Below are 52037 nucleotides of genomic sequence, written 5' to 3' on the forward strand. Positions count from 1 at the left end.
GCGGGTCGGACCCCGCGGAGGACGAAGGGGGGAGGTCAGCCGACCCCGAGCATCCCCTTGATCGGGTCGATCGCGAAGTAGAGGACGAAGAGCGCGGCCACGAGCCACATGAGCGGGTGGATCGCCGCGGCCCGGCCACGCACGGCCTTGATGAAGACGTAGGTGACGAACCCGGCGCCGATGCCCGCGGTGATCGAGTAGGTGAACGGCATGAGGATGATCGTGAGGAAGGCCGGGATCGCGATCTCCAGGTCGTCCCAGTCGATCTCCTTGACCTGCTGCATCATCAGGAAGCCGACGAGCACGAGCGCCGGGGTGGCGGCCTCGTACGGGACGACCGAGACGAGCGGCGACAGGAAGGTCGCGAGCAGGAAGAGCACGCCGGTCACGACCGAGGCCAGGCCCGTGCGCGCCCCCTCGCCCACACCGGAGGCGGACTCGATGTAGCTCGTGTTGGAGCTGACCGACGCGGCACCACCGGCGGCGGCGGCGAGGGAGTCGACGATGAGGATGCGCTGCGAGTTGGGCGGGTTGCCCTCCTCGTCGAGCAGGTGGCCCTCGGCACCGACGGCGACCATCGTGCCCATCGTGTCGAAGAAGTCCGCGAGCAGGATCGTGAAGACGAGCAGCATCGCCGAGACGATGCCGATCTTCTCGAAGGACCCGAGCAGGCTGAAGTCACCGAGCAGGCCGAAGTCGGGCGCCGCGACGAGCGAGCCCGGGATGGTCGGGACGTTGAGGCCCCACCCGGTCGGGTTGACCAGCTCGCCCTTGCTGTTGGTCTGCGAGCCGATGTCGAAGACCGCCTCGACGACGATCGCGAGGACCGTCGTGCCGAGGATGCCGTAGAGGATCGCGCCCTTCACCCCGCGCACGTGGAGCGTGACGATGATGAAGAGGCCGATGACGAAGACGAGCAGCGGCCAGCCGGCGAGGAAGCCGCCGACGCCCAGCTCACCGAGGGGACCGCCGGCGGCCTTGCGCACGAAGCCGGCGTCGACGAGACCGACGATGGTGATGAAGAGGCCGATGCCGACCGAGATCGCGGTCTTCAGCTGCGGCGGCACGGCGTGCAGCACCGCCTTGCGGAACCCGGTGAGGACGAGCAGCAGGATGATCAGACCCTCGAGGACGACCAGGCCCATCGCGTCGGCCCACGTCATCTCCGGCAGCTTGGCGATGCCGAAGGCGACGAAGGCGTTGAGCCCCAGACCCGCCGCGAGCGCCAGCGGGTAGTTGGCGACGACGCCCATGAGGAGCGTCATCACGCCGGCGACGAGCGCCGTGGCGGCCGCGACCATCGGGAGGTTGGGTGCGTCACCCCCGCCGAGGAAGCCACCCGTCGAGTCGGCCTGGGTGCCGATGATCAGCGGGTTGAGGACGACGATGTAGGCCATCGTGAAGAAGGTCGCGAACCCGCCGCGGACCTCCTGCGCGACCGTCGAACCTCGTTCGTGGATCTTGAAGTACCGCTCGATCGCGGAGGCCTCCACCGGAGGCGCAGCAGGGGTGGTCATGGGCGCCATCGTATGGCGCCTCAGAGGGTCTCGAGGACCTCGTCGTCGAGGATGGGGGTCCCGACCTTTTCCGGCTCGGGGGCGCCCATGTCGATCTCGGAGTGCGCACCGCAGCCGTGGTCGCGGCTCACGACGCCGCCGTCGCTCGGGCTCCACTCGTTGGCGCAGACGCCGAAGACGCGGCGCAGCTCGCCGGCCATCGGGAGGAAGTAGCCGCAGCTCTCGCACGCCGCGGGGGCCTTGACCGCCACCTCGGCCGTCGGGCCGTGCGCGCCGTCGTACCAGCGCTGGGCGGCGGTGTCCCGGCCCTCGGCGGAGAGCACGCGGGGACGGCCGAGCCCGAGCTCCCACAGCGCGACGGCGTCGACGTCCTCCTCGCCGGTCGCCTCGAAGCCGGCCACGAGGTTGGGGTCGTCGTCGATCCTGGGGGTGACGTCGCCGGGGCCGACGTCACCGGGCGCGAGGCGCTCGGCCCAGGGCAGCCACTCGGGCGAGAGGACGGCGTCGTCGCCCGGGAGCAGCTGGGACTCGCAGACCGTCGCGCTCTTGGAGCGCGGCGCGCGGGTGACGGTGACGGCCCAGGCCCAGCCGCCGTAGCCGGGCAGGGTCGCGGCGAACCAGTGGGTGCCGAGGCGCTCGGCGTCAAGGGTGAAGCCGACGTGCTCGCCGACGCCCTCCCCCTTCGTCGCCTCGAGCAGCTCGCGGCGCGCGGGCTCGACGGCCGCAGCCAGGACGGCGTCGGCCTTGGGCCGAGCCTTGGCCCGGGTACGGGGCTGCGTGGCACTCTCGGTCATGTCAGCCCTCCAGGTCGTCGGCGATGCGACGCAGGACCTGGGCGACCTTGGCGCCGTGGCCCCTGTCGGGGTATCGGCCGCGGCGCAGGGCGTTGCCCACGTCGTCGAGGAGCTTGATGACGTCCTCGACGATCGCGGCCATGTCCTCGGCCGGCTTGCGGTCGCGCTGGCGGATGTTGGAGCTGACGCTCGGCGGGGCGTCGAGGACCTTGACGGACAGCGCCTGGGCGCCGCGGCGGCCCTCGACGATGCCGTAGTCGACACGGGTGCCGCCCTTGAGGGTCGTCAGACCCTCGGGCAGGGCGTTGGCGTGCAGGAAGATGTCCTCGCCGTCGTCCCCGGAGATGAAGCCGAAGCCCTTCTCCGCGTCGTACCACTTGACCTTGCCAGTGGGCACCGTGCACCTCTTGCTCGTCCTGCGTCTGGATGGGCGCACGGATGTGCGCCAACCGCAAGGCTAACGCGTGGGAGCCGAAATCCGGTGGTCGGCTGTCGGTGGCCGGGGGCAGGATGTCCCCTCGTGACCGCGCTGCCCAAGGACGTCCCCACCTCCGAGATCGGCAACGGCCTTCCCGGCTTCTGGCGGGCGCTGCCGCGCGAAGGGAGGTTCCTCCTCTCCACGGTCGCCCTCCAGCACCTCGGGCGGGGCATGACGCTGCCCTTCACGGTCATCTACCTGCACGAGGTGCGCCATGTCGCCCTCGACACGGCGGGTTCGATCATGGCGCTGCTCGCCCTCGTCGCGGCGCTGGCGGCCGCGCCCATGGGCAGCCTCACCGACCGCCTCGGCGCGAGGTGGATGCTCATCGTCGCGGGCGTCTGCCAGAGCCTCGGGGCGATCGCGATGGCCTTCGCCGTCACCGTCCCCGTCGCCGTCCTGGGCGCGGCCCTCATGGGGCTGTCGGCGAGCATCGGCTGGTCCGCCGCCAACACCTTCATCTCCGCGCTCGTGCGGGGACCGCTGCGGCAGCGGTACTTCGGCGTCAACTTCGCGCTGCTCAACCTCGGCATCGGCGTCGGCGGTCTCGTCGCCGGGGCCTTCGTCGACGTCACGCGGCCGGTGACCTTCGAGGCGATCTTCCTGGTCGACGCGGTGCTCGTCCTCATCCCGGGAGCCTGGCTGCTCGGCCCCCTGCGCCACGTGCACGCGCGGGCCGAGGCGCCCGACGACGACGGCCCGCGGCCCAGCTACGCCACGGTCCTGCGGCTGCCGGGCATGCGCTGGGTGCTCCTGCTCGCGGTCGTCTCGAGCTTCGTCGGCTACGGGCAGCTCGAGGCGGGCATCCCGGCCTTCGCGCGCACCGTCTCGCAGGTCGGCACCGAGACGATCGGCGTCCTCTTCGCCGCCAACACGGCCGTCATCGTGCTCCTGCAGTTCTGGGTGCTGCACCGCATCGAGGGCCACCGCCGCACCCGCGTCGGCCTCATCATGCTCGTCATCTGGCTCGGCGCCTGGGGCGCGATGGGCCTGAGCGGGCTGCTGCCGGGCACGCTCGCGGCCGCCGTCCTCGTCGTCCTCTTCGGCGCGCTCTTCGGCCTCGGCGAGACCCTCCTCCAGCCGACCCTGCCGGCGATCACCAACGACATGGCACCCGACCACCTGCGGGGTCGGGTCAACGCGGCGCAGTCGACGGCCTTCATGACCGGCGGCGTGCTCGGCCCGCTCGCCGCGGGCTTCCTGCTCGACCGCGACCTCGGCGGCGCCTTCATCGGGACCATCGTCGCCGGCCTCGTGCTCACCGGCTGGGTCATGCTGCGGCTCGAACGGCTCATCAGCCCCGAGGTCAACGGCGTGGCCCGGACGGCCTCGCCGACCGGGTCGTCCGTCGGCTGAACTACCGTTGTGTCGGTGCGCTCCCTCGCCGAGGACATCCGCCACCGCTCCGACGAGGAGCTCGTGGCCCTGCTGGAGCTGCGCCCGGACCTGGCCCGGCCGCAGCCGGCCGACCTGACGGCACTGGCCGCCCGGGCGAGCACCCGTGCCAGCACCGCCCGCGCCGTCGACCACCTCGACCTGCCGCACCTCACCGCGCTCCAGGCCTGCGCCCTCACCGGCAGCACCGACCCGGCGGTCGTCGCCCCCCTCCTGGGCACGGACGAAGGGGGCGCCGCCCCCCTCCTCGAGGACCTCACCGTCGCCGCCCTCCTCTGGCGTTCTCCGGACGGACCGGTCCTCGCCCGGACCGTCACCGACGTCCTCGGCCCGCACCCCGCGGGGCTCGGCCCGACGTCGCAGGACCTGGGCCACGCCCTGCCGGACGACCTCGAGGAGGCGGTCTGCTCCCTTCGCCCGGAGCCGCGACGCGTCCTCGAGCGCATCGCCCAGCACGGACCCACCGCGGCCCGGCCGAGCGACCCCGAGGGGCGCACCGGCCTCGCCGTGGCCGACCTGGTCGACGCCGGGCTCGTCGCCCCGGCCGACGCCGACCACGTCGTCGTGCCGCGCGAGGTCGCCCTGCACGTGCGCGGCGGACGCCTCCTCCAGACCCCGCTGACCGGACCCGAGATCGCCGCGCGCACGGCCGACGCCGGCGACGTGGACCTCGCCGCCGCGGCCTCTGCGACCGAGGCGCTCGCCCTCGTCGACGAGCTGCTCGACCACATCGAGGCCGCCCGCCCCCGGGTGCTGCGCAGCGGGGGTCTCGCGGTGCGCGACCTGCGCTCCCTCGCCGGCAAGGTCGACGTCGACGAGCCGAGCGCGACCTTCCTGCTCGACCTCGCGCTCGGCGCCCACCTCATCTGCGACGACCAGGCGGCGGAGCCGACGTGGCGGCTCACGACCGCCGTCGAGGACTGGCGCTCGCACACCCCCGCCGAGCGCTGGACCTCCCTCGCCGGGCCGTGGCTGCACTCCCTGCGCGCCGGCGTAGTGCCCGCGCCCGACGACGGGGGCCGCGTCAACGCCCTCTCCGAGGGGATGGTCTGGCCGCCGGTCCGTGCCCTGCGCCACGACCTGCTCGAGATCCTCGCCGCACTGCCGCCCGGGACCGCGCCCACCCCGACCGAGCTGGTCGCGCTGCTGCGCCACCGCCGGCCGCGGCGCATGCCGCACCAGGCCGACGAGGTCGTCGCCGGGCTTGTGAGGGAGTGCGAGGCCCTCGGGATCACCGGCCGCGGCGCGCTCGGCTCCTTCGGCCGGCTGCTGGGTACCGACGAGGCCGCCGCGACCCGGGCACTCGCCGCCCTCGTGCCCGAGCCCGTCGACCGGCTCCTCCTCCAGGCCGACCTCACCGCGATCGTCCCGGGCACCCCCGTCCCCGAGCTCGCCGCGCTCCTGCGGCGCAGCGCGGTGCTCGAGTCGCGCGGGGGCGCGGGCGTCCACCGGTTCACCGAGACCTCGCTGCGCGCGGCCTTCGACGCCGGGTTGACCGCCGACGACCTGCTCGAGACGCTCGCGCGGTTCAGCGCGACCCCGGTCCCGCAGCCGCTCGACTACCTCGTGCGCGACGTGGCCCGGCGCCACGGGCAGCTGCGGGTCGGCACCGCGGGCAGCTACCTGCGCAGCGACGACCCGACCCACCTCGAGACCCTGCTGACCCACCGCGACCTCACCCACCTGCAGCTGCGCCAGCTCGCCCCGACCGTCCTCGTCTCGCCCGTGGGGCCGACGGTGCTGCTCGAGGCGCTGCGTGAGGTCGGCGCCTCACCCGCCCTCGAGGGCGTGGGCGGCGTCGTCTCGGTCCGGCCGCCCGGCCAGCGGATCACGCCGCGGCGCGAGCGCCCGGTCGTCGAGGTCGCCCCCGAGCCCTCGCCCGACGTCCTGCGTCGGCTGCGCGAGGGCGAGGTCCGCGCCGAGCACCAGCGCCGCGTCGACGACGACGGGGCGCCGACGATCCCCGCGCTCGACCCGGCGAGCAGCTCGGCGCTCCTGCGCGAGGCCGTCGCCGACCGGGCAGCCGTCTGGCTCGGCATCGCCGACGCGACCGGCGCGACCAGGCGGATGCTCTTCCACCCCACCGCCGTCGAGGGCGGCAGGGTGATCGGCGAGGTCGACTCGACGCTGCAGATGTTCTCCCTGCACCGGATCACCGGGGTCGTCGCCCCGGGGTGAGGATCCCCCTTCGTCAGGCGCCCGTCAGGGCCTTGACCACCCGCGACGGCGAGGGCTTGCCGAGCTGCTCGGCCATCCACACGCTCGTGGACACGAGGGCGTCGAGGTCGACGCCCGTCTCGACACCGGCGCCGTCGAGCATCCACACGAGGTCCTCGGTCGCGAGGTTGCCGGTCGCCGACTTCGCGTACGGGCAGCCGCCGAGACCGCCCGTGGACGCGTCGACGACGGTGACGCCGGCGCGCAGCGCGGTCAGCGTGTTGGCGAGCGCCTGGCCGTAGGTGTCGTGGAAGTGCACGCCGACCCGGTCCGTCCCGATGCCGCGCCGCTCGAGCTCCGCGAGCAGCGCCTCGACGTGCCCGGCGGTGCCGGTGCCGATGGTGTCGCCGACCGAGAGCTGGTCACAACCGAGGTCCATGAGCTCGGCGCAGGCGTCGGCGACCTGCGCCACCGGCACCGGGCCCTCCCACGGGTCCCCGAAGCACATCGAGACGTACGCGCGGACCCAGAGCCCGGCGTCCTGCGCCCGCTGCACGACCGGCGCGAACATCTCGACCGACTCCGCGCGCGAGCGCCCGAGGTTCTTCTGCGCGAAGGTCTCCGTCGCGCTCCCGAAGATCGCCACGGCACCGACCCCGGCCTCGAGCGCGCGGTCAAGACCTCGCTCGTTGGGCACGAGCACGGGACGAAGGGGGCCCTGCCCCGCCTCACCGAGCTGGTCCAGCAGCTCGGTCGCATCGGCGAGCTGCGGCACCCAGCGCGGGGAGACGAAGGAGGTGGTCTCCACGGTCTCGAGGCCGGCGGCGACGAGGCGGCGGACGAACTCGGCCTTGATCTCGGTGGGGACGCTCGCCTTCTCGTTCTGCAACCCGTCACGCGCCCCGACCTCGTAGATCGTCACCCGCTCGGGCAGACCCGTCAGCGGCTCGGTCTGCGGCAGTACACGACTCATGAGGACCATGCTCCCATCACGTACCGTGGTGCCGGGCCCGGGACACCACGGGTCAGGGAGGACACCACAGATGAGCCAGGACCCGTACCCGTCGCAGCGGCCCGACCCGCGGGGCACGGACCCCTACGTGTCCGACCCGTACGTGCGCGACGACGAGCCCGCTCGCCCGCCGGCGTACGAGCCCGGCGCCCGACCGCCCGCCCCGATGGGGCCGGGCCCGGCGGGACCGGGCCTGTTCGCGCCGCCGCCCTACGGGCACCTGCCGCCACCGGCGCCGGTCAATGTCTCGGCGATCGTCCTCGTCGTCTTCTCCGGCATGGCGATGGCCTCTGGGTACTGCTGCGTCGCCGGCATCCCGGCGCTCATCCTGGGCATCCTCGGCCTGACGAAGAACGCCACCGACCCCGAGGGCGCGCGGCGCCTGACCAACATCGGCTGGATCACCTTCGGCGCGCTCCTGCTGCTGACGGTCCTGGTGGTCGTCGGGTTCTTCGTCGTCGTCGTCGCGGCCGGGAGCTCGACGTGAGCCTCGACGGCGCGCTCATCGTCCAGAGCGACAAGACGCTGCTGCTCGAGGTCGACCACGAGCGCTCGGCGGACGCGCGGCGGGCCATCGCCCCCTTCGCCGAGCTCGAGCGCGCCCCGGAGCACATCCACACCTACCGGATCACCCCGCTCGGCCTGTGGAACGCCCGGGCTGCCGGCCACGACGCCGAGCAGGTCGTCGACGCCCTCGTCACCCACTCGCGCTACCCCGTCCCGCAGGCCCTGCTCGTCGACATCGCCGAGACGATGGACCGCTACGGCCGGCTCGTGCTGGACAAGGACGGGGAGCAGCTCGTGCTGCGCGCCACCGACCGCGCCGTGCTCACCGAGGTCATGCGGCACAAGAAGATCAAGCCGCTGCTCGGCGAGATGCTCTCCCCCGACGAGGTCGTCGTCCACCCCTCCGAGCGCGGCACCCTCAAGCAGGAGCTGCTCAAGGTCGGCTGGCCGGCCGAGGACCGCGCCGGGTACGTCGACGGCGAGGCCCACCCGATCGACCTGACGCAGGACGGCTGGGAGCTGCGGCCCTACCAGCAGCAGGCCGTCGACGGGTTCTGGGACGGCGGGTCGGGCGTCGTCGTGCTCCCGTGCGGGGCGGGCAAGACGCTCGTCGGCGCCGGCGCGATGGCCGCCGCCAAGGCGACGACGCTCATCCTCGTGACCAACACGGTGAGCGCGCGGCAGTGGAAGGACGAGCTCCTCGAGCGGACCACGCTCACCGAGGACGAGATCGGCGAGTACTCCGGTGCGCGCAAGGAGATCCGCCCGGTGACCATCGCGACCTACCAGGTCCTCACGCTCAAGCGCAAGGGCATCTACCCGCACCTCGACCTGCTCGACGCGCGCGACTGGGGCCTCGTCGTCTACGACGAGGTGCACCTGCTGCCCGCGCCGATCTTCCGCATGACCGCCGACCTGCAGGCCCGCCGGCGCCTCGGCCTCACCGCGACCCTCGTACGTGAGGACGGCCGCGAGGCCGACGTCTTCTCGCTCATCGGGCCCAAGCGGTTCGACGCGCCGTGGAAGGACATCGAGGCGCAGGGCTACATCGCCCCGGCCGACTGCGTCGAGGTCCGCGTGACCCTGTCCGACGCCGAGCGGATGGCGTACGCGGTCGCCGAGCCCGACGACCGCTACCGGCTCGCGTCCTGCTCACCGGTCAAGCTCGGGATCGTCCGCACGATCGTCGAGCAGCACCGGGGCGAGCCCACGCTCGTCATCGGCCAGTACCTCGACCAGCTCCACGAGCTCGCCGAGCAGCTCGACGCCGACCTCATCACCGGGGAGACCCCCGTCAAGCAGCGCCAGGAGCTCTTCGCCGACTTCCGCGAAGGGAGGTCGAGCCTGCTCGTCGTGTCCAAGGTGGCCAACTTCTCCGTCGACCTGCCCGAGGCGAGCGTCGCGATCCAGGTGAGCGGGACCTTCGGCTCCCGCCAGGAGGAGGCCCAGCGCCTCGGTCGGGTCCTGCGGCCGAAGGGGGACGGCCGCACGGCGCACTTCTACACCGTCGTCACCCGCGACACCGTCGACGCGGAGTTCGCCGCCCACCGGCAGCGCTTCCTCGCCGAGCAGGGGTACGCCTACCGGATCCTCGACGCCGACGACCTCTAGCCCGATCGGGCCTCCCCGGGTCAGAGGATCGAGTCGAGGAACTTCCGGGTCCGTTCGTGCGAGGGGTTGCCGAGGATCTGGTCCGGGGTCCCCTGCTCGAGCACCTGGCCCCGGTCGAACATCATCACCTTGTGCGAGACGTCGCGGGCGAACTTCATCTCGTGCGTGACGATGAGCATCGAGATGTCGGTCGAGTCGGCGACATCGCGCAGCACCTGCAGCACGTCACCGACGAGCTCCGGGTCGAGCGCGGAGGTCACCTCGTCGAGCAGCAGGATCTTGGGGTCCATCGCGAGCGCGCGGGCGATCGCGACGCGCTGCTTCTGACCTCCGGAGAGACGGCTCGGGTGCTCGTCGGCGCGGTCCTTCAGCCCCACCTGGTCGAGCAGGGCGAGCCCGCGCTCGCGCGCCTCGTCCTTGCTGCGGCCGAGCACGTGCACCGGCGCCTCGGTCACGTTGTCGATGACCGACATGTTGGGGAAGAGGTTGAAGTGCTGGAAGACCATGCCGATCTTCTTGCGGGTCGCGGCGACCTCCTTCTCCCGCAACCGGATCCGCTTGCCGTCCCGCTTGTCGTGGGTGAGCGGCCGGCCGTCGATCCAGATGTAGCCGCCGGTGAGCTCCTCGAGCGTCATGACGAGCCGCAGGATCGTCGTCTTGCCCGACCCGCTCGGCCCGATGAGCGTGACCCGCTCGCCCTGGGCGACGTCGAAGTCCAGCCCGGAGAGGACCGTGGTGTCCCCGAAGGACTTGTCGACGTCCTCGAAGCGGATGACCGGTGGCGTCGGGGACGAAGGGGGGGCCCCCGCGGTCGTCGTGTCAGTAGACAAGTGCACGCTCCAGTCTGCGGACGGCGACGGCCGTGACGAGGCTCGCCGCGAGGAAGATGAGGCCGGCGATGGTGAAGGCCTCGTTGTAGCGGAAGGTGTTGTTGCCGTACTGCTGGGCCACGGTGACCATCTCGAGCACGGTGATCGCGAAGAGGAAGGGCGTGTCCTTGAACATCGAGATCGCCCAGTTCCCGAGGGCCGGCAGCGTCGCCCGTAGCGCCTGCGGCAGGACGACGGCCCGCCAGGTGCGGCCCTGGGGCAGGCTGAGCGCACGCGCCGCCTCCCACTGGCCGCGGTCGACCGAGGCGATGCCGGCGATGTACGACTCGGCCATGTACGTCGCGTAGTGCACGCCGATGACCGCGGTGCCCACCCACATGAGGTCCCAGCTGACCGGCACGAGGAAGCTCGCGAAGAGCAGCTGGACGATGAGGGGGGTCATCCGGATGACGTCCATGACCCAGCGCAGCAGCGCCGACAGCGCCCGCGGCAGGACCTCGGTGATCACGGCGAGCAGCAGCCCGAGCGAGGCGGCGATGGCCGTGCCCAGCACGGTGACGAGCAGGGTGACCTTGACGAAGACGGAGAGCAGCTCCGGCAGCAGCTCGGCGGCGGCCTCCCAGCTCCAGAACTCCTCGAAGGTGATCGCGGGCATCATCAGATGCTCACCCCCGCTGTCGCGTGCGTGCCCCGGACGGGCATGCCGAGCCGGCGGCGCGCGCGCTTCTCGAGCTGCCTCAGGCCCTGCGAGAGCACGAGCGCGATGAGGTAGTAGGCGAGCAGGCCGACGCTGTAGGCGAAGATCGTCGCCCCCGTGCTGCTGCGCAGCTCCTCGACCTCGTAGGTGAGGTCCTGCAGCCCGATGAAGAGCGCGACCGCCGTGCCCTTGACGAGCATGATCAGCAGGTTGTTGTACCCGGAGAGCATGAGCGCCCAGGCCTGCGGCCAGATGATCCGCCGCATCCGCGTCAGCGGCGACATGTTGAGGGCGGTGGCGCCCTCCCACTGGCCCTTGTCGACCGCGTTGATCGAGCCGCGCACGATCTCGGCGCCGTAGGCACCGTAGTTGAGCCCGAGGGCGATGACGCCGGTGAGGACCGCGTCCCAGCTCACGCCGAAGAGCGGCATGACGTAGTACAGCCAGAAGAGCTGCACGACGAGGGAGGTCCCGCGGAAGAACTCGACGACGACCGTGGAGAGCCACCGCACGGGCGCGACCCGGCTGATCGACAGCAGCCCGAGCAGGACGGAGACGAGGAAGGCGACGAGCGCCCCGCCGAGGGTGAGCTGGAGCGTGACGAGCACGCCCTCGCCCAACCGCGGCAGGGCATCCCGCAGCGCGTCGAGGTTCTCGGTCACTTCGCGTCGGGCAGCTCGCCCGCGCAGAGCTGCTCGGTGGTCAGGTCACCCTTGGGGCGCTCGGCGTCGGTGAAGCCGAACTCACCGATGACCTCCTCGTAGGACTCCTTGTCCTTGGTGATCTTGGCGAGCTCCTTGTTGTAGGCGTCGCGCAGCGTCTCGTCCTCCTTGCGGAAGACGGTCGCGCCGGCGCCGACCTGCTCCTTGCCGTCGACGACAGCGACGAAGGGCTCGGTCACCTCGACCTTGGCGTCCGGGCTCTTCTCGGCCATCGCGCGAAGGGAGATCCCCGTGAGCGCGAAGACGTCACCGCGGCCGCGGGTCACCGCGTCCATGCCGTCCTGCGGGCTGCCGACCTCGGTCGCCTTGATCCCCAGGGACTTGGCGTAGTCGGACTCGATCGCGCCGGACATCGTGACGAGCTTGGCGCCCGACTCCTTGACGTCGTCGAGGTCCTTGAGGTTCTTGGGGTTGCCCTCGGGGACCATGAGCGCGGTCGTGTAGAGGATCTCCGGGTCACCGAAGGAGGCCTGCTTGCACCGATCCGGCAGGATCGACATGCCCGCGGAGATGACGTCGAAGCGTCCGGCGTTCAGGCCCGGGATGAGCGAGCCCCACTCGGTCTTGACGCCCTTGACCTCGTTGATCCCCATCTCCTTGAAGATCTTCTTGTGCAGCGCGATCGTGGCGCCGGTGAGCTCGCCGTCCTTCTCGTAGGAGTAGGGCTCCTCGCCGGCGAAGGCGACGGTGACGGTGCCCTTCTCCTTGAGCTGGGCGAGCTTGTCCCCCGACCCTTCGCTCTCGGAGTCTGAGCTCCCGCAGGCCGCGAGGGCCAGGGCGAGCATGAATGCGGCGGATCCGGCCAAGGTACGAGAGTGACGCACGACTACCTCCCCCTCGGAGGGTCTTCCCCAGGGCGCTCCCGGTCCGCCGAGTCCCTCCACCAGACCAAATCGAGGGGCGAAGGGGGGCGCAAGAGCCCGCGCGGACCCCCTTCGTTGTGAGTCCGTGACCTGCCGGGGACACCTCGCCCCAGAGATCTCCCAGCCAACGCCCAGACACCGGGCGCACACTCGATACGGTGAGCACCTCAGCCATCTCCCCGGACGAGAGCCCCTGCCTCCTCGTGGTCGAGGACGAGCCCAACATCCGCGAGCTCCTCGCCACGTCGCTGCGCTTCGCGGGCTTCGAGGTCCAGGTCGCCGGCGACGGGCAGGCCGCGCTCGACGCCGTGCACCGCCTCGAGCCCGACCTCATCGTCCTCGACGTCATGCTGCCCGACATCGACGGCTTCGAGGTCGCCGCCAAGCTGCGGGCCGCCGAGCGCCGCCAGCCGATCCTCTTCCTCACCGCCCGCGACTCCCTCGACGACAAGCTCAAGGGCCTCACGGTCGGGGGCGACGACTACGTGACCAAGCCCTTCTCGCTCGAGGAGGTCATCGCTCGCATCCGGGTCATCCTGCGGCGCACCCAGGACGTGCCGAGCGCCGAGTCGGTGCTGCGCTTCGCCGACCTCGAGCTCGACGACGAGGGCCACGAGGTGCGCCGCGCGGGCCGGTCGATCGACGTCTCGCCGACCGAGTTCAAGCTGCTGCGCTACCTGATGCTCAACCCCAACCGGGTGCTGTCCAAGGCGCAGATCCTCGACCACGTCTGGGACTACGACTTCCGCGGCGAGATGGGGATCGTCGAGTCCTACATCTCCTACCTGCGGCGCAAGATCGACACCGACGGTCTGCCACCGCTCATCCACACCAAGCGCGGCTTCGGCTACGTGCTGCGACTTCCGCCGGAGTGAGCGTGGAGCGGGTCACCGCGCCCCTGGTGCGCAAGCTCGAGGCGATGCCGCTCACGTGGCGGCTCATCGTCATCCTGCTGACCCTGCTGATGACCGGCCTCCTGGCGACCTCCCTCACGACCGCCTACCTCCTGCAGCGAGACCTCAAGGCCAATGTCGACGACCAGCTCCGGGCCGTCGCCGAGCCGGTCGCCGAGGACACCTCCGGCCTCCTGACCAAGGGCGAGGAGGACACGAGCTTCTACCGGCAAGACATGCGCTCGGGACCGACCAACTTCTTCTTCGTCCGCCAGCCCGCCGACGGCTCCCCGTGGCAGTACCGCCTGCCGACCGGTGAGACGACCCAGCCCGATGTACCGTCGCTCGCCCTGGACGACCCGCGGGTGCGGACCCGCCAGCCCTTCACCGTCACCTCGGCCGACGGCCGGACCCGCTGGCGCTTCATCGCCGGCCCCTACACCGACGGCTCGACCTTCGCCGTCGGCATGCCGATGACCGGGGTCAACGAGGTCATCCAGCGCTTCGCCGTGGTCACCGCGGTCGTCGGCCTCGCGGCCCTCGTCACCTGCGGGTTCCTCGGCTGGTTCGCGACGCGCCGGGCCTTCCGCCCCCTTCGTCGCATCGAGGACACCGCCGCCGCGATCGCCGCGGGCGACCTGGCCCGACGGGTACCCGTGCGGCACAGCCACGACGAGGTGGCCAGCCTCAGCGAGTCGCTCAACTCGATGCTCGGCCAGATCGAGCGCAGCTTCGCCGTGCAGGAGGCCTCCGAGACCAAGATGCGCCAGTTCGTCGCCGACGCCAGCCACGAGCTGCGCACCCCGCTCGCCACCGTGCGCGGGTACGCCGAGCTCTACCGGCAGGGCGCCGTCCAGGGCCCTGCCCAGACGAGCCAGGCCCTGGAGCGCATCGAGGGCGAGGCCTCGCGCATGACCGGCCTCGTCGACGACCTGCTGCTCCTCGCCCGCCTCGACGACCAGCGACCGCTCGAGCTCGCCGAGGTCGATCTCGTCGTCCTGTGCGCCGAGACCGTGCACGACGCCCGCGCCCGCGCGCCGCACCGCCGCATCCAGCTCGTCGGCCTCGACGGCGAGCTCACCCCGGTGATGCTGCGTGGTGACGACGGCCGGCTGCGGCAGGTGCTCAGCAACCTCATCGGCAACGCGCTCATGCACACCGCCGACCACGTCCTCGTCGAGGTGCGCACGGGTCAGGTCGGCGACCGTGCCGTCATCGAGGTGCGCGACCACGGGGCCGGCATCGACCCGCGCGTCGCAGAGCGCGTCTTCGAGCGCTTCTTCCGCGTCGACAAGGCGCGCTCGCGCGCCCGGGGCGGCAGCGGCCTCGGGCTGGCGATCGTGGCCGCGATCGTCTCCCAGCACCACGGCTCGGTGACGGTCCTGGAGACCCCCGGCGGCGGCGCGACCTTCCGCGTCGAGCTGCCGGCCGGCGCTCCGGTCCGCCCCGCCCGCGTCTGACCCCCTTCGACCCCGCATTCCCCTAGGGCAATGCAGACGAACGGTCGCACAGGAACCCCACAGGTGGGGCCAAGGGTCGTCCGAAGTCCGCGCGCGAGAGTGAGGGCACCGCTTCGGACAAGGAGACCTGATGAGCCAGCCCACCGCGCCGCTGCCGCCGCACCAGCCGCGACAGGACGGCCCCACGCCGACCACCCCGTACACGACGGCACTCGCCGCACCCCCTCCGCCCCGCCTGCCGCGGCACGGGGGGCGCCGGTTCGGTGAGCTGGCCGCTGTCGGCCTCCTGTCCGCGGCACTCGCCACCGGCGGCACGTGGGGGGCCATCAGCCTCGCCGACACCGGCCCGGCCACGGTCGCGACCGCGTCCGACGCGGCCTCCAGCGCCGCGGACGTCGTCCCGGTGAGCAGCGCCGCGAAGACCAACCCGGACTGGAACGCGGTGACGGCGGCCGTCTCTCCGAGCGTCGTGTCCATCACGGTGCAGGGCAACGGGTCCGGCGGAGAAGGCTCCGGCGTGGTGATCGACACCAAGGGCCACGTGCTGACCAACCACCACGTCGTGAGCGGCGCCGGCGACAACCCCCAGATCACGGTGACGCTCGCCGACGGCAAGACCTACGAGGCGACGATCGCGGGCGAGGACGCCTCCACCGACCTCGCCGTGGTGACGCTCGCCGACCCACCCGAGGGCCTCACGCCGATCACCGTCGGCTCGTCCGCCCAGCTGCAGGTCGGCGACCCCGTCATGGCGATCGGCAACCCCCTCGGCCTCTCCGGCACCGTGACCACGGGCATCGTGAGCGCGCTCAACCGTCCCGTGACGACGAGCTCGAGCGAGGGCCAGGGCCAGTCGCCCTTCGGGCAGCCGCAGGGCGCGCCGGTCGTGACCTCCGCGATCCAGACCTCGGCCGCGGTCAACCCGGGCAACTCCGGAGGGGCGCTCGTCGACGCTGCCGGCCGGCTCGTCGGGATCAACTCCTCCATTGCCAGCCTCGGTGGCTCCGGCGGGCAGTCCGGCAGCATCGGCATCGGCTTCGCCATCCCCGTCGACGAGGCGAGCTGGATCGCCCAGCAGCTCATCGAGGACGGCTCGGCCCAGCACGCCTTCCTCGGGGTCACCCCGAGCGACGGCACCGCGACCCAGGGGGCCGCGAGCCGGTCGGGCGCGAAGGTCGAGTCCGTCTCCGGCGGTAGCCCCGCCGCCGAGGCGGGCCTGCGCGAGGGCGACCTCATCGTAGGCGTCGACAAGACGCCGGTCTCCTCGGCCGAGTCCCTCGTCGGGCTCATCCATGCGCACAAGATCGACACCACCGTCGACCTCGCGGTCATCCGCGACGGCAAGGAGCTGTCGATCACGGCGACCCTGGGCACCGCGCCCACCACGACCTCCTGAGGGACCGCTCCTCGTTCAGGCGACTCACAGGTCGATGCCAGCGGCGTCCAAGCCGGGTGTCGCAGGATGGTCGCAGGAGCACAGGAGAGGGAAGCAACGCGTGCACGATCGTCTCCTCCCCCGACACCGGCACCGACTTCCTCTGGCTCCCACAGGGGTGCTACCCCCGCCTTCGGGTGTGGCGTCTGAAGGCGGCGCTGAGTAGCCGAACTCATGCCCCCGGTGTGCCGACAACGGCACACTGGGGGCATGAGCATGTCAGGAGACCCGGTCCTCGAGAGGGTGCGCGCGATCGAGGACGACTTCGCGGACGCGATGTCGCGCATGTACGGAGTCGGCAACGAGCTGGCCCGCCTCCGTTCCCACCTCGCGACCGAGGCCACGCCCGAGCACCGGGCCCCCACGGCGGCCCCCTCCGTCCCGGTCGTCGAGGTCGGTGACGAGCTCCCGGCCGCGTCGGCCACCCCGCACGACCTGCCCGCGCAGACCGCCCCCGTGCCGGGGCTCGTGACGCCGCCGCCGGCGTCCCATGCTCCCGCCGCAGCCGCTGCTCCCCCCGCACCCGCCGTCCCGCTGCCGCCTACGATCCCGTGGTGGCAGCGCGACGGGCTCGTCGCCAAGCTGCTCGCCGTCGTCGGTGCCGCCATCACCCTCATCGGCGTCGCCTTCCTGCTCGCCCTGGCCATCCAGATGGGGTACTTCGGCCCGGTCGCCCGCGTCGTCAGCGGCGCGCTCCTCGCGGGCGCGCTCGTCGGGGCCGCGGTGCTCGTGCGCCGTCGCCCGGCCGGGACCGTCGGTGCGCTCGGTCTCGCCTCCACCGGCATCGCGACGGCCTACCTCGACGTCCTCGCGGTCACCTACGTCTACGCGTGGGTACCGCTCGCCGTCGGCATGGTGCTCGCCGGCCTGATCGCGCTCGGCGGCGTCCTCCTGGCCCGGGCGTGGGACAGCCAGCTGCTCGCGACGATCGCCGTGCTCGGCGTGGCCCTCATGGCACCTTTCGTCGGCATCGACCACGGCCTGCTGACCGGCGCCTTCCTCCTCGTGCTCACCGCGGCCACCTGGCCGGCGCACATCGGCCGCCGCTGGCACGTGCTCGAGGCGGCGCGCATCGTCCCGACCGCGCTCTTCCTCTCGGTGCTCGCCGTGGCCGCGGAGCGGGCCGGCCTCGCGGCCCTGCTGGCGGTGCTCCTGGCCCTGCTCGTCGTCGGCAGCACCCTCGCCGGGGCCCGCACCGCGCGGCTGCCCGACCAGCTCGGCGTCCTGCTGCCCGTCGGCATCGCGCCCGCCGTCTTCGCCGGCCTCGCCGCCGACGACCGGTGGGTCGGCGCCGGCCTGCTCGTCGTCGCCACCTGCCTGCTCGTGCTCGTCGCCGTGCTGGCCGACCAGACCCCCGGCACACCGATCCACCTGCGCCTGCAGGAGATCGCCCTCGCGACCGCCGGCGTCACCTCGCTCCTCACGGCGCTGCGGCCCGTGACGAGCGGCGAGTGGGCCGTCCTCGCGATCGTCGGCACCGCCCTCGTCTGGGCCGTGACCGCTCTGGTCTCCCGGCACGTCGCGACGCTCGTCGTCGCGTCCTGCCTCGCGGCCCTCGCCACGATCGCCGGCCTGAGCCTGCTCCCCTTCGTCGTCCTGCGGGGCGAGGCCGGCTTCATCGGCGGCGCCCAGCTGGCCTCGGCGATCGGCCTCGTCGCGCTCCACCTCGTGCTCGCCCGGGCCCTGACCGGCCGCGCGCCGGCACTCGAGCCGGCGCTGCCCCGCGCGCTCGTCGCGATCGCGGTGCTGAGCGCCGGGGCCGCCGTCGTCCTCGGTGGGGCCCTCCTCGGCAGCGCCGTGGACGATGCCCGCGGCGGGTTCACGGCCGGCCAGACCGGTGCCACCGTGCTCTGGATGGCGATCGCCGCGACCCTGCTGCTGCGGGGCCTGCGCGGCTCCGCCGTCGCGGTGCCCGCCGGGCTGGCCCTCGCCGCGCTGGCGGTCGGCAAGCTGCTCTTCTTCGACCTGTCCTTCCTGAGCGGCATCCCGCGGGTGCTGAGCTTCATCGTCGCGGGGCTGCTGCTCCTCGGGATGGGCGTCGGCTACGCGCAGGCCCTCGAGCGGACCCGTCGCGAGCAGCCGGCTGTGGATAACCCGCCGGTCCCGAGCCCGATCCCTCCTACCGTCTGAGGAGGACCGGGCCACTCGGGCCCGGCCACCAGCGAAGGGGACCAGCATGGCCACGTTCACCGTCAACACCGAGCAGGTCGCGAGCAGCTCCACCGACGTCGCCCGCATCAGCGAGGACGTCGAGACGACCGTCGCGAGCATGATGAGCCGCCTCATCTCGCTCCAGGACGAGTGGCAGGGTGACGCCTCCACGTCCTTCCAGGACCTCATCAACGACTGGCGGGCCACGCAGCGCACCGTCAAGGAGAGCCTCGACGAGATCAGCCGCGCCCTCGGTGAGGCGAGCGAGTCGTACTCCACGACCGAGACGGGGGTCAAGGGGATGATGCGCCCCGGTCGGTGAGCCCGGCGCACGGCGAAGGGGGGCGGTGACCGCCGCGGTCACCGCCCCCCTTCGACCTCGGGTCACTCCCCCACCTCGTCACTCCGTGGAGATCGCCTGCAGCACGTCCATCCGGGCCGCCCGGCGGGCCGGCAGCAGCGCCGCCAGCACCCCGACGACGCCGGCCGCGACGACGAAGCCGATGAGCGAGACCCACGGGATCGCGAGCTCGGTGATGCCGTCGTCGACGAGCGCCCGCTGGATCGCGACCCCCGAGACGACCCCGAGCCCGATGCCGAGCAGTGCTCCCAGGAGCGCGATCGTCACCGACTCCAGGCGGATCATCCGGCGCAGCTGCGCCCGGGAGAGACCCACCGCCCGCAGCAGGCCGATCTCGCGCGTGCGCTCCATGACCGACAGGCCGAGCGTGTTGACGATACCGAGGACGGCGATGACGATCGCCAGGCCCAGCAGGGCGTAGATGAGGAAGAGGAGCCGGTTGATCAGGCCCCGCTGCTCGTCGGCGTAACCCTCCTGGTCCTTGAGCGTGACGAGCGGCTGCTCGGCGATGACGCCGTTGATCGCCTCCTCGACCCTCGTCTTGTCGGCGCCCTCGTCCAGGAGGATGAAGGCCGAGTTGTCGGTGCCCCGCGACCCCATGCCCTCCACGGTCTCGGTCGAGAGCAGGACCTCGGGGTTCTGCAGGGCCGGGATCTCGTCGTAGAAGCCGGCCACCTGCAGCTCCCGGGTCTGGGTGCCGATCTTCACCGTCACCGTGTCACCGACCGAGCGGCCACCCTCATGATCCGTCGAGAGCAGGATCGTCTCCCGGGTGAGGTCGGCGCTCCCCTGCGTCGTCTCGATCGGCTCCACCTGGGCGAAGCTCTTCGGCTCGATCGCGACCGCGTAGATCTGGCCGCCGTCGACGTCGGCGCTGACGAAGCGCACCGGGGAGACCTCACGCACCCCGTCGACCTGCGCGACCTGGTCGGCGACGGTCGCCGAGAAGGGCTGCCCGACGACATTGCTCAGCACGAAGTCCGCGCGGAAGGAGTCCTTGATCTGCCGGTCGATGCTCGCGGTGGCGCTCGAGGCGACCACGCCCATCAGGGCGACGAGGGTCATGCCGATCATCAGCGCGGACGCCGTGGCCGCGGTACGACCGGGGTTGCGCACGGCGTTCTGCTCGGCCATGTGGCCGACGCTGCCGAAGGCCCTGCGGAAGACCATGCCGAGCCCCGAGATGACCGGTCGCCCGACGAGCGCCGCGAGGAAGGCGACGCCGAGGACCATCCCGAAGATGCCCCCGCCGATCCACCAGATCTCCCGGGTGTCGGCGACGAAGAGCCCGATGAGGAAGGCCGCGACGCCGAGCGCGAGCACGCCGACCTCGAGCACCCGCCGGACCGGGCGGCGCACCGTGTTGGTGTCCATCGACTCCCGCATCGCCGCCACCGGCGGCACCGACCCGGCCTTGTGGGCCGGGATCCATGCGGCCAGCATCGTCACGATGATGCCGACGGCGAAGGTCGCGATGATCGTGCGTGGCGCGAAGACCAGCCCGCTCCCCGACAGGTCGAGACCGAAGACGGCGAAGAGCGCCCGGATGCCGACCGCGAGGAGCACGCCGAGCAGCAGCCCGACGGTCGAGCCGATGACTCCCACGACGAGGGCCTCGACGAGCACGGAGCGCACGACCTGCCGCCGGCTGGCACCGATCGCGCGCAGGAGGGCGAGCTCCCGACCCCGCTGGGCCACCAGGATGCTGAAGGTGTTGACGATGAGGAAGGACCCGACGAAGAGCGCGATCCCGGCGAAGACGAGCAGGAAGGTCGTGATGAAGCCCAGCGCCTGCTCGACGTCGTTGGCCGACTCGTCGGCCAGCGCCCGCCCCGTCCAGCCCTTGTAGCCCTCGGGCACGAGCGGCTGCACCTGGTCCAGCAGCTCCTGCTGGCTGACCCCGTCCTCGGCGGTGACCCACACGGACGAGTACTCGTCCTTGCCGTCCATGAACAGCTCTTGCATGGTCGCGGTGTCGAAGACGGAGATCGAGGCGCCGGCCATGCCCCCTTCGCCGAAGGTCATCGAGCCGACGACCTCGGCCTCCAGGCGCGGGGTCGCGCCGGTGGTGACGAAGGGGACCGTGTCCCCGACCGCGTACCCGGCCCGCTCCAGGGTCTTGGTGTCGACGACGACCTCGCCCGTCCGCTCGGGTGCGCGCCCCTCCACCAGCGAGATCGGCTGCACGCCGAGCTGGTTGGGGGCATCGGTGTAGTTGAAGGCGAGGGCGGGGGCGCCCTGCCCGCCGACGACCTTGCCGTTGTCCCCGACGACGAAGACCCCGAAGGCGTCGACGCTGCCGTCGGCACGCTCCGCGCCGGGCAGGTCGGCGAGCTTCGCGACCCTGGCCGCGGTGATCGCGCCGCCCCCCGACCCGCCGTACTCGTCGGTCTGCTCGGCCTGGACGACGACATCGCCGACGGTGCCGTCGAGGATCCCGTCGAAGGTGCGGCCGAGGGTGTCGGTGAAGATCAGCGACCCGGCGACGAAGGCCGTGCCGAGGATGATCGCCGTCGCGCTCATCAGCAGGCGCGCCTTGCGCGCCAGCAGGCTCGTGAAGGTCGCGCGCAGCATCAGCGGGCCCCCGCAGCCGTGAGCGCGACCATGCGCTCGAGGACGGTCTCGCGCTCGGGCTCCCACAGCTCGTCGACGATCTTGCCGTCGGCGAGGAAGAGCACCCGGTCGGTGTGGCTGGCGGCGACCGGGTCGTGGGTGACCATGACGATCGTCTGGTCGAACTCGTCGACGCTGCGCCGCAGGAACCCGAGCACCTCCGCGCCCGAGGTCGAGTCGAGGTTGCCGGTGGGCTCGTCGGCGAAGATGATCTCCGGCTTGGACACCAGCGCGCGGGCGCAGGCGACGCGCTGCTGCTGGCCGCCGGAGAGCTCACCGGGCCGGTGGCCGAGGCGGTCGCGCAGCCCGACGGTGTCGATGACGAGGTCGAACCACTGGGGGTCGGCCTTGCGACCCGCGATGGCGAGCGGCAGGAGGATGTTCTCCTCGGCGGTGAGCGTCGGGATGAGGTTGAAGGCCTGGAAGACGAAGCCGATGCGGTCGCGCCGCAGCCTCGTGAGGTCCTTCTCCCGCAGCCGGGTGATGTCGGTGTCACCGATCATCGCCTGGCCGTCGGTCACCGAGTCGAGCCCGGCGAGGCAGTGCATCAGCGTGGACTTGCCGGAGCCGGAGGGCCCCATGATGGCCGTGAACTGGCGGGCGCCGATGTCGAGGTCGATGCCGTCGAGGGCGGTCACGCTCGCCTCTCCCCGGCCGTACACCTTCGTGATCCTGTGCGTGCTCGCGGCAACCTGTGTGCCCATGTCGTCGTGCTCCCCTGTAGGTCCGTCGTGTCGCCTCAAACCTAGGCTCCTGCGGGGCGCGAGTCATGGGGGTATCCCCCCGTCAGGGCCCTGCGGCGACCACGACGACGGCGCCGCCCTGAGGCGCGAGCGCCAGCGAGCCTCGAAGGGAGGGTGCGGCCCGCCTCAGACGCGGACGCAGGCGACCTCGCGCAGCCTCGGGTGGGCGTCGTCGCCGTCGACGACGTCGCCGGTGACCCACCGCAGGGTGACCCCGTCGGGCCCGACCTCGGCGACTGCGAGGTTGTTGTCGAACCAGGGCCCCTCGGTCACGCGCCACGGGTAGGCCGGGTCGGGGACCCCCTTCGTCCGGGCGGCGAGCCACCGCATCGGCCGCACGAGGCCCCTGGCCATCTGCGACATGAGGACGCGCAGGGCACGGGGCATCGGGTTGCGGACGGGGCTGCAGACCGCCTGGACGATGCGGCTGGTGGCGCCGTGCGCGGCCGGGTCGATGACCTCGGCGACGTAGGAGTTGTGCACGTCACCGGAGAGGAAGGTGATCGTCGTCGGGGCCGTGCCGCGCTCGCCGCGGGCGACGGACATGACGAGGTCGAAGACCTCGACGAAGCCGGACTGGAAGGCACCCCAGTGCTCGAGGTCGATGACCTGGCGCAGCGCCTCGGTGGCCCGGTGCACCGGCTGCGACCGGTCGGGTCCGGCGAGCGACTCGCTGATCGCCTCGGCGTCGTGCAGACCCGGCGGCAGCATGAAGGGCAGGGAGGTCCCGATGAAGAGGTGGTCGAGGTCGCCGGTGAGCTGCTCGTCGAGCCACGCGAGCTCGTCGTCGTCGAGCATCGAGCGGCGCCCCGGCTCCAGCACCCGCGCGGCGCGGGAGTCGAGCATGATCAGGCGCGACCCGCCGAGCTGGCGGGTGTAGCTCCAGCGATACGACTCCGGCTCCTCGTCGACGCGCTCGGCGAGGGCACGAAGGGGGGCGGTCAGGTCGACCTCGCCGGGCCCGGCGCCGTCGAGCAGCGTCCAGATCCTGTCCTCGGCGAGCTCCTCGGGCGCGAGGTTGCCGATGTGCTGGTGGACCCAGTAGCTGGTGAGGCCCGCGACGAGACGCTCGTGCCACCACGGGGTCGCGTTGATCTCCTGCTGCCAGGTCCACGAGGTGTTCCAGTCGTCACGGATGTCGTGGTCGTCGAAGATCATCGCGCTCGGCAGGACCGAGAGCACCCAGCGGATCGCCGGGTCGGTCCACGCGAGGTGGTAGAGGTGCGCGTACTCGGCGTAGTCCTTGATCTCCTCGCCGGGGGGCTCCTCGAGGCTGCGCCGGGAGGCGATGAACTCGCGCATCTCCTCGCTCGTCTCGTCGGCGTAGACCTGGTCGCCGAGGAGGGCGAGGGCGTCGGGGCGGCGGGACTCCCCCTTCGCCAGGGACAGCGCGAAGGTGCGCAGCGCGTCGACCCCGTGGCTGGCGTGGTGCTCCGCGTCGTGCGGGACGCTCGTGCGGCAGGAGCCGAAGGCCAGCCGGGCCGGGCGGTCGTGGTCGAGGGTGGCAATCGTCGGGGCCGGGAAGGGCGAGTCCGCCAGGGGCCAGACCTCGCCGTCGTCGATGCGCACGGAGTAGGTGTACTCGCGGCCGGTCTCGAGGCCGTCGAGCAGGACGAGCGCGTAGTGGTGCTCCTCGACGACGAAGGTCGCGGCGCCCCAGGACCGCCCGTCGGTGTGCACGGTGACCCGGGCGGGCGCGGCGGTCTCCACCCAGATCGAGGCGTCGTGCTCGCCCACGAAGCGCAGGAGGGGGCCGAGGACGAGCGGGGAGGGTGCGGTCATCCGTCCATCCTCCCCCGCGCGGGTGGGAAGCGGCTGGGCGCGGGGCCATCGGCGTGCCGCGGTGGCAGGGGCCGGTGTCGGCTCAGGACGACCGGCGGCGTCGGCCCCGCCCGAGGAGCAGGCCCAGGACCAGCCCGCCCAGGGCGGCGGCGAGCGTGGGCCCGTACGTGCGCAGCAGGACCGGCAGCGCGACCGCGCCGAGGTCCACGGCGTCGTCCGTGACCCGGGGGCCGCTCGCCGGCACGGCCTGCGTTGGCGCTGCAGCGGCGGACGGGGCGGCGTCACCGGGCACCGGCTCGGCGGGCGTCTCGAGAGGCGTCTCGAGGGGCGTCTCGGCGGTCGCCTCGGGGGCCGTCCCGGTCGACCCGAGCCGGTCGGCGAGGCAGTCGACGAACTGCCCGAGCAGCTTGTCCGAGACGTCCTGCATGACCCCGCGCCCGAACTGCGCCGGCTTGCCGGTGACGTTGAGGTCGGTGACGACCTCGACGTGGGTCTGCCCGGGCCCCTCCTCGGTCATCGTCGCGACGACGTCGGCGCCGGCGGTGCCGTTGCCGCGCTTGTCCTTGCCGCTGGCCCGGATCGTCATGCGGTGGGCCCCGGCGTCCTTGTCGACGAACTCGCCGGACCCCTTGTACACGAGGGCGATCGGTCCGAGCTTGACCTTGACGGTGCCCTCGAAGGAGCTGGCGTCGGCGTGGGTCACCTGGGCGCCGGGGAAGCACCCGGCCACGGACTCGATGTCCTCGAGGGCGGCCCAGGTCTGCTCGATCCCGGCGGGCACGGTGAAGGAGTGGGTCAGCTGCACGGCAGTCCTCTCATCCGCCGACGGCCGCGAGGACGGCCCGTCGGGTCAGCACGGTCGCGAGGTGCCGGCGGTAGTCGGCGTCCCCGTTGAGGTCGGACGGCGGGTCGGTGCCCTCGGCGGCCCGGTCGCACGCGGCCCGGACGGCCTCCTGGGTGGTGGCCGCACCCACGAGGCCCGCCTCCACCGCCGACGCGCGAAGGGGGGTCGCGCCCATGTTGGTCAGGCCGATCCGGGCCTCGGCGATCGACCCGCCCTCTGTGCGCACCTGCGCGGCGACGGCGACGATCGGCCACTGGTGGGCGATGCGCACGAACTTCTCGTAGTGCGAGCCCCAGCCGTCGTAGGCGGGGACGCGGATCGCGGTGAGCAGCTCGTCCTCGCCGACGGCGGTCGTGAAGAGCCCCTCGAAGAACTCGGCCGCCGGGACGACGCGCTCACCGCCCGGGCCGGTGACGACCAGCTCGGCATCCATCGCCAGCACCGGGGCGCCGCAGTCACCGGCGGGGTCGGCGTGGACCAGCGCCCCACCGAGCGTGCCGCGGTGGCGGATCTGCGGGTCGGCCACCTCGGTGATCGCCTGGTGGAGCAGCGTGCACCGCTCGCGGACCGTCTCGTCGGCGAGGATCTCGTGGTAGGGCGTCATCGCCCCGATCGTCACGGTGTCGCCGTCGACGCGGATGCCCCGCAGCGACTCGATCCGACCGAGGTCGACGACCAGCTCGGGAGCGTTGAGGCGCATCCGCAGCACCGGCAGCAGGGACTGCCCCCCGGCGATCACCTTGGCCTCGTCACCGTGCTCCGCGAGCAGGCCGAGGGCCTCCTGGACCGTCGCGGGGGCGGCGTAGTCGAACTTCGCCGGGATCATCGCCCTGCTCCTTCCGCGGTGCCGCTCATGTCGTCGAAGTTGCCGCCGTCCGGGTCGAAGTGGGGCGCCGCCGCCCCCGTCGTCTCCTCGTCCCTGCCGGACCGCAGCGCCTGCCAGACCCGCTCCGGGGTGCACGGCATCTGGACGTCGTCGATGCCGAAGGGGCGGAGGGCGTCGACGACGCCGTTGACGATGCACGGGGTGGAGGCGATGGTGCCGGCCTCGCCGACCCCCTTCGTCCCCAGCGTGTTGGACGTGGCCAAGGTGGTCGTCGTCGCGGTGTCGAAGCTGATCGTGTCGGCCGCCGTCGGGACGAGGTAGTCGACGAAGCTCGCGCTCACGAGCGTGCCCGAGTCGTCGTGGACCGCCTCCTCCCACAGCGCCTGGGCGATGCCCTGGACGAGGCCACCGTGGATCTGGCCGTCGACGATGAGCGGGTTGATCACCTGACCGACGTCGTCGACGCAGGTGTACTTGCGCAGCCGCACCTGACCGGTCTCGGTGTCGACCTCCATGGCGCACAGGTGCGTGCCGTGCGGGTAGTTGAAGTTCACCGGGTCGAAGGTCGCCTCGGCGTCGATGCCCGGCTCGATGTCGTCCGGGTAGTCGTGCGAGGCGAAGGCCGCGGTCGCGATCTCGGTCAGCGCCACCGACTGGTCGGTGCCGGCCACGCCGAGCCGGCCGTCCTTGAGCTCGAGGTCGTCGGGGTTGGCCTCGAGCATGTGCGCGGCGTAGCGGCGCGCCTTGTCGATCACCTTGTCCGCCGCCCGGACGACGGCCTCGCCGCCGACGACGAGGGACCGGGAGCCGTAGGTGTCCATGCCCTTGTGGGAGATCTGGGTGTCGCCGTGCAGCACCTCCACGTCCTCGAAGGGGACGCCGAGCCGGTCGGCGACGATCTGGCTGAAGGCCGTCTCGTGGCCCTGGCCGTGCGGGCTCACGCCGACGACGACCTCGACCTTGCCCGTCGCGAGCATCCGGATGCTCGCGTGCTCCCAGCCGCCGGCCCCGTAGTCGAGGCTACCGAGCACCCGGCTGGGCGCCAGGCCGCACATCTCGGTGAAGGTCGAGATGCCGATGCCGAGCTGGACCGGGTCCTTGCGCTCGCGGCGCTGGCGCTGCTCCTCGCGCAACGCGTCGTAGCCGAACATCTCCTTGGCCTTGGCCGTGGCGGCCTCGTAGTTGCCGGAGTCGTACTCGAGCCCGGCGACCGAGGTGAAGGGGAACTCCTCGTGCCGGATCCAGTTGCGTTCGCGGACGACGAGCGGGTCCTCGCCGAGCTCGGCCGCGAGCTCGTCCATGAGTCGCTCGATGGCGAAGGTCGCCTCGGGCCGACCGGCGCCACGGTAGGCGTCCGTCCAGGCCTTGTTGGTGAGCACCGACTGCATCGAGAAGTGGTACGCCGGGAACTTGTAGATGGCGTTGAACATGAACGCGCCGAGGACGGGGATGCCCCCGCCGATGAGCGCGACGTAGGAGCCGAGGTCGGCGAGGAGGTCGACCTTGAGGCCGGTGACGTGCCCCTCCTTGTCCGCCGCGAGGGTCAGGCGCTGCCACTGGTCGCGGCCGTGGTGGGCGGCCATCAGCGACTCGGAGCGGGTCTCGGTGTACTTCACCGGTCGACCGAGCTGGCGGGCCACCCACCAGACGAGCCACTCCTCGGGCGTCACCTGCAGCTTGCCGCCGAAGCCGCCGCCGACGTCCGGGGCGATGACCCGGATCTTCGACTCCGGGACGCCGGTGGTCGCCGCGAGCGCGAAGCGCAGGATGTGCGGGACCTGGGTCGCCGACCACATCGTCAGCTGCTCGCCCGTCGGGTCGACGACGACCGAGCGCGGCTCCATGAAGGCGGGGATCAGCCGCTGCTGGCGGTACTCACGCTCGATGAGGATGCCGCCCTCGCGGGCGGTGGCGATCGCCTCCTCGACGTCGCCGCCGGTCCCGGCCTCCTTCGAGTCGAAGACCCAGAGGGCCGACTTGTTGGTGCCGAGGTCGGGGTGCGCGAGCACCGTGTCCTGCGCGGCCTCCTTGAGGTCCAGCGCCGCGGGCAGCTCCTCGTAGTCGATGTCGACGAGCTCCGCCGCGTCCCGGGCCTCCGCCGCGGTGCGGGCCACGACGACCGCGACGACCTCCCCGGCGAAGGTCACCCGGTCGGCCGGCATCGGCGGGTGCGTGGGGGTGACCTGGTCGGGGGTGAGCGGCCACGCGTTGATGAGCACGCCGGCGCTCTCGTCGAGGTCGGCGCCGGAGTAGACGGCGACGACATTGCTCGCCTGACGCGCCTCGCTCAGGTCGACGGCGACGATGCGGGCGTGGGCGAAGGGGGACCGGACCATCGCCACGTGCAGCATGCCGGGCAGGACGATGTTGTCGGTCCAGCGGGTGCGCCCGGTGATGAGGCGCCGGTCCTCCTTGCGGCGGCGGTCGCGGCCGATCTCGCGGGCCGGCGCCTCGGTCGCCTCGGCGGTCATCGCGCACCTCCGGGGGTCTCGCTCGACCCGGCCGCGGTCAGGACCGCGCGGACGATGTTGTGGTACCCGGTGCACCGGCAGAGGTTGCCCTCGAGGCCGACGCGCACCTCCTCCTCGGTGGGGTCCGGGTTGTCCCGGAGCAGGTCGACGGCCTGCATGATCATGCCGGGGGTGCAGTAGCCGCACTGCAGCGCGTGGCACTCGTGGAAGGCGGCCTGCACCGGGTGCAGCTCGTCGCCCTCGGCCAGGCCCTCGATCGTCGTGACCTCCGCCCCGTCCGCCTGGACGGCCAGGACGTTGCAGGACTTCACGCTCCTGCCGTCGAGGTGGACCGTGCAGGCACCGCAGTTGGAGGTGTCGCACCCGATCACCGTGCCGGTCCTGCCCACCACCTCCCGCAGGTAGTGGACCAACAGCATCCGGGGTTCGATGTCATCGGCCACTCTCTGGCCGTCCACGACGAGCTCGATCCTGACCATGGGACCCTCCTGGGGGCGATCATGACGGTGTGATGCGGCTCATGCTGCCAGACGTCCCCGCTGGGGTCACCCCCCTTCGGCCGGTCAGTCCTCGAGGGAGTGGTGGATGCGTCCGGAGCGCTCCGCCAGCGACCGACCGGAGCCGCCCCACCGGTCCGCGATGAACTCCGCGGCGATGCTGATCGCCGTCTCCTCGGGCGTCCGCGCGCCCAGGTCGAGGCCGATCGGGCTGCGGAGCCGGGCGAGCTCGGCCGGGGCCACCCCCGCCTCGAGCAACCGCTCCTCCCGGTCCTCGTGCGTGCGACGCGAACCCATCGCGCCGATGTAGCCGACCTCCGGCAGCCGCAGGGCCACCTCGAGCAGGGGGACGTCGAACTTCGGGTCGTGGGTGAGCACGGCGATGACCGTGCGCCCGTCGATCCGGCCTGCGGCCTGCTCGGCGGCGAGGTAGCGGTGCGGCCAGTCGACGACGACCTCGTCGGCGTCGGCGAACCGCGAACGGGTGGCGAAGACCGGGCGGGCATCGCACACCGTGACCCGGTAGCCGAGGAAGGAGCCGACCCGGGCGACCGCGGCGGCGAAGTCGATCGCGCCGAACACGAGCATGCGCGGCCGCGGGGCGAAGGCCCACACGAAGACCCGCATCCCCTCTCCACGACGCTCCCCGTCCGGGCCGTAGCCGATCGTGGCGTTGTGCCCGAGGGCGAGCTGGCCGAGCGCGTCGTCCAGGACCGCCGCGTCGACGCGCGGGGACCCGAGGGAGCCCTGCGGCTCCTCGTCGGGACGGATGACCACCCGGCGTCCGAGCCACTGCGGGTCCGGGTGCTCGATGACCGTCGCCACGGCGACCGGCCGCCCGGCCGCCACGTCGGCCGCGACCTCGCCGAGCTCGGGGAAGCTCTCGCGGTCGAACCGCTCGACCCACACGTCGAGGATGCCGCCGCAGGTCAGCCCGACGGACATCGCGTCGTCGTCGGAGACGCCGTAGCGCTCGAGGACCGGGGTCCGGGACTCGAGGACCTCCTCGGCGCGCTCGTAGACCGCGCCCTCGACGCACCCGCCCGACACCGACCCGACCGCGGTGCCGTCGGGGCCGACGAGCATCGAGGCACCGGCCGGTCGCGGCGCCGAGCGCCAGGTCGCGACGACGGTCCCGACCCCGACGGGGTGCCCCTGCTCCCACCACGCCAGCAGCTCCGGCAGGACCTCACGCACGGGCAACGACCTCCAACAGCTCCTCGAAGGACCGCAGCGAGTGCCCGGCGACGAAGGCATCCACGTGCGGCAGGGCGGCGACGATACCGGCCTGCACCGGAAGATACCCGTCCTTGCCCCGGTGCGGGTTGGCCCACACCACCCGGTGGGCCAGCAGCTGCATCCGCGCGACCTGCTCGCCGAGCTCCCGGCAGTCGCCCCGCTCCCAGCCGTCGCTCACGATGACCACGACGGCACCGCGGGCCAGGTTGCGGGTGGCCGGCCGGTCGAGGAAGACCCGCAGCACCTCGCCGAGCCGGGTGCCGCCGGACCAGTCGGGCACCTGCTCGCCCGCGCGGACGAGGGCGCGCTCCGGGTCACGGACGCGCAGCGCGTCGGTGACCCGGGTGAGGCGGGTGCCGAGCGCGAAGACCTCGACGGAACGGGCCGCGGGGCCGGCCCGTGGCGCCTGCACGAGCGCGTGCGCCACCCGCAGGAGGGCGTCGGCGTAGGCGCGCATCGACCCGGAGACGTCCACGAGGACGACGACGCGGCGCGGGCGGCTCGCCCGCCGCCGGTGGTCGATCCGGCTCGGCTCCCCCATCCGACGCAGCATCGTGCGCATCGTGCGGTGCGCGTCGATCTCCCCACGGCGCCACGGTGCGCGACGGGTGGCGCGCCGCTCGGGCAGGCGCGGCCGCAGCTCGCCGATGAGCCGGTCGAGCAGGACCTTGTCCTCGGCGCCCAGCCCGGCCACGTCGCGGTGGCGCAGGACCTCCCGCCGGGAGGCGGCCGCCCTCACCACCTCACCGGGGTCACCTCCTTCGACCGGGTCGTCGTCGAGCGGCACCGGGGACGACGCCGTGACCTCGCGCCCCGGTCGCGGAGCCGCGGGCATGCCCTCCGCCCCGGAGAACCACCCGGCGAAGACCTGGTCGAGGCGCCGCAGGTCCTCCGGCCCGGCGCAGAGCGTGGCCCGCGCGGCCCGACGCACGCCCGCGAGGTCGCCCGCGCCGACGAGCGCGGCCGCCTCGAGGAAGGCGGAGGCCCGGTCGTGCGTGACGTCCACCCCCGCCGCGCGGAGGGCGTGCGCGAAGCCCAGCAGCACCTCGTCGACCGCGGGCCCGGTCGCGGAGGGGACGGTCACCCGCCGAGCACCCGGTCGAGGGCCTGGCGGACCCGGTCGGTGTCCTCGCGGTACTTCACGACCGCGCCGAGGGTGCGGGCGGCGACCTCGAGGTCGAGCTCGACCGCCCCGAGGTGCTGCAGCGCGACCACCCAGTCGAGCGTCTCCGCGACGCCCGGTGGCTTGAGCAGGCCCTCGGAGCGCAGCTGCTGCACCGCGACGGCGACCTGCCGGGCGAGCGTCTCGCTGACCTCCGGGACCCGGCTGCGGACGATCGCCACCTCGCGGTCGAGCCCGGGGTGGTCGATCCAGTGGTAGAGGCACCGGCGTTTGAGGGCGTCGTGCAGCTCACGGGTGCGGTTGGAGGTGAGCACGACCGTCGGCGGGGTCTGCGCCCGGATCGTGCCGAGCTCGGGGATGCTCACCGTCCACGACGAGAGCACCTCGAGCAGGAAGGCCTCGAACTCGTCGTCGGCGCGGTCGACCTCGTCGACGAGCAGGACGGCGGGAGCACCCCGCAGGGCCTGCAGCACGGGCCGCTCGAGCAGGAACCGCTCGTCGAAGAGCGTCCGCTCGGCCGCCGCGGCGTCCGGCTGCCCGCTCGCCGTGAGCGCCTCGAGCGTGCGCAGGTGGAGGATCTGCCGCGGGAAGTCCCAGTCGTAGAGCGCCTGCGAGGCGTCGATGCCCTCGTAGCACTGCAGGCGGATGAGCGGCACGCCCTCGATCTGCGCCAGCGCCTGTGCCAGCGCGGTCTTGCCGGTGCCGGGCTCGCCCTCGAGCAGCAGCGGCCGCTGCATCTCCCGGGCGAGGAAGACGACGGTCGCGAGGTCCTCGTCGGCGAGGTACCCGGTGCGGCCCAGCGAGTCCGCCAGCTCCTGCGGTGACGTCATGGGCCGAGGTTACCCACCCGTCCTCCCGCCCGGGCCGACGACGAAGGGCGGTCCCCCCGTGAGGAGGGACCGCCCTTCGTCGTGCGCAGCGGTGGGCTCAGAAGCCCATGCCGCCCATGCCACCCATGTCGTCGCCACCGGGCATGGCCGCAGCGGCCTTCTCCGGCTTGTCGGCCACGACGGCCTCGGTGGTGAGGAAGAGCGCCGCGATGGAGGCGGCGTTCTGCAGCGCGCTGCGGGTCACCTTGGCGGGGTCGATGATGCCCTGGGCGATCATGTCGACGTACTCGCCGGTGGCCGCGTTGAGGCCCTCGCCCGCGGGGAGGTTCTCCACCTTCTCGGTCACGACGCCGCCGTTGAGGCCGGCGTTGGTCGCGATCTGCTTGAGCGGGGCGGAGGCCGCGACGCGCACGATGTTGGCGCCGGTCGCCTCGTCACCCTCGAGCGAGAGCTTCTCGAAGGCCACCTTGGTCGCCTGCAGGAGCGCGACGCCGCCACCGGCGACGATGCCCTCCTCGACGGCCGCCTTGGCGTTGCGCACGGCGTCCTCGATGCGGTGCTTGCGCTCCTTGAGCTCGACCTCGGTGGCCGCACCCGCACGGATGACGGCGACGCCGCCGGCGAGCTTGGCGAGGCGCTCCTGGAGCTTCTCGCGGTCGTAGTCGGAGTCGCTGTTCTCGATCTCGGCCTTGATCTGCGACACGCGGCCACCGATCTGGTCCTGGTCGCCGGCACCCTCGACGATCGTCGTCTCGTCCTTGGTGACGACGACCTTGCGGGCCCGACCCAGCAGGTCGAGCTCCGCGGTCTCGAGGGAGAGGCCGACCTCCTCGGAGATGACCTGGCCACCGGTGAGGATGGCGATGTCGGCGAGCATGGCCTTGCGGCGGTCACCGAAGCCCGGGGCCTTGACGGCGACGGACTTGAAGGTGCCCTTGAGCTTGTTGACGACGAGCGTCGACAGCGCCTCGCCCTCGACGTCCTCGGCGATGATCAGCAGCGGCTTGCCGGCCTGCATGACCTTCTCGAGGAGCGGCAGCAGATCCTTGATCGAGCCGATCTTGGAGTTGGCGATGAGGACGTAGGGGTCCTCGAGCACGGTCTCCATGCGCTCGGTGTCGGTGACGAAGTAGCCGGAGATGTAGCCCTTGTCGAAGCGCATGCCCTCGGTGAGCTCGAGCTCGAGACCGAAGGTGTTGCTCTCCTCGACGGTGATGACGCCTTCCTTGCCGACCTTGTCCATGGCCTCGGCGATCTTGGCGCCGATCTCCGGGTCAGCAGCGGAGATGGAGGCCGTGGCAGCGATCTGCTCCTTGGTCTCGATCTCCTTGGCCATCGCGAGGAGCTCCTCGCTGACGGCGGCGGTGGCCTTCTCGATGCCGCGCTTGAGCGCCATCGGGTTGGCGCCGGCCGCGACATTGCGCAGGCCCTCGCGCACGAGCGCCTGGGCGAGGACGGTGGCCGTCGTCGTGCCGTCGCCGGCGACGTCGTCGGTCTTCTTCGCGACCTCCTTGACCAGCTCGGCGCCGATCTTCTCGTAGGGGTCGTCGAGCTCGATCTCCTTGGCGATGGACACGCCGTCGTTGGTGATCGTGGGTGCGCCCCACTTCTTCTCCAGGACGACATTGCGGCCCTTGGGGCCGAGGGTGACCTTGACGGCGTCAGCGAGGGTGTTCATGCCCCGCTCGAGGCCGCGACGGGCCTCCTCGTCAAAAGCAATGAGCTTTGCCATTCGGGTGGTCCTCCACGCGAATCGAAGGGTCATGACCGGGGGCGCCCGCGACGGACGAGGTGCGACCACGCGGCTCACGTCACCGTGCGTTCACACCCCTCACCTGACCGGTCAAGGATTGTCACTCTCACCGGGAGAGTGCTAACGCCATTATTGGCACTCTCACCGGGAGAGTGCAAACGTCACCCCGCGCGGCGGGACGAGGACGAAGGGGAGCGCACCCCCTTCGTCAGGTGCGGGGGTGGTGGTGCTCGAAGGACGCCCGCATCCGGCCGTCCTCGTCGGAGGAGACCGGGTCGTCGAGATCGGCGACGAAGACCGCGACGAGCTCCCGCGCCGGGTTGTCGTGCGCGGCGGCGAGCAGCGCACGCCAGGCGCCGAGGTTGGGGTGCTCCCCCGGCGTGGCCTCGGCGGGCTCGAGCCCTTCGACGGCGGCCTGCAGCTGGAGGGTCGAGACGGGCAGGGTCGCCGTCGAGCCGTCGTGGTGCAGGACCGAGGCGAGCACGACCGCCGAGAGCCCGTGCCGGCCTCCGGGGAGATTCACGTGCGGGAACTCGAAGTCCGGGTCGCTGCTCGCCGGCGAGATGCCGACCGCCCACGCGACCGGCTCGCGCCAGCCGTCGATGCGACCGGCCAGGTGCTCCTTGATCGCGGCGAGCCCCTCGGGGGTGCTCCAGTCGAGTGCGCTCATGCCACCCACTCTGCCAGCCGCGGCGGCCGTGCGGCTCAGGCCTCGAAGCCGAGGCGGCGGGCGCTGCGGGTGCGCTGGCGCTGGTCGCGCAGGCGGCGCAGCCGCTTGATGAGCATCGGGTCCTCGGAGAGGGCGGCCGGGTTGTTGATGAGGCCGTTGAGCACCTGGTAGTAGCGCGTGGAGCTCATGTCGAACAGCTCCTTGATCGCCTGCTCCTTGGAGCCGGCGTACTTCCACCACTGGCGCTCGAAGGCGAGGATCTCGCGGTCGCGGTCCGTGAGCGGGACCGAGGGGGTCGGCGCGGCGGTCTGGTCGGCGAGGTTCACGCGACGCACTGTACCGACCGAATCACATGAATGTCATTCCCCCGGCGTGTCGGCTGGACACCCGCCCCTCCCGCTGTCACGTGCGCCCCCTTCGCCCCACCCGTCACATCCCCGACCGGTCCGCGGTCGCCTCGCGCGGGGGCCCGTCAGACCATCGAGTCGAGGATCGCGGCGATGTCCGCCGTGGTCGTCTGGGGGTTGACGATCGCGAAGCGCGCCAGGGTCTCGCCCTCGTGGTTGGTCGGCACGACGAAGGCGAACTCCTCCTCGAGGATGCGGTCGGACCATGCCGCGTAGTCCGCGGCCGTCCAGCCGATGCGACGGAAGACGACGACGGAGAGGAAGCGCTCACCGACGAGCTCGAGCTCCTCGCGCCGGTGGATCTCGGCCTCGGCGAAGGACGCGACGTCGAGGGTGCCCTCGACCGCGGTCGTGTACGCCTCGGTGCCGTGGGTCGCGAGGGAGAACCAGAAGGGCAGCCCGCGCGCCCGTCGGGTCAGACCCACGGAGTAGTCGGTGGGGTTCCAGTCGGTGGCCGCGGTGAGCACGTCGAGGTAGCCGGCTCGTTGCGTGTGGGCGTTGCGGGCCGCGGCCGGGTTGCGGTAGATCAGCGCGCAGCAGTCGAAGGGGGCGAAGAGCCACTTGTGGGGGTCGACGATGAAGCTGTCGCAGTGCTCGATCCCCGCGTAGAGGTGCCGGACCGAGGGCGCGGCCAGGCCCGCCCCGCCGTACGCCCCGTCGACGTGGAACCAGATGCCGAGCTCGCGGCACACCTCGGCGACCGAGGCGAGGTCGTCGATGATCCCGAAGTTCGTCGTCCCCGCCGTCGCGACGACGGCGAAGTAGGTCTCGGGGCCGCCCTCCAGGAGGACCTCGCGGAGCCGCTCACCCGTAAGCCGGCCGCGCTCGTCGGGCTCGACGGTCGTCAGCTCGGCGTCCATGACGTCGCAGGCGGACTGGATCGAGGAGTGCGCCCCGCGAGTGGTCGCGACGCGGAAGGGCCGCTGCCCCTCGGCCGCCGTGCGACGGGCCTCGGTGCGCGCCGCGACGAGCGCGGAGAGGTTGCCGATGGTGCCGCCGGGGACGAAGACGCCGCCCGCCTGGGCCGGCAGGCCGATGAGGTCGGAGATCCAGCGGAGCGCCTGGTTCTCGGCGTACACGGCGCCCGAGCCCTCGAGCCAGGAACCGGCGTAGATCGAGCTGGCGCCGACGACGAGGTCGAACATCGCGGCGGCCTCGGTGGGGGCGCACGGGATGAAGGAGAGGTAACGCGGGTGGTCGACGGACAGGCAGGCCGGCGCCAGGACCTCGGCGAAGAGGTCCATCGCGGCGTGGCCACCGAGCCCCGCGGCGGTCACCGTCTGCCCGGCCGTCGCCTCGAGCTGCGCGAGCGTGCGCGGACCGTCGAGCGGGACCGGGTCGAGCTCGAGCCGCTCCTTGGAGTAGTCGAGGACGATCTGGGCCAGCTCGGCCAGCGAGGTGTTGTCGTCAGGGAATCCGTGCACGGGGGCACTCTAGGGGCGCGCGTCGCCGCCCACGTCGAGGTCGAGGTCTGCCACGAGGCCGCGCACGCGCGCCTCGATGTCGTCCCGTGCGGCCCGGACCTGCGCCGGGCTGCGGTCGATGACCGGCGGGATGTCCCACAGGACCTTGTGCCGGGCCACCGGCAGGTCGTTCTCGGCGACGCCGAGACCGACGACGACGTCGGCCGCGGAGAACACGTCGTCGGTGATCGGCTTGGGGTAGGCCTCGGGCAGCTCGATCCCCTTCTCCCGCATCGCCGCCCGCACATCGGGCAGCACGGCGTCCAGCGGGTCGAGACCGGCGGACGAGGCGACGTACCTCCCTTCGCCGATCGCCTCCGTGAAGGCCGCGGCCATCTGCGAGCGGCCCGCGTTGCCGTTGCAGACGAAGAGCAGGTGGGTCGTGCCCCGCTCCGCGCTGCCGCGGGACCGCGCGATCGAGCGCAGGCGGTCCCTGGCGAAGCGCTGCGCGAGGACGGGCAGGTAGGTGTCGACCGTCGCCGTGCGCTCCAGGCGGGCGCGGGAGTCGCCGACGATCTGTGCGACCTCGTCCCGCGTGAAGGTACCGGCGTAGCGGTCGTGCAGCTCGTCGACGATCCGCTCGAACTCGCGATCGCGCTCGTGGGTGGTCGGCATGGGGTCCTCCTTGGGTGACGGCCCGGTCCCCCATTGCACCGAGCCGTGGGTGCGTCCGAGATGCACAGTCGGCGACGTGACGGCGAACAGTTGACGACCCCGGCCCCGAGGCGTCGCGCAGGCAAACGCTTCCCCGCGCCGTCCATGTGATGTTAACCTTGTGTTCACCTTTCGACGTCAAGGAGACGCAGATGTTCAGCCCTCACATGGACCACGTCATGGCCAACATGGCCGCTGACCTGTGCGTGCGGTACCCGCAGGTGGCCTGCGAGCGCATCGAGGCGATGGTCGCGACGGCGCGTGAGCGCATCGAGCCGACCAACCTCCACCCCGAGTTCCTCGCGCCGCTCGTCGAGCACGCCGTGAAGATCGAGCTGCACGACCTGGCCGGCGCGCCCGTGCCGCCGTCAGGTGCGACCTGCTGACCTTCGCTCCGCACCCCTGACGCGACGGGACCCCCCTGTGCCGGGGGGTTCCGTCGCGTCCGTCCTAGGTTGGTCCCGTGACCGCGCGACCACTCACCGACCTCGTCCACCCGTCGTGGGCCGATGCGCTCGCGCCGGTCGCCGACTCCATCACCGCCATGGGCGCCTTCCTGCGCGAGGAGGTCGCTGCGGGCCACGGGTACCTGCCCGCCGGCGAGCACGTGCTGCGTGCCTTCACCATCCCGGTCGACGAGGTCAAGGTCCTCGTCGTGGGCCAGGACCCCTACCCCACACCGGGGCACGCGATCGGGCTGTCCTTCGCCGTGGCCCCTGACGTGCGGCCGCTCCCCCGGTCCCTGGTCAACATCCACCGCGAGCTCGTCGACGACCTCGGGGTGCCGGTGCCCGGCAACGGCGACCTCACGCCATGGGCCGAGCAGGGCGTCATGCTGCTCAACCGGTGCCTCACGGTGCGCCCGGGCGCGGCCAACAGCCACCAGGGCAAGGGCTGGGAGCGGGTCACCGACCGGGCCATCGAGGTGCTCGCGCGCCGGGGCGGCCCGCTCGTCGCGATCCTCTGGGGCCGCAACGCGCGCAGCCTGGCGCCGGCGCTCGGCGACGTGCCGCGCATCGAGAGCGCGCACCCCTCGCCGCTGTCCGCGCGCAACGGCTTCTTCGGCTCGCGGCCCTTCAGCCGGACCAACGAGCTGCTCGCCCGGCAGGGCGCCGAGCCGGTCGACTGGGGCCTGCCCGCCTGACCTGTACACGCCGGGAGGCCCGGTCCTAGCCTTGCTGCCATGGGTTCCCCCGTGGGCAGGGCGTGGTGGCGGGTCGTGAGCCGCCAGCTGGGGGCCCCTCCGGGCCCCTCGGCGCGCTCGCCGCACGGGCGCTGAACCGGGGCAACCGGGTGGTGACGACCGAGGCGGTCACGGCGCTGGGCCTCAGCGGCAGCGAGACGGTCGTCGACATCGGCTTCGGCGGCGGGGTCGGGATCGACCTGCTGCTCGCCCACCTGCACCCCTGGGGCCACGTCCACGGCGTCGACCCCTCCCGCTCGATGGTGCGGCGGATCCGCCGGCGCCACCGTGACGAGATCGCGGCGGACACCCTGACCGTGCACCAGGGGTCGATGCAGGCGCTGCCCTTCTCGGACGGGCAGCTCGACGGGTGGATCAGCCTCAACACCATCTACTTCGTGCCCGACCTCGCGCCCGCCGCCCGCGAGCTGCGGCGCGTCCTCGCGCCGACCGGGTGCGGCGTGCTCGGGGTCGCCGACCCGGACTGGATGCGCGCACAGCCGTTCACCCGGGAGGGCTTCACCCTGCGGCCGCTCGACGAGGACGTGGCGGCGCTGGAGGCCGCAGGCCTGCGCGTCGAGCGGCGTACCGTTGCCGACGCACGCATGCCCGTGCCGTACCACCTGCTCGTCTGCCGACCCGGAGGCCTCCCCACGTGAACGACACCCCCCACCGCTGGCGCACCTATGTCGCGATCGGCGACTCCTTCTCGGAGGGGATGTCCGACGCGGACCCGCGGCAGGAGGGCAGGTACGTCGGCTGGGCGGACCGGCTCGCGGGCGAGCTGTCGACGCGGGTGCCCGACGGCGGGTTCCGCTACGCCAACCTCGCGATCCGCGGCCGCAAGCTCGACGACGTCGTCGGACCCCAGCTCGAGGCGGCCCTGTCGATGGGTCCCGACCTCGTCTCGGTCGTCGGCGGGGGCAACGACATCCTGCGGCCCCGGGTCGACCTGGACGAGGTGGCCGACCGGCTCGAGCGGGCCGTCGCGAGGATCAGGGCCACCGGCGCGGACGTCCTCATGGCCACCCCGGCGGACCCCAAGGACGCCGGGTTGCTGTCCCACCTGCGCGCCCGCCACGGCGAGCACTCGGCCAATGTCTTCACGATCGCCCAGCGTCACGGCGCGCACGTGCTCAACCTCTGGGGGCTCAAGGCGCTCAGGGACTGGCGGCTCTGGGCCACCGACCGGATCCACCTGAGCACCGAGGGGCACCGGAGGGTGGCCCATGCCGCCCTCGTCGCGCTCGACCAGCCGGTCGCCGACCCGGCCTGGCACACGACGCCGCTCGAGACCCTGCCACCGGTGCCGCGCCGCCAGCAGGTCGCCGAGACCGCCACCTGGGCCCGCGCGTACGCGGCACCGTGGGTGCACCGCCGTCTCACCGGCCGCTCCTCCGGCGACACGGTGACGCCGAAGATCGGCGAGCCGACCCCCTTCGGCCCCGCGGACCTGCCCGAGGACTGATGACCCGCGGACCTGCATTGCCCTAGGGCAATGCAGGGTCGGTGGCGCAGGTGCGGTGATAGCGTCGCGATCATGGCGCAGATGCGGGTCTCGGAGGCGGCCGAGCTGCTCGCGGTCTCGCCCGACACCGTGCGGCGGTGGATCGACGGCGGGCGCCTGTCCGCGACGAAGGGGGAGGGCCCCACCCTCGTCGACGGCGCCGACCTGGCCCGCGTGGCCCAGGAGATATCGCACCCCGCCCCGGTCGGCCCGGTCCGTGACGAGTCGGCCCGCAACCGCATGCGCGGCATCGTCACCGAGGTGCAGCGCGACGGGGTGATGGCCCAGGTCAGCCTGCAGGCCGGCCCCTTCCGCATCGTCTCGTTGATGTCCCGCGAGGCCGCCGACGAGCTCGGCCTGGAGCCCGGCGTGGTCGCGGTCGCCTCCATCAAGTCGACCAATGTCGTCATCGGCACCCCGGGAGCCCCCTCGTGACGCGCCTGCTCGCCGCAACCTCCGTCGCCGCCCTCGCCCTGGCGCTCCCCGCCTGCGGCACCTCCGCCGAGGGCGCCGGCTCCTCCGGCACCACCCTGCGCGTGGCCGCGGCCGCCTCGCTCACCGCACCCTTCGAGGAGATCGCGGACGCCTACGAGGCCGAGCACGAGGACGTGAGCGTCGAGTACCAGTTCGCCGGCTCCTCCGACCTGGCCTCGCAGATCGACAACGGCGCCCGGCTCGACGTCTTCGCCTCGGCCGACGAGGCCACCATGGACCAGGTCGCTGACGCGGTCACGGGCGACCCGACGATCTTCGCGACGAACGTCCTGACGATCATCACCGAGCCCGGCAACCCGAAGGAGATCACCGGCCTGACCGACCTGCCGAGGCCCGACCTCGACGTCGTCGTCTGCGCCGAGCCGGTCCCCTGCGGCGCCGCGACCAAGGAGCTCACCGAGCAGCAGGGCCTCACCCTCGACCCCGCCAGCGAGGAGTCCAAGGTGACCGACGTGCTCACCAAGGTGAGGACCGGCGAGGCCGACGCCGGGGTCGTCTACGTCACGGACGCGGCCGGCGCCGGCGACGAGGTCGGGACCGTCGAGACGAAGGGGGCGGACGAGGTCGTGAGCCGCTACCCGATCGCGGCGCTGGCCGACGCCTCCTCACCCGCGGAGGCCCAGGAGTTCATCGACTTCGTCACCGGGCCGGAGGGCCAGCAGGTCCTGGTGGACAAGGGGTTCGGCGCGCCGTGACGCTGCCTCGGTGGTTGTGGCTGCCGGCGGCGGGCGCGGTCCTCGTCGTCGTCGTCCCGCTGCTCGGGCTCATCACCTCGGTCGACCTCGGCTCGCTCCTGCCGCTCCTCACCTCCGACGCGTCGGTCACCGCGCTCCTGCTCTCGCTGCGCACCGCCGCCGTCGCGACCGGGCTCTGCGTCCTCCTCGGCGCGCCGCTCGCCCTGCTCCTCGCCCGCGGCCGGTGGCCCGGCCAGTCGGTGCTGCGCGCGCTCGTCCTCGTGCCGCTCGTCCTGCCGCCGGTCGTCGGGGGGCTCGCGCTGCTCACGACCTTCGGCCGACGTGGGCTGCTCGGTGAGCACCTCGTCGCCGCAGGCATCTCGATCTCCTACTCGACCACCGCGGTCGTCCTCGCGCAGACCTTCGTCGCGCTCCCCTTCCTCGTCCTCTCGCTCGAGGGGGCCGTCCGCGGGCTCGACGTCCACCACGAGCAGGCGGCCGCGACCCTCGGCGCCGGGCCGTGGCGGCGCCTGAGCCGCGTCACGCTCCCCCTCGTCGCGCCGGGACTCGTCTCGGGCTGCGTCCTCGCCTTCGCGCGGGCGCTCGGCGAGTTCGGCGCGACGCTGACCTTCGCCGGCTCCGCGCAGGGCCGCACCCGCACGCTGCCGCTGGAGATCTACCTCCAGCGCGAGAGCGACCAGGACGCGGCGATCGCGCTCTCGCTCGTGCTCGTCGTCCTCGCGACCGTCATCGTCGGCACCGTCTACGCACGCACGACCGGGCGCGCCCGGTGAGCCGGCTCCAGGTCGCCGCCCGGTGGGCCGAGCGCGGGCTCGACGTCGACCTCGACCTGCCCGCGGGCCGGCACGCCGTGGCCGGGCCCAACGGCTCGGGCAAGTCCTCGCTCCTGTCGGTCGTCGCCGGTCTGGGCCGGCCCGACACCTCCCGCGTCCTCCTCGACGGACGCCCCCTCGACGACCTGCCGCCGCACCGCCGCCGGGTCGTCCTCATGTCGCAGGCCACGCGGCTCTTCCCGCACCTCGGGGTGCGCGACAACGTCGCCTTCGGCCCACGCAGTCTCGGGCGAGGGCGAAGGGAGTCCCGCGCCACCGCGGACCACTGGCTGTCCGTCGTGGGCATGGCCGAGCTCGCCGACCGGCGGCCCGAGCAGCTCTCCGGCGGCCAGGCGGCGCGGGTCGCGCTCGCCCGGGCGCTCGCCGCGGAGCCGGCCGCCCTCCTGCTCGACGAACCGCTGGCCGCACTCGACGTCGAGGCGACGCCGGCGATGCGGGCCGTGCTCTCCGAGGTGACCCACGCCCGCGACGACCTCGTCGTCGTGCTCGTCACGCACGACGTCCTCGACGTGCTCACCGTCGCCGACGGCCCGCGGGACACCCTCACCGTGCTCGGCGAGCGGGTCGAGCACGGGCCGGTCCGCGAGGTCCTCGACCGACCGCACAGCGCGTTCACCGCGGGCCTGGCGGGCGTCAACCTCCTTCGGGCGCAAGCGGTCCCGGGCGGGGGCGCGCAGACAGACGCCCTGCTCATCGCCACCGGGCCGCACGAGGTGAGCGGCCCGTGCTGGGTGACCTTCACCCCGGACGCGCTCTCGCTGCACCGCGAGCGGCCCGAGGGGTCGCCGCGCAACATCTGGCCGGCCCGGGTCGCACGGGTCGAGGCCCATGCCGGTCGGGTGCGGGTGCACCTCGACGAGCCGGCGCAGATGAGCGCCGAGATCACCCCTGCAGCACTGGCGGCGCTCCCCCTTCGTCCCGGCGCGAGGGTGTGGGTCTCGCTCAAGGCGACCCAGGTGCGGGTGCACCCGGCGCGCGTCAGCTGAGCCGACCGTCCCGGAAGTCGCGGAAGGCGGCCTGGGACGCGCCGTCGAGCCGGACGATCGACTGGCCCGACTGCATGGCGGTGGGCCCCTTGGCGACGGCCCCGCCGACCCGGGTGGGGTCGACCCGGTAGAACGAGGCCGTGAAGACGAGCATCTCCTGCGCCGACAGGTCGCTGCTCGCATGCTCGTCGATGACGGTGAGCGCCCGCGGCAGGGCGCCGGGCCCGCGCAGCCGCGCCTGGATCGCGGCCGAGGCCAGGAGCAGCCCCTGGTTGCGCGAGCGGTCGAAGTCACCGCCGGGCAGGCTCTTGCGCTCGCGCGACCAGGCGAGCGCCTCCTTGCCACTCAGGTGGTTGTAGCCCTTGTCGATCTGGCCGCCGGTGAGGTGGGAGTCCAGGCCGCGCGGCGCGACGAAGTTGAGCCCGCCGAGGTCGTCGACGATCCGCTCGAAGCCGTCGAACCCGGTCACGACGTAGCCGTCGACGTCGATGCCGCTGATGCTCGCGACGGACTCGGTCTGCCCGCTCGGCCCGGCGAAGACCATCGAGGAGTTGAGCTTGCCCTGCCCGTGCCCGGGGATGGTCACCCACAGGTCGCGCGCGAAGCCCATGAGGCCTGCGCCACCCTTGCCGTCGACGCCGAGGAGCTGGATCGCGTCGGCCCGGGAGCGCTCCACGTCCTGACCCGGGCGCGCGTCGGAGCCGATGACGAGGACGTGGCGTGAGCCCCCGAGGTCGGTCCTGCCGGCGCTGCCGAGGCTCGGCCACCAACCGCCGACGACCTTCCACCCCGTGCGGCCCCGCGGCTGCACCGCGAGCGTCACGTCGTCGTCGGCCGTGACGACCGCGACCCGCTCGCCGCGCCAGCGCCCGAGGGAGGCCTTGCCGTCGAGCGGGCGGCTGCCGTACTTCTTCGCGACCGCCTGCCTCAGTGCTGCGGGTGCACCCTCGACGCTGGCCTTCGGCGCCGGCTTCGTCGTGCTCGACGACGTGCTCGTCGTGGACGACGACCCCGCCGAGGAGGAGGGCGAGGACGTCGTGGCGCCCGGGTCGCTCCCTTCGTCGGCGGAGCAGGCGGCGAGCGCGAGCGCCAGGGCTGCGGTGGTCGCGGCGGTACGGGCGAAGGGTGGTCTCACCCCTCCACCGTAGGCGCCTCCTAGAGTGGGCCGCATGGCAGCGACGAGGCTCATGCCCACGGAGCTCGGTGACGACCTCATCGAGCTCACCCGGGCGATCTGTGACAAGACCCTGCGACCGCAGGTCGACGAGGTCGAGGCACGCGCGGCCACCGAGGAGGTCTTCCCGCGGGAGGTCTTCCGCACCCTCGGGCAGGCGGGGCTGCTCTCCCTGCCCTACCCCGAGGAGCTCGGTGGCGGCGGGCAGCCCTACGAGGTCTACCTGCAGGTGGTCGAGGAGATCGCCACCGCCTGGGCCTCGGTCGCGGTCGGTGTCTCGGTGCACTCGCTGACGGCGTACGCGGTGCACACCTTCGGCACCCCCGAGCAGCAGCAGGCGCTGCTGCCGGACATGCTCTCGGGCGACCTGCTCGGCGCCTACGCCCTCTCCGAGCCGCTCGCCGGCTCCGACATCGGCGCGATGACCACCCGCGCGACGCGCGACGGGGAGGACTGGCGCATCCGCGGCCGCAAGGCGTGGATCTCGCACGCGGGCCACGCCGACTACTACACGACCTTCGCCCGCACGAGCGACGACGGCGGCCGCGGTGTCAGCTGCTTCATCGTGCCGGCGGATGCCGAGGGCATCTCCTTCGGCGCGCCGGAGAAGAAGATGGGCCTGCACGGCGACACCGTGCGGGAGGTGATCTTCGAGGACGTGCCCGTCACCGGGGACCGGCAGATCGGCGAGCTGGGTCGCGGGGTGCCGATGGCCCTGGCCGGCCTCGACGCCGGCCGGCTCGGGATCGCCGCCGTCGCCACCGGCCTGGCGCAGTCGGCGCTGGACGTCGCGGCGAGGTATGCCTCCGAGCGCGAGCAGTTCGGTCGGACCATCGCGAGCAACCAGGGCCTGGCCTTCCTCCTCGCCGACATGGAGGCGGCCACGACGAGCGCCCGCGCGACCTACCTGCACGCGGCGCGGCTGCGCGACGCCGGCCGCGCCTTCGGCAAGGAGGCCGCGGTGGCCAAGCTCGTCGCGACCGACGCCGCCATGCAGGTGACGACCGACGCCATCCAGGTCCTCGGCGGCGCCGGCTTCACCCAGGACTTCCCGGTGGAGCGGTACTTCCGCGAGGCGAAGGTGACCCAGATCTTCGAGGGGACCAACCAGATCCAGCGGCTGGTCATCTCGCGCAACCTGCTCGCGGGGCTCTGACCCCCTTCGTCAGTCGTCGTGGTCCCGGGAGATCCCGGGGAGCAGGGCGTCACCGCGCCGCAGGGCGTCCATCGCGCCGGGGACGTCCGCGACGCGGGCCAGGCTGCGCTGCCGGTAGCGCCAGATCATCCACGCCCCGAAGGCCCACAGGAGGAACTGCACGCTCATCGCGATGCGGAAGTCGTCGAGCGTGTAGGTCTCCGGGCCACCGGGCGCGAGCCGGTCGAGGACGAGGCCGATGAGCGCCATCGTCACGAGCGAGGCGACGAAGCCGCCCATGTTGACCACGCCCGACGCCCGGCCGAGGCGGTCGTTGCGGTGGAAGCTGCGGGCCAGGTCGAAGGCGATCATCGAGCCCGGGCCACCGACGGCCGTGACCGCGACGAGGACGACGAGCAGCCACAGCGGCGACCGGTCGGGCATGGCGAGGACGATCGCCCACACGAGCGAGATCGCGGCGACGACCCCGAGCGCGACGACGGAACGGTAGTACGGGTAGCGGCTCGTCCACCGCCCGATGGTCGGCCCCGCGAAGAGCGCGACGACGGTCATGAGGGTGAGCAGGGTCGAGGCCATCGTCGGGCTGAGCCCCTGCCCCGAGACGAGGAAGGGGTAGCCCCACAGCAGCGCGAAGACCGTCGGCGCGAACTGCGCGGTGAAGTGCACCGAGAGCCCGAGCCGCGTCCCCGGGTCGCGCCAGACCTCGGTGAGGCTGTGGCGAAGGGCGCGGATCTTGATCCGCTCGACCGCGCCCCGCTCGTACGGCGAGTCCTTGACGAAGGCGAAGACGCCGAGCAGCAGGACCACGCCGAGGGAGGCGGCGAGCGCGTACGTGCGGGTCCAGCCGAGGCCGTGGAGCGCGGCGCTCAGCGGCACGGCCGCCGCGACCGCGCCCATCTGGCCGATCATGCCGGTGAGCTGGGTGATGACCGGCGCCTGCCGCACGAGGAACCACAGCGCGACGAGGCGCAGCACCGCGGTGAAGACCATGGCGTCGCCGGCCCCGACGAGCACGCGCGCGCCGAGCCCCATCGCGAAGCTGTCGGCGAAGGCGAACCACAGCTGCCCCGCGGTCATGCACACGAGCCCGGAGACGATCAGCGCGCGCGAGCCGAAGCGGTCGAGCATCACCCCGACGGGCACCTGCATGGCGGCGTAGACCGCGAGCTGCAGGACGGTGAAGGTCGCGAGCTGGCTGGCGTTGATGCCGAAGCGGTCGGCGGCGAGCAGGCCGGCGACCCCGAGCGAGGTCCGGTGGAAGACGGCGAGGACGTAGACGGCGAGGGCGGCGCCCCAGATGGCGTACGCGCGACGCCGGCCGATGTTGTGCAGCTGTCGGGTCCCGGTCACCGGGTACATGCTACGAAGGCGGGCGACGTCGCCCCCGATGTACCGGCTGCTTGACACAAGAGCGAAGGGGGCGCACCCTCGACTTGTCCCAGTCAACCGACACAAAGGCGTGGTCATGGCCGGCGCTCTCGTCCTCCCCTTCGCCCTCGTCCTCGGGCTGGTCGCAGCGGTCCTCGTCGCCGTCCTCGCGCGACGCCACGCCCTCGTGGTCGGCGTCGACGAGCACGTCCACCTCGTGGCCTACGCACGGCGCGCCCGTGCCTGGCGGCTGGCCGCGCTCGCCCTGGCCGTCGTGGCGTGCGTCGCCATCCCCATGCTGGGGCTGGGTGGGACCGACACGGCGCCGGCCGTCGTCCCGGCGGTCGCGGGGATCCTCGTCGTCGTGCTGATCGGGCTCGGGGAGGCGAGCTTCCGTCGGCCGATGACGGTCACCCGCAGCGCCGACCTGCGACCGCGGCGGCTCGGCGACCTCGTGCCGCGGGGTTGGCTGATCACCGCGAGCGGCGCACTGCTGGCCCTCACCGGCGCCCTGGTCGTCGGGACCCTCTACGGCAGCGCGGACGACCTCGGTCGCGCCGGGCGGGCGATCAGCGTCGTCTGCGACGGCGTGACGCACACCCGCACGCCCTGGCCCGGGAGCCACTACGCCCTGCCGATCGCCCTCGCGACGGCGGTGAGCGTCCTCGTGGCCGCGGCGACGTGCGTCGTCGTCGCGCGGCGCCCGAGCCCGGCCGCCGAGAGCGTCGGGCTCGATGCGGAGCTGCGCCGCTGGTCGATCGCCGGCGTGCTGCAGTCGCTGACGCTCGTCGCGTGCGTGACCCTCACCCCCGTCCTGGTCCTCATGGCGATCGGCGCCCGCGCCTCGGACTGCGCCCCGGGCGGCTACGGCCTGCTCGCCGAGCTCAGCCTCGTCGGGGCCGCGGCGGCCACCGTGGTGGGTGTCGTCGCCTTCGCCGGGCTCTGCAGCGGGCCCGGGGTGCGCGTCGACGACGTCCCGCCGCCGCAGCGCGGTGAGCCCACGCCCGTCGGGGTGCCGCTGTGAGCGTCTCGGTGACGATCGACCTCGTCGACCCGACGCCGCCCTTCGAGCAGGTGCGCCGGCAGCTGACGACGCTCATCGAGACCGGTCAGCTGACGGGCGGTGATCGCCTGCCCTCCGTCCGGCAGCTCGCCGCCGACCTCGGGCTCGCCACCGGCACGGTCGCCCGCGCCTACAAGGAGCTCGAGGGCTCGGGTCTCGTCACGACGCGCCGCGGCGGTGGGACGCGGGTCGCGCCGCGGCCGGCGCCGACCTCGCGCGCGGCGCTGTCCCTGCTGGAGGACGCCGCCGAGTCCTACCTCGCCCGGGCCCGCGGCCTCGGGGCCACGCGGCAGCAGGCCGTGCAGGCGCTCGAGCGCGTCGGCCGCCGCCCGTGACCCACTGGTGATCCGCGCCCTGGCTGGGAGGATGGAACGGTGCGCGAGCTCCTCACGATCGACCCGGCGGCACGCGAGCCGCCCTTCGAGCAGGTGCGGCTGCAGCTGACCGCCCTCATCGAGTCCGGTCGGCTGCCCCCGGGCGAGCGCCTCCCCGCGGTCCGGCAGCTCGCGAGCGACCTCGGTCTCGCGACCGGCACGGTCGCCCGCGCCTACAAGGAGCTCGAGGCCACGGGGCTCGTGACGACCGCACGCGGGGCCGGCACGCGCGTCGCCGCGCGGCCCGAGGCTGCTGGCGCCGAGGGCCGGGCTCGGCTCGAGGCGGCGGCCGGGGCCTTCCTCGACCGGGCTGCCGCGCTCGGCGCGACGCCCGAGCAGGCCGCGCACGCGCTGGAGCGGGTCGCCCGACGGCGTTAGCGCCACCTGACGTCGTGGTGCGCGCCCGGTTGCCCTTCTCCGGTCAGCCGGGTGCGCACGACGACGCCGGGCTCAGGTCCAGCGGGCCAGCAGGTACTGCACACCGAAGGGCGCCTCGTCCGCGACGAGCTCACCGCGCAGTCCGGACGCGGCTGCGGCGAGGACCTGCAGGGCCGGACGCCCGCGCATCCACAACCGGTCACAGGTCACGGGGTCGAGGGCAGCGAGCGCGGCCACGTCCGCGGACCCCAGCGCCTCGGCCAGCCCGGTGGCGAAGGGGGCTGCGTCCGGCTGGAGGTGGCCCGGCGCCTTGTCGGTGAGGGTGGCGGGCCCGTCGGCGACGACCACGAGGACGGCGTCGGGTCCGGCAGCGAGATCGCCGCCGACGGCGGCGCAGTCCTCGGCAGAGGCATCAGCGGCGACGGACAGCAGGAGCAGCTCGCCCCCTCCAGAGGGGGCGAGGGCCCGACCGATCTCGAGGTCCGTCGGCAGCGCGTCCTCGGGCACCCGACCGGTCGTGAACCGCGCTGCACCGGAGGGCGCGTCGACGGGCCAGGCGCGGGTGGTCCGCCCCGAACCGATGACGACGAGACGGTCGGCCCCCTTCGCGCGCACGGTCTCGGCGACGAGGGCTGCCGCACGGGCACGTAGGCCCCCCAGGGGGTCGGCGCTCCCCCCGAGCCCGGGCAGCAGCGCCGGGGCGGCCGGCACGACGACGGCGACGACGACGGCGGCACTCATGCCAACCCCCGCATCGTCCGGGCAGGCGGTCGCTCTCCGCGCAGCGTGGCAACCATGTCGAGCACCTGGCGGGTCTCCGCGACCTCGTGCACCCGGTAGATCCGCGCACCGAGCCACGCCGAGACGGCGGTCGTCGCGAGGGTGCCGACGAGGCGCTGGTCGACCGGGCGGTCGAGCGTCTCGCCGACGAAGTCCTTGTTGGACAACGAGACGAGCACCGGCCAGCCGGTGTCGACCATCTCGTCGAGCCGGCGGGTCACCTCGAGGGTGTGGTGGGTGTTCTTGCCGAAGTCGTGCGCCGGGTCGATGACGATCGACTCGGCCGCGACGCCCGCGGCGCGGGCGCGCTCGGCGTACCCGAGCACCGCGTCGAGCACGTCCTCGACTACGTCCCGCTCGAAGCCGGTGCGGAAGGGGCGCGTCCGCGGCTCGGCCCCGCCGGTGTGCGTGCAGATGATGCCGACGTCGTGGCGCGCGGCGACGTCGACGAGCGCCGGGTCGGCCCCGCCCCACGCGTCGTTGAGGACGTCCGCGCCTGCGGCACAGACGGATTCGCCGACCTCCGCGCGCCAGGTGTCCACCGAGATCACGAGCTGCGGATGGGCCGCACGGACCCGCGCGACGAAGCCGGACACGCGGTCGATCTCCTCGGCGACGTCGACGTCGCCACCGGGTGCGGCCTTGACGCCGCCGATGTCGACGATCTCGGCGCCCTGCTCGACGACGAGGTCGACGCGCGCCATCGCCGTGTCCTCGGCGAAGGTCGCGCCCTTGTCGTAGAAGGAGTCGGGCGTGCGGTTGACGATCGCCATGACGAGCATCGCGTCGTCGGCGAAGGTGTGTCGGCCGAGCCTCATCGGGTCCCTCCCGGGTAGCCCGGCTGGTCGATCGCGGGCGGGCGCTGGGCGAGCGGGACGGGGCGGGTGCGCCATCCCCCTTCGCGCGTGTACTGCTCGAGCTCGTCCGCCGCGACGGTCACCGGGACCGGCTCGCCGTCGTACCGGGCGTGGACGACGGCGAGCAGCTCCGCGGCCATGACGGCGAGGTCGTGGTCGCGCTGGTGACGGTGGGCGCGGGCGCCGAGGTCGACCTGGGCGATGCCGTCGAGGCCGTGCCCGCGAAGGGCGTCGAGCAGCGAGGCGATCTCGACCCCGTAGCCCGTGGGCACCGTGAGCGTCTCCATGAAGGAGCGCCGCGCGGCCCACTCCCCCGCGAGCGGCTGGACGACGCCGGCGAGCTCGGGCCACCACAGGTCGAGCACGGGGCGCGCGACGAGCTCGGTGACGCGGCCGCCCTCGGTGCTGGGCGCGCTGCCCGGGACATCCATGACCCGGTCGTACCAGCCCTTGACGAGCACGGTCCCGGGGTCGGCGGTCAGGGCGCCGACGAGCCCGGTGACGAAGTGCGGCCCCCACTCCGTGAGGTCGGCGTCGACGAAGACGAGCAGCTCGCCGGTGGTGACGAAGAGCGACTTCCACAGCGCCTCGCCCTTGCCGGGGTGGGTGCCGAGGTGCGGTGCGATGTCGGCGGAGCGGTGGACGGTCGCGCCGGCGTCGGCGGCGATCGCCGCGGTCGCGTCGGTGGAGTCGGAGTCGATGACGACGAGCTCGCCGACGAGCGGCACGCGCTCGACGAGCTCGCGGCGCAGGCCGGCGACGACCTCGCCGACGGTGGCGGCCTCGTTGCGGGCGGGGATGACGACGCTGACGCGCTCGGTGAGCCGGGTGGCGAGGTCGCCCGCGTCGAAGTCCTCGTGGACGTGGCCGTGCGCCGAGAGCCACTCACGGGTCGACAGGCGCATGGCGCTCATCGTATGCAGGCATCATGGGTCCCGTGCGACGACTCCTGGGGATCCTGCTGCTGCCGCTGCTGCTCGTCGGCTGCTCGGAGCCCGGCTCGGCCCTCTCCCGCGCGGAGAGCACGGGGATCCTCAACGTCGGCGTCGTCGACAACCCGCCCACGGCCGTCCCGGACGAGGGGGGCGACGTCAGCGGTCCCGCCGCTGCGCTCGTCACCGACTACGCGGACTCGATCGGCGCCCACCCCAGCTGGCAGGTCGGCGAGCTCGACGCCCTCTCCGCCGCGGTCGAACGCGGTGAGGTGGACGTGATCATCGGGGCCGACGGTCCGACGAAGGGAGTCACCCTGACCTCGTCGTCGGGAGACGCGGGCGTCGTGCTGGTGGGTGAGCAGGAGACCGCGCTCAAGGACTCGATCGACACGTGGCTGGCCAAGCGCGACTGACGGTCAGGTACGCGCCACCTGCGAGACACGCTGCGGCGAGATCTGCAACAGGATCGCGGCATCGCGCACCGTCAACCCTTCCCCCAGGACATCGCCGACTGCGCGGGCGAGCTGCTCAGTGGCCGATGCTCGCGCAGCTTCCGCCTCATGGCGCAGCCGGATGGCTTCATCGATGTCGCGTTGGATCTCGGGGCGAAGGGCAGCGCTGAGGCTCACCTCGACCTCGTCCGCGTCGACTCCGGTCATGGTCGCCACCGCGTCGGCCACGACGCCGGCCACCTGGTCGAGACGCTTGGCTTGTGTGAAGACACCGGGAACCTGGGGCACCTCGATCGCCCACCAATGCCCCGAACGGACGACTTCGGCCGTGACCTTCACCGCCGGACTCCCATCTGCTTGAGGATCGCCTTCGCTGCCATCTCGTTGATCTCCGCGTGGCGAGGCACGACACTCGAACGCCCGCCGATCGCTACTCGCGTGTGACCGCCACCCTCACTGATCTGCAGAGGCACCCCAGTCGGCGAGCTTCAGCGCGGAGTGCTTTGAAGACATCTCTGCGTTTCATGAGCATACGTCCAGTCTCGTAGACAACTCAAGACAAGCGAGGTAGACGGCTCGCCGCACTTCGCTGTGACCAGACTGCGCCCTGGAGCGAAGACCGCACTGCCGAGGCGCACGTCTGTGGACGGGGCGCGCACCGCCCGCGTCTCTGTGGACGTTGCCTGGTTCCGAGTGATCGGGAGAGCGGGCGCGGCCGAAGGGGGTCTCGAGGCTTCGTCGCCGGCGCTCCTCGCACCACCCACTCGAACGTGGGACCCAGACCGGCGTTGAGCTGGCGAAGGGACTCGAACCCTCAACCACCTGTTTCCCTGCGGGGCTCCTCGGCTGGGTACTGCTGGGGCTCGGATTCCCTGTGTTTCCAACGGTTTTCGCGTTCCTGCGTGGAAGCGTCTCGGGCTGGATCGACCGATCTCGGGACGAAAGTGGAGGCTTAAGTGGCTCTTCGCGGTTCGTGGTGAACGGCCGGGTGTGATCGGTGTTC

General features: G+C 72.8%; 51 protein-coding genes. 22 read left to right on the top strand and 29 right to left on the bottom strand.

Translation table 11 applies throughout. The features are described 5' to 3' along the window. Positions 1 to 35: 35 nt before the first annotated feature. From ABC138_RS15050 to ABC138_RS15060, 3 genes are read right to left on the bottom strand one after another with little or no spacing between them, the layout of a single operon-like run. Positions 36 to 1517 carry an NCS2 family permease gene (locus ABC138_RS15050; RefSeq protein WP_169701973.1) on the bottom strand — a complete coding sequence of 494 codons (1482 nt, stop codon included), beginning with the start codon at positions 1515 to 1517 and terminating at the stop codon, positions 36 to 38. Positions 1518 to 1537: 20 nt separating this feature from the next. Beyond that, positions 1538 to 2311: a DUF3027 domain-containing protein gene (locus ABC138_RS15055; protein WP_068326679.1), complete on the bottom strand. Its 774-nt coding sequence runs from the start codon at positions 2309 to 2311 to the stop codon at positions 1538 to 1540. Between the two features lies 1 nt (position 2312). Then, positions 2313 to 2708 (bottom strand): cold-shock protein, encoded by a 396-nt coding sequence (locus tag ABC138_RS15060; RefSeq protein ID WP_068424531.1) that lies wholly within the window; start codon positions 2706 to 2708, stop codon positions 2313 to 2315. A 123-nt stretch (positions 2709 to 2831) separates the two neighbouring features. Between ABC138_RS15060 and ABC138_RS15065 the strand changes: the two genes are divergently transcribed. Then, the gene (locus ABC138_RS15065) at positions 2832 to 4145 is read left to right on the top strand and encodes an MFS transporter (protein WP_068326685.1); all 1314 of its coding nucleotides are present in this window, start codon (positions 2832 to 2834) and stop codon (positions 4143 to 4145) included. 15 nt (positions 4146 to 4160) lie between these two features. Then, positions 4161 to 6362, top strand: a complete 2202-nt coding sequence (locus tag ABC138_RS15070) for a helicase-associated domain-containing protein (RefSeq protein ID WP_345914202.1) — start codon at positions 4161 to 4163, stop codon at positions 6360 to 6362. A 13-nt stretch (positions 6363 to 6375) separates the two neighbouring features. Here the strand turns inward: ABC138_RS15070 and ABC138_RS15075 are convergent, their stop codons facing one another. After that, entirely contained in the window at positions 6376 to 7314 is a 939-nt protein-coding gene (locus ABC138_RS15075; RefSeq protein ID WP_345914203.1) for a hydroxymethylglutaryl-CoA lyase, read from the bottom strand. Positions 7315 to 7384: 70 nt separating this feature from the next. Here ABC138_RS15075 and ABC138_RS15080 point away from each other — a divergent pair, with 70 nt between their 5' ends. Both ABC138_RS15080 and ABC138_RS15085 read left to right on the top strand, forming a co-directional pair. Continuing rightward, entirely contained in the window at positions 7385 to 7840 is a 456-nt protein-coding gene (locus tag ABC138_RS15080; RefSeq protein WP_345914204.1) for a hypothetical protein, read from the top strand. After that, positions 7837 to 9471, top strand: coding sequence for a DNA repair helicase XPB (locus ABC138_RS15085; RefSeq protein WP_345914205.1), 1635 nt, complete (start codon positions 7837 to 7839; stop codon positions 9469 to 9471). Before ABC138_RS15080 ends, ABC138_RS15085 begins: the two co-directional genes overlap by 4 nt. A 20-nt stretch (positions 9472 to 9491) precedes the next feature. Here ABC138_RS15085 and ehuA read toward each other — a convergent pair whose 3' ends face one another. Genes ehuA through ehuB form a run of 4 tightly spaced genes read right to left on the bottom strand, consistent with a single transcriptional unit; the run spans position 9492 to position 12526 of the window. Continuing rightward, complete coding sequence (gene ehuA, locus ABC138_RS15090) at positions 9492 to 10307, bottom strand: ectoine/hydroxyectoine ABC transporter ATP-binding protein EhuA (RefSeq protein WP_345914206.1); 816 nt, start codon at positions 10305 to 10307, stop codon at positions 9492 to 9494. Further along, complete coding sequence (locus ABC138_RS15095; protein ID WP_169701975.1) at positions 10291 to 10959, bottom strand: ABC transporter permease subunit; 669 nt, start codon at positions 10957 to 10959, stop codon at positions 10291 to 10293. Before ABC138_RS15095 ends, ehuA begins: the two co-directional genes overlap by 17 nt. Further along, positions 10959 to 11660, bottom strand: coding sequence for an ectoine/hydroxyectoine ABC transporter permease subunit EhuC (gene ehuC / locus ABC138_RS15100; RefSeq protein ID WP_068326699.1), 702 nt, complete (start codon positions 11658 to 11660; stop codon positions 10959 to 10961). The genes ABC138_RS15095 and ehuC overlap by 1 nt, the downstream gene beginning before the upstream one ends. Beyond that, a complete protein-coding gene (gene ehuB / locus ABC138_RS15105) occupies positions 11657 to 12526 on the bottom strand; it encodes an ectoine/hydroxyectoine ABC transporter substrate-binding protein EhuB (RefSeq protein ID WP_338538862.1) in 870 nt (289 codons plus the stop codon). Before ehuB ends, ehuC begins: the two co-directional genes overlap by 4 nt. 215 nt (positions 12527 to 12741) lie before the next feature. Between ehuB and ABC138_RS15110 the strand changes: the two genes are divergently transcribed. The 5 genes from ABC138_RS15110 to ABC138_RS15130 all read left to right on the top strand — a co-directional run bounded on the left by ABC138_RS15110 (position 12742) and on the right by ABC138_RS15130 (position 18844). Beyond that, entirely contained in the window at positions 12742 to 13458 is a 717-nt protein-coding gene (locus ABC138_RS15110; RefSeq protein WP_068326705.1) for a response regulator transcription factor, read from the top strand. Positions 13459 to 13460: 2 nt separating this feature from the next. Beyond that, the gene (locus ABC138_RS15115) at positions 13461 to 14936 is read left to right on the top strand and encodes a HAMP domain-containing sensor histidine kinase (RefSeq protein WP_345914207.1); all 1476 of its coding nucleotides are present in this window, start codon (positions 13461 to 13463) and stop codon (positions 14934 to 14936) included. 130 nt (positions 14937 to 15066) lie between these two features. Beyond that, positions 15067 to 16332 (top strand): trypsin-like peptidase domain-containing protein, encoded by a 1266-nt coding sequence (locus ABC138_RS15120; RefSeq protein ID WP_345914208.1) that lies wholly within the window; start codon positions 15067 to 15069, stop codon positions 16330 to 16332. Between the two features lie 249 nt (positions 16333 to 16581). Next, positions 16582 to 18501, top strand: coding sequence for a DUF2339 domain-containing protein (locus ABC138_RS15125; RefSeq protein ID WP_345914209.1), 1920 nt, complete (start codon positions 16582 to 16584; stop codon positions 18499 to 18501). 46 nt (positions 18502 to 18547) lie between these two features. Continuing rightward, positions 18548 to 18844 (top strand): WXG100 family type VII secretion target, encoded by a 297-nt coding sequence (locus tag ABC138_RS15130; RefSeq protein ID WP_068326711.1) that lies wholly within the window; start codon positions 18548 to 18550, stop codon positions 18842 to 18844. Between the two features lie 78 nt (positions 18845 to 18922). On the opposite strand, the gene ABC138_RS15135 is transcribed toward ABC138_RS15130, so the two are convergent. The 15 genes from ABC138_RS15135 to ABC138_RS15205 form a co-directional block, all read right to left on the bottom strand. Further along, a complete protein-coding gene (locus tag ABC138_RS15135) occupies positions 18923 to 21457 on the bottom strand; it encodes an FtsX-like permease family protein (RefSeq protein WP_345914210.1) in 2535 nt (844 codons plus the stop codon). Then, the gene (locus tag ABC138_RS15140; protein WP_068326717.1) at positions 21457 to 22200 is read right to left on the bottom strand and encodes an ABC transporter ATP-binding protein; all 744 of its coding nucleotides are present in this window, start codon (positions 22198 to 22200) and stop codon (positions 21457 to 21459) included. The genes ABC138_RS15135 and ABC138_RS15140 overlap by 1 nt, the downstream gene beginning before the upstream one ends. A 165-nt stretch (positions 22201 to 22365) precedes the next feature. Further along, on the bottom strand, positions 22366 to 24021 hold the full coding sequence (locus tag ABC138_RS15145) for an alkaline phosphatase D family protein (RefSeq protein WP_345914211.1): 1656 nt from the start codon (positions 24019 to 24021) through the stop codon (positions 22366 to 22368). Between the two features lie 82 nt (positions 24022 to 24103). Beyond that, positions 24104 to 24826: an SRPBCC family protein gene (locus tag ABC138_RS15150; RefSeq protein WP_345914212.1), complete on the bottom strand. Its 723-nt coding sequence runs from the start codon at positions 24824 to 24826 to the stop codon at positions 24104 to 24106. A 10-nt stretch (positions 24827 to 24836) separates the two neighbouring features. Further along, complete coding sequence (locus ABC138_RS15155; RefSeq protein WP_345914213.1) at positions 24837 to 25691, bottom strand: xanthine dehydrogenase family protein subunit M; 855 nt, start codon at positions 25689 to 25691, stop codon at positions 24837 to 24839. Beyond that, a complete protein-coding gene (locus ABC138_RS15160) occupies positions 25688 to 28162 on the bottom strand; it encodes a xanthine dehydrogenase family protein molybdopterin-binding subunit (protein WP_345914214.1) in 2475 nt (824 codons plus the stop codon). Before ABC138_RS15160 ends, ABC138_RS15155 begins: the two co-directional genes overlap by 4 nt. Further along, positions 28159 to 28641 carry a (2Fe-2S)-binding protein gene (locus tag ABC138_RS15165; protein ID WP_068424497.1) on the bottom strand — a complete coding sequence of 161 codons (483 nt, stop codon included), beginning with the start codon at positions 28639 to 28641 and terminating at the stop codon, positions 28159 to 28161. Before ABC138_RS15165 ends, ABC138_RS15160 begins: the two co-directional genes overlap by 4 nt. 84 nt (positions 28642 to 28725) lie before the next feature. Next, positions 28726 to 29856, bottom strand: a complete 1131-nt coding sequence (locus ABC138_RS15170) for an XdhC family protein (protein WP_345914215.1) — start codon at positions 29854 to 29856, stop codon at positions 28726 to 28728. Next, on the bottom strand, positions 29849 to 30982 hold the full coding sequence (locus tag ABC138_RS15175; protein WP_345914216.1) for a VWA domain-containing protein: 1134 nt from the start codon (positions 30980 to 30982) through the stop codon (positions 29849 to 29851). The genes ABC138_RS15170 and ABC138_RS15175 overlap by 8 nt, the downstream gene beginning before the upstream one ends. Beyond that, positions 30979 to 31851 (bottom strand): MoxR family ATPase, encoded by an 873-nt coding sequence (locus tag ABC138_RS15180; protein ID WP_345914217.1) that lies wholly within the window; start codon positions 31849 to 31851, stop codon positions 30979 to 30981. The genes ABC138_RS15175 and ABC138_RS15180 overlap by 4 nt, the downstream gene beginning before the upstream one ends. 97 nt (positions 31852 to 31948) lie before the next feature. Beyond that, positions 31949 to 33583 (bottom strand): chaperonin GroEL, encoded by a 1635-nt coding sequence (gene groL / locus ABC138_RS15185; protein ID WP_068326743.1) that lies wholly within the window; start codon positions 33581 to 33583, stop codon positions 31949 to 31951. Positions 33584 to 33812: 229 nt separating this feature from the next. After that, on the bottom strand, positions 33813 to 34274 hold the full coding sequence (locus tag ABC138_RS15190) for a hypothetical protein (protein ID WP_345914218.1): 462 nt from the start codon (positions 34272 to 34274) through the stop codon (positions 33813 to 33815). 35 nt (positions 34275 to 34309) lie between these two features. Beyond that, the gene (locus ABC138_RS15195; protein ID WP_345914219.1) at positions 34310 to 34609 is read right to left on the bottom strand and encodes a DUF3263 domain-containing protein; all 300 of its coding nucleotides are present in this window, start codon (positions 34607 to 34609) and stop codon (positions 34310 to 34312) included. Between the two features lie 137 nt (positions 34610 to 34746). Continuing rightward, positions 34747 to 36105 carry an aminotransferase class V-fold PLP-dependent enzyme gene (locus tag ABC138_RS15200; RefSeq protein WP_345914220.1) on the bottom strand — a complete coding sequence of 453 codons (1359 nt, stop codon included), beginning with the start codon at positions 36103 to 36105 and terminating at the stop codon, positions 34747 to 34749. A gap of 9 nt (positions 36106 to 36114) precedes the next feature. Further along, positions 36115 to 36759 carry a hypothetical protein gene (locus ABC138_RS15205; RefSeq protein ID WP_068326752.1) on the bottom strand — a complete coding sequence of 215 codons (645 nt, stop codon included), beginning with the start codon at positions 36757 to 36759 and terminating at the stop codon, positions 36115 to 36117. Between the two features lie 191 nt (positions 36760 to 36950). Here ABC138_RS15205 and ABC138_RS15210 point away from each other — a divergent pair, with 191 nt between their 5' ends. The 8 genes from ABC138_RS15210 to ABC138_RS15245 all read left to right on the top strand — a co-directional run bounded on the left by ABC138_RS15210 (position 36951) and on the right by ABC138_RS15245 (position 42497). Further along, positions 36951 to 37184 (top strand): hypothetical protein, encoded by a 234-nt coding sequence (locus ABC138_RS15210; RefSeq protein WP_169701978.1) that lies wholly within the window; start codon positions 36951 to 36953, stop codon positions 37182 to 37184. A 77-nt stretch (positions 37185 to 37261) separates the two neighbouring features. After that, positions 37262 to 37942, top strand: a complete 681-nt coding sequence (locus ABC138_RS15215; protein WP_068326757.1) for a uracil-DNA glycosylase — start codon at positions 37262 to 37264, stop codon at positions 37940 to 37942. A 65-nt stretch (positions 37943 to 38007) separates the two neighbouring features. Continuing rightward, positions 38008 to 38640 carry a methyltransferase domain-containing protein gene (locus ABC138_RS15220; RefSeq protein WP_345914221.1) on the top strand — a complete coding sequence of 211 codons (633 nt, stop codon included), beginning with the start codon at positions 38008 to 38010 and terminating at the stop codon, positions 38638 to 38640. Continuing rightward, complete coding sequence (locus ABC138_RS15225) at positions 38637 to 39449, top strand: SGNH/GDSL hydrolase family protein (RefSeq protein ID WP_338538879.1); 813 nt, start codon at positions 38637 to 38639, stop codon at positions 39447 to 39449. Before ABC138_RS15220 ends, ABC138_RS15225 begins: the two co-directional genes overlap by 4 nt. 72 nt (positions 39450 to 39521) lie before the next feature. Next, on the top strand, positions 39522 to 39923 hold the full coding sequence (locus tag ABC138_RS15230; RefSeq protein WP_068326772.1) for a TOBE domain-containing protein: 402 nt from the start codon (positions 39522 to 39524) through the stop codon (positions 39921 to 39923). Next, on the top strand, positions 39920 to 40678 hold the full coding sequence (gene modA, locus ABC138_RS15235; RefSeq protein ID WP_068326774.1) for a molybdate ABC transporter substrate-binding protein: 759 nt from the start codon (positions 39920 to 39922) through the stop codon (positions 40676 to 40678). The genes ABC138_RS15230 and modA overlap by 4 nt, the downstream gene beginning before the upstream one ends. After that, the gene (locus ABC138_RS15240) at positions 40675 to 41451 is read left to right on the top strand and encodes an ABC transporter permease (RefSeq protein WP_068326777.1); all 777 of its coding nucleotides are present in this window, start codon (positions 40675 to 40677) and stop codon (positions 41449 to 41451) included. The genes modA and ABC138_RS15240 overlap by 4 nt, the downstream gene beginning before the upstream one ends. Then, on the top strand, positions 41448 to 42497 hold the full coding sequence (locus ABC138_RS15245; RefSeq protein WP_345914222.1) for an ATP-binding cassette domain-containing protein: 1050 nt from the start codon (positions 41448 to 41450) through the stop codon (positions 42495 to 42497). The genes ABC138_RS15240 and ABC138_RS15245 overlap by 4 nt, the downstream gene beginning before the upstream one ends. On the opposite strand, the gene ABC138_RS15250 is transcribed toward ABC138_RS15245, so the two are convergent. Continuing rightward, positions 42490 to 43632 (bottom strand): LCP family protein, encoded by a 1143-nt coding sequence (locus tag ABC138_RS15250; protein ID WP_345914223.1) that lies wholly within the window; start codon positions 43630 to 43632, stop codon positions 42490 to 42492. The genes ABC138_RS15245 and ABC138_RS15250 overlap by 8 nt on opposite strands. 34 nt (positions 43633 to 43666) lie before the next feature. Here ABC138_RS15250 and ABC138_RS15255 point away from each other — a divergent pair, with 34 nt between their 5' ends. Beyond that, on the top strand, positions 43667 to 44827 hold the full coding sequence (locus tag ABC138_RS15255; RefSeq protein WP_345914224.1) for an acyl-CoA dehydrogenase family protein: 1161 nt from the start codon (positions 43667 to 43669) through the stop codon (positions 44825 to 44827). 9 nt (positions 44828 to 44836) lie between these two features. On the opposite strand, the gene ABC138_RS15260 is transcribed toward ABC138_RS15255, so the two are convergent. After that, positions 44837 to 46177 (bottom strand): MFS transporter, encoded by a 1341-nt coding sequence (locus ABC138_RS15260; RefSeq protein ID WP_345914225.1) that lies wholly within the window; start codon positions 46175 to 46177, stop codon positions 44837 to 44839. A gap of 115 nt (positions 46178 to 46292) precedes the next feature. Here ABC138_RS15260 and ABC138_RS15265 point away from each other — a divergent pair, with 115 nt between their 5' ends. From ABC138_RS15265 to ABC138_RS15275, 3 genes are read left to right on the top strand one after another with little or no spacing between them, the layout of a single operon-like run. Beyond that, positions 46293 to 47219, top strand: a complete 927-nt coding sequence (locus ABC138_RS15265; protein WP_345914226.1) for a hypothetical protein — start codon at positions 46293 to 46295, stop codon at positions 47217 to 47219. After that, positions 47216 to 47593: a GntR family transcriptional regulator gene (locus ABC138_RS15270; RefSeq protein WP_068326791.1), complete on the top strand. Its 378-nt coding sequence runs from the start codon at positions 47216 to 47218 to the stop codon at positions 47591 to 47593. The genes ABC138_RS15265 and ABC138_RS15270 overlap by 4 nt, the downstream gene beginning before the upstream one ends. Before the next feature lie 39 nt (positions 47594 to 47632). After that, on the top strand, positions 47633 to 48010 hold the full coding sequence (locus ABC138_RS15275; protein WP_068326794.1) for a GntR family transcriptional regulator: 378 nt from the start codon (positions 47633 to 47635) through the stop codon (positions 48008 to 48010). A gap of 72 nt (positions 48011 to 48082) precedes the next feature. Here the strand turns inward: ABC138_RS15275 and ABC138_RS15280 are convergent, their stop codons facing one another. From ABC138_RS15280 to ABC138_RS15290, 3 genes are read right to left on the bottom strand one after another with little or no spacing between them, the layout of a single operon-like run. Then, positions 48083 to 48751, bottom strand: coding sequence for a hypothetical protein (locus tag ABC138_RS15280; RefSeq protein ID WP_345914227.1), 669 nt, complete (start codon positions 48749 to 48751; stop codon positions 48083 to 48085). Next, positions 48748 to 49608 carry a dihydropteroate synthase gene (gene folP, locus ABC138_RS15285; protein WP_068326801.1) on the bottom strand — a complete coding sequence of 287 codons (861 nt, stop codon included), beginning with the start codon at positions 49606 to 49608 and terminating at the stop codon, positions 48748 to 48750. Before folP ends, ABC138_RS15280 begins: the two co-directional genes overlap by 4 nt. Beyond that, positions 49605 to 50552, bottom strand: a complete 948-nt coding sequence (locus ABC138_RS15290; RefSeq protein WP_068329159.1) for a glucosyl-3-phosphoglycerate synthase — start codon at positions 50550 to 50552, stop codon at positions 49605 to 49607. Before ABC138_RS15290 ends, folP begins: the two co-directional genes overlap by 4 nt. Before the next feature lie 32 nt (positions 50553 to 50584). Between ABC138_RS15290 and ABC138_RS15295 the strand changes: the two genes are divergently transcribed. After that, complete coding sequence (locus ABC138_RS15295; RefSeq protein WP_170307576.1) at positions 50585 to 50995, top strand: transporter substrate-binding domain-containing protein; 411 nt, start codon at positions 50585 to 50587, stop codon at positions 50993 to 50995. Between the two features lie 3 nt (positions 50996 to 50998). Here ABC138_RS15295 and ABC138_RS15300 read toward each other — a convergent pair whose 3' ends face one another. Continuing rightward, positions 50999 to 51373, bottom strand: coding sequence for a hypothetical protein (locus tag ABC138_RS15300; RefSeq protein ID WP_068424442.1), 375 nt, complete (start codon positions 51371 to 51373; stop codon positions 50999 to 51001). Between the last annotated feature and the right edge of the window lie 664 nt (positions 51374 to 52037).

Origin of the sequence: Janibacter sp. LM (assembly GCF_039631275.1) — a bacterium.
GTDB lineage: Bacteria > Actinomycetota > Actinomycetes > Actinomycetales > Dermatophilaceae > Janibacter > Janibacter terrae.

What these genes read in the sequence shown, in the direction of transcription:
- ABC138_RS15050 (WP_169701973.1), bottom strand. Translation starts at nt 1,517, where the DNA reads ATGACCACCCCTGCTGCGCCTCCGGTGGAGGCCTCCGCGATCGAGCGG.
- ABC138_RS15055 (WP_068326679.1), bottom strand. Translation starts at nt 2,311, where the DNA reads ATGACCGAGAGTGCCACGCAGCCCCGTACCCGGGCCAAGGCTCGGCCC.
- ABC138_RS15075 (WP_345914203.1), bottom strand. Translation starts at nt 7,314, where the DNA reads ATGAGTCGTGTACTGCCGCAGACCGAGCCGCTGACGGGTCTGCCCGAG.
- ABC138_RS15080 (WP_345914204.1), top strand. Translation starts at nt 7,385, where the DNA reads ATGAGCCAGGACCCGTACCCGTCGCAGCGGCCCGACCCGCGGGGCACG.
- ABC138_RS15095 (WP_169701975.1), bottom strand. Translation starts at nt 10,959, where the DNA reads ATGATGCCCGCGATCACCTTCGAGGAGTTCTGGAGCTGGGAGGCCGCC.
- ABC138_RS15120 (WP_345914208.1), top strand. Translation starts at nt 15,067, where the DNA reads ATGAGCCAGCCCACCGCGCCGCTGCCGCCGCACCAGCCGCGACAGGAC.
- ABC138_RS15125 (WP_345914209.1), top strand. Translation starts at nt 16,582, where the DNA reads ATGAGCATGTCAGGAGACCCGGTCCTCGAGAGGGTGCGCGCGATCGAG.
- ABC138_RS15130 (WP_068326711.1), top strand. Translation starts at nt 18,548, where the DNA reads ATGGCCACGTTCACCGTCAACACCGAGCAGGTCGCGAGCAGCTCCACC.
- ABC138_RS15135 (WP_345914210.1), bottom strand. Translation starts at nt 21,457, where the DNA reads ATGCTGCGCGCGACCTTCACGAGCCTGCTGGCGCGCAAGGCGCGCCTG.
- ABC138_RS15140 (WP_068326717.1), bottom strand. Translation starts at nt 22,200, where the DNA reads ATGGGCACACAGGTTGCCGCGAGCACGCACAGGATCACGAAGGTGTAC.
- ABC138_RS15145 (WP_345914211.1), bottom strand. Translation starts at nt 24,021, where the DNA reads ATGACCGCACCCTCCCCGCTCGTCCTCGGCCCCCTCCTGCGCTTCGTG.
- ABC138_RS15155 (WP_345914213.1), bottom strand. Translation starts at nt 25,691, where the DNA reads ATGATCCCGGCGAAGTTCGACTACGCCGCCCCCGCGACGGTCCAGGAG.
- ABC138_RS15160 (WP_345914214.1), bottom strand. Translation starts at nt 28,162, where the DNA reads ATGACCGCCGAGGCGACCGAGGCGCCGGCCCGCGAGATCGGCCGCGAC.
- ABC138_RS15165 (WP_068424497.1), bottom strand. Translation starts at nt 28,641, where the DNA reads ATGGTCAGGATCGAGCTCGTCGTGGACGGCCAGAGAGTGGCCGATGAC.
- ABC138_RS15180 (WP_345914217.1), bottom strand. Translation starts at nt 31,851, where the DNA reads ATGACGTCACCGCAGGAGCTGGCGGACTCGCTGGGCCGCACCGGGTAC.
- groL (WP_068326743.1), bottom strand. Translation starts at nt 33,583, where the DNA reads ATGGCAAAGCTCATTGCTTTTGACGAGGAGGCCCGTCGCGGCCTCGAG.
- ABC138_RS15190 (WP_345914218.1), bottom strand. Translation starts at nt 34,274, where the DNA reads ATGAGCGCACTCGACTGGAGCACCCCCGAGGGGCTCGCCGCGATCAAG.
- ABC138_RS15205 (WP_068326752.1), bottom strand. Translation starts at nt 36,759, where the DNA reads ATGCCGACCACCCACGAGCGCGATCGCGAGTTCGAGCGGATCGTCGAC.
- ABC138_RS15210 (WP_169701978.1), top strand. Translation starts at nt 36,951, where the DNA reads ATGTTCAGCCCTCACATGGACCACGTCATGGCCAACATGGCCGCTGAC.
- ABC138_RS15230 (WP_068326772.1), top strand. Translation starts at nt 39,522, where the DNA reads ATGGCGCAGATGCGGGTCTCGGAGGCGGCCGAGCTGCTCGCGGTCTCG.
- ABC138_RS15255 (WP_345914224.1), top strand. Translation starts at nt 43,667, where the DNA reads ATGGCAGCGACGAGGCTCATGCCCACGGAGCTCGGTGACGACCTCATC.
- ABC138_RS15265 (WP_345914226.1), top strand. Translation starts at nt 46,293, where the DNA reads ATGGCCGGCGCTCTCGTCCTCCCCTTCGCCCTCGTCCTCGGGCTGGTC.
- ABC138_RS15280 (WP_345914227.1), bottom strand. Translation starts at nt 48,751, where the DNA reads ATGAGTGCCGCCGTCGTCGTCGCCGTCGTCGTGCCGGCCGCCCCGGCG.
- folP (WP_068326801.1), bottom strand. Translation starts at nt 49,608, where the DNA reads ATGAGGCTCGGCCGACACACCTTCGCCGACGACGCGATGCTCGTCATG.
- ABC138_RS15290 (WP_068329159.1), bottom strand. Translation starts at nt 50,552, where the DNA reads ATGCGCCTGTCGACCCGTGAGTGGCTCTCGGCGCACGGCCACGTCCAC.